This is a genomic window from Bartonella sp. TT121SHDZB (assembly GCF_042193415.1).
In the GTDB taxonomy this organism is placed as follows: domain Bacteria; phylum Pseudomonadota; class Alphaproteobacteria; order Rhizobiales; family Rhizobiaceae; genus Bartonella.
This window is the reverse complement of sequence record NZ_JBHILR010000006.1, coordinates 1-57671: the sequence shown is the minus strand read 5'-3', so window position 1 is coordinate 57671 and position 57671 is coordinate 1. Positions and strand designations below refer to the sequence as shown.

General features: G+C 37.5%; 48 protein-coding genes, 1 other RNA gene and 1 pseudogene (1 of these 50 running past the window's edge). 21 read left to right on the top strand and 29 right to left on the bottom strand.

Going from position 1 to position 57671, the window contains the following annotated elements:
• Nucleotides 1-676, bottom strand: the 5' portion of a protein-coding gene (locus ACFIKI_RS05090) for an asparaginase (protein ID WP_375666073.1). The gene continues 314 nt to the left of window position 1, outside the view; 676 of the gene's 990 nt are visible here — the first part of the coding sequence; the start codon lies at nt 674-676; its stop codon lies beyond the left edge, outside the window.
• A 220-nt stretch (nt 677-896) separates the two neighbouring features.
• Between ACFIKI_RS05090 and hslV the strand changes: the two genes are divergently transcribed.
• Nucleotides 897-1478 carry an ATP-dependent protease subunit HslV gene (hslV, locus tag ACFIKI_RS05085; protein WP_375623019.1) on the top strand — a complete coding sequence of 194 codons (582 nt, stop codon included), beginning with the start codon at nt 897-899 and terminating at the stop codon, nt 1476-1478.
• On the top strand, nt 1479-2789 hold the full coding sequence (gene hslU / locus ACFIKI_RS05080) for an ATP-dependent protease ATPase subunit HslU (RefSeq protein WP_375623021.1): 1311 nt from the start codon (nt 1479-1481) through the stop codon (nt 2787-2789).
• Nucleotides 2790-2808: 19 nt separating this feature from the next.
• Here hslU and ACFIKI_RS05075 read toward each other — a convergent pair whose 3' ends face one another.
• From ACFIKI_RS05075 to rpsO, 3 genes are all read right to left on the bottom strand, one after another.
• Nucleotides 2809-3804: a class I SAM-dependent methyltransferase gene (locus tag ACFIKI_RS05075; RefSeq protein ID WP_375666070.1), complete on the bottom strand. Its 996-nt coding sequence runs from the start codon at nt 3802-3804 to the stop codon at nt 2809-2811.
• A gap of 72 nt (nt 3805-3876) precedes the next feature.
• Entirely contained in the window at nt 3877-6072 is a 2196-nt protein-coding gene (pnp, locus tag ACFIKI_RS05070) for a polyribonucleotide nucleotidyltransferase (protein ID WP_375666068.1), read from the bottom strand.
• Between the two features lie 250 nt (nt 6073-6322).
• Nucleotides 6323-6592 (bottom strand): 30S ribosomal protein S15, encoded by a 270-nt coding sequence (gene rpsO, locus ACFIKI_RS05065; RefSeq protein ID WP_005774142.1) that lies wholly within the window; start codon nt 6590-6592, stop codon nt 6323-6325.
• Nucleotides 6593-6905: 313 nt separating this feature from the next.
• Between rpsO and ACFIKI_RS05060 the strand changes: the two genes are divergently transcribed.
• Nucleotides 6906-8534, top strand: coding sequence for an MFS transporter (locus ACFIKI_RS05060; RefSeq protein ID WP_375666066.1), 1629 nt, complete (start codon nt 6906-6908; stop codon nt 8532-8534).
• 465 nt (nt 8535-8999) lie between these two features.
• Here ACFIKI_RS05060 and truB read toward each other — a convergent pair whose 3' ends face one another.
• From truB to ACFIKI_RS04940, 24 genes are all read right to left on the bottom strand, one after another.
• Nucleotides 9000-9962: a tRNA pseudouridine(55) synthase TruB gene (gene truB, locus ACFIKI_RS05055; RefSeq protein ID WP_375666064.1), complete on the bottom strand. Its 963-nt coding sequence runs from the start codon at nt 9960-9962 to the stop codon at nt 9000-9002.
• 4 nt (nt 9963-9966) lie between these two features.
• The gene (gene rbfA, locus ACFIKI_RS05050; RefSeq protein WP_375666062.1) at nt 9967-10374 is read right to left on the bottom strand and encodes a 30S ribosome-binding factor RbfA; all 408 of its coding nucleotides are present in this window, start codon (nt 10372-10374) and stop codon (nt 9967-9969) included.
• Nucleotides 10375-10497: 123 nt separating this feature from the next.
• Nucleotides 10498-13017 (bottom strand): translation initiation factor IF-2, encoded by a 2520-nt coding sequence (gene infB, locus ACFIKI_RS05045; RefSeq protein ID WP_375666060.1) that lies wholly within the window; start codon nt 13015-13017, stop codon nt 10498-10500.
• Nucleotides 13014-13649, bottom strand: a complete 636-nt coding sequence (locus tag ACFIKI_RS05040) for an RNA-binding protein (RefSeq protein ID WP_375666058.1) — start codon at nt 13647-13649, stop codon at nt 13014-13016. Before ACFIKI_RS05040 ends, infB begins: the two co-directional genes overlap by 4 nt.
• Complete coding sequence (gene nusA / locus ACFIKI_RS05035) at nt 13650-15263, bottom strand: transcription termination factor NusA (RefSeq protein WP_375666056.1); 1614 nt, start codon at nt 15261-15263, stop codon at nt 13650-13652.
• Nucleotides 15264-15316: 53 nt separating this feature from the next.
• Nucleotides 15317-15940 (bottom strand): ribosome maturation factor RimP, encoded by a 624-nt coding sequence (rimP, locus tag ACFIKI_RS05030; protein WP_375666054.1) that lies wholly within the window; start codon nt 15938-15940, stop codon nt 15317-15319.
• A 150-nt stretch (nt 15941-16090) separates the two neighbouring features.
• Nucleotides 16091-16792, bottom strand: coding sequence for a tRNA (guanine(46)-N(7))-methyltransferase TrmB (locus ACFIKI_RS05025; protein ID WP_375666163.1), 702 nt, complete (start codon nt 16790-16792; stop codon nt 16091-16093).
• A gap of 5 nt (nt 16793-16797) precedes the next feature.
• A complete protein-coding gene (gene metK, locus ACFIKI_RS05020; RefSeq protein ID WP_375666052.1) occupies nt 16798-18057 on the bottom strand; it encodes a methionine adenosyltransferase in 1260 nt (419 codons plus the stop codon).
• A gap of 130 nt (nt 18058-18187) precedes the next feature.
• On the bottom strand, nt 18188-18601 hold the full coding sequence (locus tag ACFIKI_RS05015) for a helix-turn-helix domain-containing protein (RefSeq protein WP_012754634.1): 414 nt from the start codon (nt 18599-18601) through the stop codon (nt 18188-18190).
• A gap of 148 nt (nt 18602-18749) precedes the next feature.
• Entirely contained in the window at nt 18750-20384 is a 1635-nt protein-coding gene (gene lnt / locus ACFIKI_RS05010; protein WP_375666049.1) for an apolipoprotein N-acyltransferase, read from the bottom strand.
• Entirely contained in the window at nt 20347-21372 is a 1026-nt protein-coding gene (locus ACFIKI_RS05005; RefSeq protein ID WP_375666047.1) for a hemolysin family protein, read from the bottom strand. Before ACFIKI_RS05005 ends, lnt begins: the two co-directional genes overlap by 38 nt.
• Nucleotides 21373-21457: 85 nt before the next feature.
• Entirely contained in the window at nt 21458-21949 is a 492-nt protein-coding gene (gene ybeY, locus ACFIKI_RS05000) for an rRNA maturation RNase YbeY (RefSeq protein WP_375666045.1), read from the bottom strand.
• A gap of 19 nt (nt 21950-21968) precedes the next feature.
• Entirely contained in the window at nt 21969-23069 is a 1101-nt protein-coding gene (locus ACFIKI_RS04995; RefSeq protein ID WP_375666162.1) for a PhoH family protein, read from the bottom strand.
• Between the two features lie 159 nt (nt 23070-23228).
• The gene (miaB, locus tag ACFIKI_RS04990; RefSeq protein WP_375666043.1) at nt 23229-24605 is read right to left on the bottom strand and encodes a tRNA (N6-isopentenyl adenosine(37)-C2)-methylthiotransferase MiaB; all 1377 of its coding nucleotides are present in this window, start codon (nt 24603-24605) and stop codon (nt 23229-23231) included.
• Nucleotides 24606-24636: 31 nt separating this feature from the next.
• Nucleotides 24637-25128 carry a ribosomal protein S18-alanine N-acetyltransferase gene (gene rimI / locus ACFIKI_RS04985; protein WP_375666040.1) on the bottom strand — a complete coding sequence of 164 codons (492 nt, stop codon included), beginning with the start codon at nt 25126-25128 and terminating at the stop codon, nt 24637-24639.
• Nucleotides 25128-25814 carry a tRNA (adenosine(37)-N6)-threonylcarbamoyltransferase complex dimerization subunit type 1 TsaB gene (gene tsaB / locus ACFIKI_RS04980; RefSeq protein ID WP_375666037.1) on the bottom strand — a complete coding sequence of 229 codons (687 nt, stop codon included), beginning with the start codon at nt 25812-25814 and terminating at the stop codon, nt 25128-25130. Before tsaB ends, rimI begins: the two co-directional genes overlap by 1 nt.
• A 919-nt stretch (nt 25815-26733) precedes the next feature.
• Complete coding sequence (locus ACFIKI_RS04975) at nt 26734-27762, bottom strand: YeiH family protein (protein WP_375666034.1); 1029 nt, start codon at nt 27760-27762, stop codon at nt 26734-26736.
• Between the two features lie 66 nt (nt 27763-27828).
• Nucleotides 27829-28434 (bottom strand): recombination mediator RecR, encoded by a 606-nt coding sequence (gene recR, locus ACFIKI_RS04970; RefSeq protein WP_273790577.1) that lies wholly within the window; start codon nt 28432-28434, stop codon nt 27829-27831.
• A gap of 30 nt (nt 28435-28464) precedes the next feature.
• The gene (locus ACFIKI_RS04965) at nt 28465-28788 is read right to left on the bottom strand and encodes a YbaB/EbfC family nucleoid-associated protein (RefSeq protein WP_375666032.1); all 324 of its coding nucleotides are present in this window, start codon (nt 28786-28788) and stop codon (nt 28465-28467) included.
• A gap of 14 nt (nt 28789-28802) precedes the next feature.
• Nucleotides 28803-30743: a DNA polymerase III subunit gamma/tau gene (locus tag ACFIKI_RS04960; protein ID WP_375645980.1), complete on the bottom strand. Its 1941-nt coding sequence runs from the start codon at nt 30741-30743 to the stop codon at nt 28803-28805.
• Nucleotides 30744-30964: 221 nt separating this feature from the next.
• Nucleotides 30965-31063: signal recognition particle sRNA small type (gene ffs, locus ACFIKI_RS04955), an RNA gene on the bottom strand.
• A gap of 863 nt (nt 31064-31926) precedes the next feature.
• Nucleotides 31927-32334, bottom strand: a complete 408-nt coding sequence (locus ACFIKI_RS04950; protein ID WP_375666029.1) for a hypothetical protein — start codon at nt 32332-32334, stop codon at nt 31927-31929.
• Between the two features lie 434 nt (nt 32335-32768).
• Entirely contained in the window at nt 32769-33632 is an 864-nt protein-coding gene (locus ACFIKI_RS04945) for a prephenate dehydratase (RefSeq protein WP_375623064.1), read from the bottom strand.
• Nucleotides 33629-34360: a 3-deoxy-manno-octulosonate cytidylyltransferase gene (locus ACFIKI_RS04940; protein WP_375623066.1), complete on the bottom strand. Its 732-nt coding sequence runs from the start codon at nt 34358-34360 to the stop codon at nt 33629-33631. The genes ACFIKI_RS04945 and ACFIKI_RS04940 overlap by 4 nt, the downstream gene beginning before the upstream one ends.
• Nucleotides 34361-34464: 104 nt before the next feature.
• Between ACFIKI_RS04940 and ACFIKI_RS04935 the strand changes: the two genes are divergently transcribed.
• Both ACFIKI_RS04935 and ACFIKI_RS04930 read left to right on the top strand, forming a co-directional pair.
• Complete coding sequence (locus ACFIKI_RS04935) at nt 34465-35040, top strand: c-type cytochrome (RefSeq protein ID WP_375666027.1); 576 nt, start codon at nt 34465-34467, stop codon at nt 35038-35040.
• A 725-nt stretch (nt 35041-35765) separates the two neighbouring features.
• Nucleotides 35766-35984, top strand: a pseudogene (locus ACFIKI_RS04930) (Arm DNA-binding domain-containing protein); the annotation flags it as partial.
• A gap of 337 nt (nt 35985-36321) precedes the next feature.
• Here the strand turns inward: ACFIKI_RS04930 and ACFIKI_RS04925 are convergent.
• Nucleotides 36322-37116, bottom strand: a complete 795-nt coding sequence (locus ACFIKI_RS04925) for a molybdopterin-synthase adenylyltransferase MoeB (protein ID WP_375623070.1) — start codon at nt 37114-37116, stop codon at nt 36322-36324.
• Nucleotides 37117-37203: 87 nt separating this feature from the next.
• On the opposite strand from ACFIKI_RS04925, the gene gshB reads away from it, so the two are divergent.
• From gshB to ACFIKI_RS04845, 16 genes are all read left to right on the top strand, one after another.
• A complete protein-coding gene (gene gshB, locus ACFIKI_RS04920; RefSeq protein ID WP_375623072.1) occupies nt 37204-38151 on the top strand; it encodes a glutathione synthase in 948 nt (315 codons plus the stop codon).
• A gap of 133 nt (nt 38152-38284) precedes the next feature.
• Entirely contained in the window at nt 38285-39331 is a 1047-nt protein-coding gene (locus ACFIKI_RS04915) for a PstS family phosphate ABC transporter substrate-binding protein (protein ID WP_375666025.1), read from the top strand.
• A 75-nt stretch (nt 39332-39406) separates the two neighbouring features.
• The gene (gene pstC / locus ACFIKI_RS04910) at nt 39407-40867 is read left to right on the top strand and encodes a phosphate ABC transporter permease subunit PstC (protein ID WP_375666023.1); all 1461 of its coding nucleotides are present in this window, start codon (nt 39407-39409) and stop codon (nt 40865-40867) included.
• Nucleotides 40864-42156: a phosphate ABC transporter permease PstA gene (gene pstA, locus ACFIKI_RS04905; RefSeq protein WP_375666020.1), complete on the top strand. Its 1293-nt coding sequence runs from the start codon at nt 40864-40866 to the stop codon at nt 42154-42156. The genes pstC and pstA overlap by 4 nt, the downstream gene beginning before the upstream one ends.
• Nucleotides 42157-42207: 51 nt before the next feature.
• The gene (gene pstB, locus ACFIKI_RS04900) at nt 42208-42966 is read left to right on the top strand and encodes a phosphate ABC transporter ATP-binding protein PstB (protein ID WP_375666018.1); all 759 of its coding nucleotides are present in this window, start codon (nt 42208-42210) and stop codon (nt 42964-42966) included.
• Between the two features lie 21 nt (nt 42967-42987).
• A complete protein-coding gene (gene phoU, locus ACFIKI_RS04895; protein WP_375666016.1) occupies nt 42988-43710 on the top strand; it encodes a phosphate signaling complex protein PhoU in 723 nt (240 codons plus the stop codon).
• 550 nt (nt 43711-44260) lie between these two features.
• Nucleotides 44261-45097: a cell wall hydrolase gene (locus ACFIKI_RS04890; RefSeq protein ID WP_375666014.1), complete on the top strand. Its 837-nt coding sequence runs from the start codon at nt 44261-44263 to the stop codon at nt 45095-45097.
• Nucleotides 45098-45274: 177 nt separating this feature from the next.
• Nucleotides 45275-46522 (top strand): aminopeptidase, encoded by a 1248-nt coding sequence (locus ACFIKI_RS04885; protein ID WP_375666012.1) that lies wholly within the window; start codon nt 45275-45277, stop codon nt 46520-46522.
• 272 nt (nt 46523-46794) lie between these two features.
• Nucleotides 46795-47670 (top strand): bifunctional DNA-formamidopyrimidine glycosylase/DNA-(apurinic or apyrimidinic site) lyase, encoded by an 876-nt coding sequence (gene mutM / locus ACFIKI_RS04880; RefSeq protein ID WP_375666010.1) that lies wholly within the window; start codon nt 46795-46797, stop codon nt 47668-47670.
• Between the two features lie 92 nt (nt 47671-47762).
• Nucleotides 47763-49157 (top strand): dipeptidase, encoded by a 1395-nt coding sequence (locus ACFIKI_RS04875; RefSeq protein WP_375666008.1) that lies wholly within the window; start codon nt 47763-47765, stop codon nt 49155-49157.
• Nucleotides 49150-49770 (top strand): ribonuclease D, encoded by a 621-nt coding sequence (locus ACFIKI_RS04870; protein ID WP_375666005.1) that lies wholly within the window; start codon nt 49150-49152, stop codon nt 49768-49770. The genes ACFIKI_RS04875 and ACFIKI_RS04870 overlap by 8 nt, the downstream gene beginning before the upstream one ends.
• A gap of 2511 nt (nt 49771-52281) precedes the next feature.
• On the top strand, nt 52282-53115 hold the full coding sequence (locus ACFIKI_RS04865; RefSeq protein WP_375666003.1) for an outer membrane protein: 834 nt from the start codon (nt 52282-52284) through the stop codon (nt 53113-53115).
• 337 nt (nt 53116-53452) lie between these two features.
• Nucleotides 53453-54289, top strand: coding sequence for a porin (locus ACFIKI_RS04860; RefSeq protein WP_375666001.1), 837 nt, complete (start codon nt 53453-53455; stop codon nt 54287-54289).
• 818 nt (nt 54290-55107) lie between these two features.
• Nucleotides 55108-55308, top strand: coding sequence for a hypothetical protein (locus ACFIKI_RS04855; protein ID WP_375660865.1), 201 nt, complete (start codon nt 55108-55110; stop codon nt 55306-55308).
• On the top strand, nt 55260-55484 hold the full coding sequence (locus ACFIKI_RS04850; RefSeq protein WP_375660864.1) for an outer membrane protein: 225 nt from the start codon (nt 55260-55262) through the stop codon (nt 55482-55484). Before ACFIKI_RS04855 ends, ACFIKI_RS04850 begins: the two co-directional genes overlap by 49 nt.
• A gap of 182 nt (nt 55485-55666) precedes the next feature.
• Entirely contained in the window at nt 55667-56548 is an 882-nt protein-coding gene (locus ACFIKI_RS04845) for an outer membrane protein (protein ID WP_375665998.1), read from the top strand.
• Nucleotides 56549-57671 lie beyond the last annotated feature (1123 nt).

Sequence of the window (57671 nt, the reverse complement as noted above, 5' to 3'; positions counted from 1 at the left end):
GGCATAGTTTCATTAATTGTGCACCAGATGATAAAGAGGAATAGAGGAGTGCAATTTGATGATCATGGTTTTGGGGAAGATCAAACGTTTTTGGGAAAAATTTTCGATCATTGAAATAAATAAGTTTTCCTTCTAAAATAGTTCCTAAAACACCTGCAAGACCTGATTGAAATGTTTCAATTTTGACGGTATGGCTTTTATACAGCCAATAAGGTGAATGAATTGTGTCATTGATGACAACGAGAACGCCCCTGTTACGACTTTGTGGGGCTGCCGCGACACGAGTTGCTGCTAAAATATTAGCTGGTCCATCAGCGCCTGCTTCATGAGGCATACGCATAGCACCAGTTATAATGAGTGGTTCAGCTTCCTTCCAGTAAAGAGAAAGAAAAAAAGCTGTTTCTTCCAGAGTATCAGTACCTTGCGTTAAAACAATACCTTCTGCACCAGCGTTTATTTGTTGTTTTGCCCAAGCGATTATTTCAAAAAGAATTTTAAAAGATAAAGATCCACTTGGCATTTGTATTAATGTTTGTGCATGAATATCAGCAACGTCATTTAAATTAGGAACATTTTTTATGAGGTTATCTGAGGTTAAAGTCGGTTGCATGTGGCCAGAACTATCAGCAGTCATTGCAATTGTTCCACCTAAGGTTCCTATGGCTATTTTTTTCATAATTTTCCTCTAAAGGGTACAAACTGTTTAAATAAAGCTATTTAGCAGTAATTTACATTGACAACAATGATATCATTTTTTCAATTTTAAAAAATTGAGTGATGCTGAATCATTGTGTTTTTCTGTATATGTTCTTAAATAGGACAATAGTAATTGAGTTTTACATTGTATGAAAAGAAATCAATATTAAAAAGTAAAGTTAATATTAAGGAGTCTCCTTATGACAGAACATAAGCCAGATATAATGTATGGTACAACGATTATTACGGTACGAAAAGGTGGCAAAGTTGTGATGGCTGGCGACGGTCAGGTCTCTCTTGGACAAACGATTATGAAAGGCAATGCACGTAAAGTCCGTCGTCTTGGAAAAAGCGGAGTGGTTGTTGCTGGTTTTGCAGGTGCTACGGCAGATGCTTTTACATTACTGGAGAGATTGGAAACAAAGCTTGAGCAATATCCTGATCAGCTTATGCGTGCATGTGTAGAACTTGCAAAAGATTGGCGAACAGATCGCTATTTGCGTCGTCTTGAAGCGATGATGCTCGTGGCTGATAAGAAAGTAACTTTGGCTCTAACAGGGCTTGGTGATGTCTTAGAACCAGAAGATGGGGTTATGGCAATTGGCTCTGGAGGAAATTTTGCTCTTTCGGCTGCGCGGGCACTCATGGACTTGGATTTGGATGCAGAAACTATTGCTCGTAAAGCTATGGCTATTGCCGCTAAAATTTGTGTTTACACCAATGATCATTTTACGATTGAAACATTGGATGCAGAATTATCTTCTTTAGAGAAAGCTATTTAAATGTGTGTTGTATTTTCCCCTCGTGAGACTGTTTCAGAACTTGATCGTTTTATTATTGGCCAAAATGATGCCAAACGCTCTGTAGCTATTGCACTGCGCAATCGGTGGCGTAGGCAACAGCTTGATGAGCCGATGCGTGAAGAAGTTATGCCAAAAAATATTTTAATGATAGGGCCAACAGGTGTTGGTAAAACAGGAATCGCACGTCGATTAGCAAAACTTTCTGGAGCACCTTTTGTGAAAGTAGAAGCGACGAAATTTACTGAAGTTGGTTATGTGGGACGTGATGTTGAGCAAATTATTCGAGATCTTGTTGAAATTGCCATTTCTCTTGTACGTGAAAAGAAACGGGATGAAATAAAAGAAAAGGCTCACGTGAATGCTGAAGAGCGCGTTCTAGACGCCCTTGTTGGTAAAACAGCAAGTCCTGCTACCCGTGATAGTTTTCGTAAAAAATTGCGTGAAGGTGAATTGGATGAGAAAGAGATTGAAATTGAAGTAGCCGATAATAATAGCAATAGTGCTTCAACCTTTGATATTCCTGGTATGCCTGGGGCACAAATGGGTATTATGAATTTATCAGATATTTTGGGCAAAATGGGCAGTCGTACAAAAGTCCGTAAAACGACAGTAAAGGATTCTTTTAAACCGCTCATTGATGATGAATCTGAAAAACTCCTTGATCAGGAGCAAATTATTCAAGAGGCGCTTCGTGTTGCTGAAAATGATGGTATTGTTTTTATTGATGAAATTGATAAAATTGCAACCCGAGACGGTGGAGCAAGTGTTGCGATTTCGCGTGAGGGCGTTCAACGTGATCTTTTGCCTTTGGTGGAAGGAACAACAATTGCTACAAAATATGGGCAAATCAAAACAGATCATATTCTTTTTATTGCCTCAGGTGCATTTCATGTTTCCAAGCCATCTGATTTATTACCGGAACTTCAAGGACGTTTGCCCATCCGTGTGGAGCTCAATCCTTTAACAAGGGAAGATTTACGACGCATTCTAACAGAACCAGAAGCCAGTTTGATTAAACAATATATTGCTCTTATGGCAACGGAAGAGGTTCATTTAGAAATTACAGATGATGCAATTGATGCTTTAGCAGATATTGCTGTAGATTTAAATGCAAGGATTGAAAATATAGGAGCACGTCGTTTGCAAACAGTGATGGAGCGCGTTTTGGATGAGATTTCTTTTACGGCGCCAGATAAAGCTGGAACATCGTTTAAAATTGATGCTGCTTACGTAAGAAAATCTATTGGCGAGCTTGCTGCTGATATCGATCTTTCCCGTTTTATTCTTTGAAAGTTATTGCTTGTTTTGTTTATCTGCGTGCTTCGATAATTTTGAAACCATGGGCTTGTTCATGTATCAACACTGTGCGGAAAATATTTTTTAATAATGTTTCATAAGGCAGGTGGCGGTTTGCAACAAAAAGCAGACTGCCGCTTGGTTTTAAGCACTTTGCAGCATTTATAATAAAATTTTTTCCTAATGAAATATCTGTTGTTTGTTGTGTGTGAAACGGTGGATTTGAAATAATTGTATCATACAGATTTGTGACAGGCTCATGCACCAGGTCATGCCAATAAAAATGAATTGGAAAAGGAGCTGTTATGGATTTAAGGTGCCATTTTGCTGCTCTCAAAGCGTTGTAGTCTGCTTCATAAAGGTCTAGAGCGGTGAGTTTCTCACTTCTTTCAAGTGCAACGTGAGAAAGAAAGCCCCAGCCAGCACCAAAATCAGCTGTTTTTCCAGAAATAACTTTGGGTATATAAGAAGCAAGGGCAGCAGATCCTGGATCAATGCGACCGTGTGAGAACATACCAGAAGCGGTTTGAAATTTACCAAAAGTGAGCGGTGGTGAGCGCAATTGCGGAATGTTATGTTTCTCAATTTGTGGAGGAACTTGTAACCAAAATACAAGACCATGATTTTTAGATAATTTATTGGTGATGGGAACAATTGTTTTGACCCATTTCATCATTGAAGCAGCGCCAGCAGTTTTATTCCCACTGATTACAATCCATCCATTGGGTTTAACGCATTCTAATAAATCAAGAAAACAATTTTGGTTCAAACCACGATATTTGCTCAAATGTAAAAATGCACCATCATAGCTGAAGGTTTTATCTATTTGAGGAGAGCAGTGAAATTGAGTATCGACAAATTTTAAAAAATCTGGTCGCCAAGGCGTAATAACTTTTAAATTTTGTGCCCATTCTGGAGCTGGGATTTCTGTTAAACCAAAACTTAGCCAACACTGGTTTGGGTCAGGATACGGGAGTTCATGATTTTCAAAAGGCAAAAATAATAACACATAGGGCTCTTTCAAAGAAAAATGCCACTCCAATGTTGGGATGGCATTTCATGATACGATAAGAGGAAAAACTTACTCTTCTTGTTTCTTACGGCGGCGCTTATTTTCAGGTTGTTTTTTTTTATCCACGCACTTTTCTTCATTCATCGCTTTATCACCGGTGATTTCCTTTCCGGTTGTTTGATCAACGACCTTCATTGATAACCGAACTTTTCCACGCTCATCAAAGCCCATTAATTTAACCCAAACCTTATCACCTTCCTTAATAATATCGGTTGTTTTGGCGACGCGTTCTGATGCAAGTTGAGAGATATGAACAAGCCCATCACGAGAACCAAAGAAGTTTATAAATGCACCAAATTCTGCAGTTTTTACAACTGTTCCTTGGTAGATAGCACCAACTTCAGGTTCATCAACAATAGAATGGATCCAACGTTTTGCTGCTTCAATGGTTTTAGCATCAGCAGAAGCAATTTTAATGGTACCATCATCATCAATATTAATTTTTGCTCCCGTTTGTTCCACGATTTCCCGAATAACTTTACCACCAGAGCCGATAACATCACGGATTTTATCGACAGAAATATTCATAACTTCGATTCGCGGAGAAAATTCACTCAGCTCAGCACGTGCACTGGTTAAAGCTTTCGCCATTTCATTAAGGATATGGATTCGGCCACCTTTGGCTTGTTCAAGCGCGATTTTCATAATCTCTTCGGTAATACCATCAATTTTGATATCCATTTGCAAGGCAGTAATACCATTTTCTGTTCCTGCGACTTTAAAATCCATATCTCCAAGATGATCTTCATCCCCTAAAATATCAGAAAGAACAGCAAAGCGTTCTCCTTCTTTAATCAAACCCATAGCAATACCAGCAACAGGACGTGCGAGAGGAACACCAGCATCCATGAGAGCAAGTGAGGTTCCACAAACCGTTGCCATAGAAGAAGATCCATTGGATTCAGTGATTTCTGAGACAGCACGAATGGTATAAGGAAAAGATTCTTTATTTGGCAACATGGGGTGAATTGCCCTCCATGCCAATTTGCCATGTCCAATTTCACGACGACCAGGAGAACCAAGGCGTCCTGTTTCACCCACTGAAAATGGTGGAAAATTGTAATGGAGAAGGAACGTTTCCTTATACATACCCGTTAAGGCATCAACATATTGTTCATCTTCACCAGTTCCCAGTGTTGCAACGACAATAGCTTGCGTTTCTCCGCGAGTAAAGAGTGCTGATCCATGTGTACGGGGTAAAATACTTACTTCTGATTGGATTGGGCGCACGGTAGAAAGATCGCGTCCATCAATACGCTTTTGTGTATCAAGAATGTTCCCGCGAACAATTTTTGCTTGCAATTGTTTAAATACCGTTGCAATCTGATCTGTACTGAATTGACAGTCTTCTTCTGTTTCTGGCATAAATTTATTGATGATTTCTGTTTTTAGTGCATCAATTGCAGCATAACGTTCTTGCTTATCAGTAATTGTGTAAGCCTTTCGTATATCTTTTTCTGCCATTTTCTGCATCGCTTTTTCAAGTTCAGAAAGATCTTCAGGAACAAAATCACGAGGATCTTTTGCAGCAACTTCAGCAAGCTTTATAATGGCATCAAGGACAGGTTGAAGGCCTTTGTGACCAAACATCACGGCCCCCAACATGATATCTTCTGGTAATTCTTGTGCTTCTGATTCAACCATCAAAACAGCACTTTCTGTTCCAGCAACAACAAGATCAAGTTTTGATTCAGGCATTTCATCGATATGAGGATTGAGAACATATTGTCCATTACAATAGCCAACGCGGGCACCAGCTATAGGCCCCATGAAAGGAACCCCTGACAGGGTCAATGCGGCAGAAGATGCAATCATTGCAAGGATATCAGGATTATTTTCGAGATCATGCTGTATAACGGAAACAATAACTTGTGTATCATTTTTATATCCCTCAACGAAAAGGGGACGAATTGGGCGATCAATTAAACGTGAAACCAAAGTTTCATTTTCACTTGGCCTGCTTTCACGTTTTAAATAGCCCCCAGGTATTCGACCAACAGCATAGGATTTTTCTTGATAATTAACAGTGAGTGGAAAAAAGTCCTGGTCTGGTTTTGGGCTTTTGGCCGATACAACGGTTGCTAAGACAATAGTTTCTCCATAGGTAGCAATCACTGCACCATCAGCTTGACGCGCTATTTTCCCTGTCTCAAGGGTGAGAGGACGCCCGGCCCATTCAATTTCTATCTTGTGCGTTTTGAACATTTTTTATCCTTAATGACCAGTGTTTAAATCTTTGATTGCTTACATTCTGGTTGTGCATAGCATATTTGCAAATTCTGGGGTGGACAACAAATTACTTCCTTTGTTACGACGAAGAGAGCAGTAAATCGTATTAAATGTAAAACGATGAGCAGTCCTATCCCATAATAACTTATCAGTTTTTAAAATTTTTAATTAAAAGCAACACATTGAAAAAATAGGTGGTTTTTTTAATACCACCTCCATTTTTCTTTTAGCGACGTAAACCTAACTTCTTTATAAGTGTCTGATAACGATTTTGATCAACTCCTTTAAGATAATCAAGAAGGCGCCGGCGTTGAGACACCATCTTCAAAAGACCACGACGAGAATGATTATCTTTTTTGTGAGATTTAAAATGGTTTGTTAAATTAGAAATACGTTCAGAAAGTACAGCAATCTGTACTTCTGGTGATCCTGTATCACCAACTTTGTTTGCGTATTCTGCGACAAGAGCTTGTTTACGTTCAGCTGTAATCGACATCGTATTATCCTTTCCAAAAACGAAGAAACATAAAGTCACCCATAGCCGAGATGTCGTTCAGCAAGGGTCTATGAGAAAACAGGAAAAGTCGAAGACTCTTACCTATTTTCGTTCTTATATAGGAAAGAAGGTTAAAATACTAGTCCTTGACAGCATTTTGAAGTCTTTCTTTAAATAAAAGCTTTTGTTTTGAAATATTGATTTAAATAGAGTTTTATGAGAAGTTTTTAAAGAATTATGCATCCTTTTGATACAAAGATTATGAGCATGTATGTGGTAACAAAAGTGATAAATACCGATTTGGAGGGAAAAGATGCAGAGCATTTCAACGTTAAAACTTTTTCGTAATTCGGTATTTCGAAATTTATGGTCATCGACTCTTATTTCTAATTTAGGGGGGCTGATACAGGCTGTTGGAGCAGGGTGGTTAATGGCGTTGATTAGTTCCTCGCATTCCATGGTTGGGCTAGTTCAAAGTGCCACAACATTACCACTTGTTATGTTTTCTTTGATGGCAGGGGCATTAGCTGATAATTTTAATCGGCGTCAAATTATGTTGTGTGTACAGATTATGATGATGGTCATATCGATGAGTTTATCTGTTTTAGCCTATATGGGATTTCTAACACCTTGGCTTTTGTTATGTTTTACGTTTTTGATTGGATGTGGCACAGCTTTTTATAATCCTTCTTGGCAAGCAACGATAGGAGATATTGTGAGCAGGGAAAATATTCCTGCTGCTGTTAGTTTGAATAGTGTTGGCTTTAATTTGATGCGGAGTGTTGGTCCTGCTATTGGTGGTGCCATCATTGCAACTTTAGGGGCATCGGCTGCTTTTTTGTTTAGTGCTATAAGCTATATTCCTCTTATTGGTGCGTTATTTTTCTGGAAGTCGAATTATGAAAACAACTCATTACCACGAGAAAGGCTGTTAGGAGCTGTCTCAGATGGTTTGCGTTATGTTGCGATGTCACCTAATCTCTTAAGTATTATGGTTCGAGCGTTCCTTTTTGGTATAGGAGCAATTTCGATTTTAGCACTTTTGCCAATTGTTGCGCATAAAGTTCTTGGAGGAAGTGCCCTTCTTTATGGTACATTGCTCGGTTGTTTTGGGTTAGGAGCCATGACAGCAGGTATTATTAATGCAGTTGTACGGCATCATTTTCGTTCAGAAACAATTATTGCAAGTGCATTTATTGGTTTCGCCTTTTCTTGCTTTTTATTGGGAATCAGTCGTTCACTGATTATAAGCCATATTGCTTTATTTCCTGCAGGTTTATGTTGGGTTTTGGCCTTATCATTGTTTAATACATCTGTACAACTCTCTACACCACGCTGGGTTGTTGCACGTTCTTTAGCTCTTTATCAAACGGCATCTGCCGGGGGGATGGCTATTGGAAGTGCAATCTGGGGAGGTTTAGCTGATGGTTATTCTCCAACAATTGCTTTGAGCGTTTGTTCTCTATTCTTGATTTTTGGCGCTCTTGCGGGGGTAAAATTTAGCATTCAAGAAATTCCTCAGATAGATTTAAATCCTCTTGATCATTTTAGAGAGCCGGAATTATTACTTGACCTCAAAGCAAGAAGTGGCCCGATCATGATAATGATTGATTACCAAATTCATGAAAATGATCTTGAAGAGTTTCTCAAAGTGATGATGCGTCGACGCCATATTCGATTACGTGATGGTGCGCGTCAGTGGGTCCTGTTACGAGATCTTGAAAGACCTGAATATTGGACAGAGGCTTATCATATGCCAACATGGGTAGACTATTTACGCCATAATCATCGTCGTACAAAAGCAGATGCAGAAGTCAATAAGCGTCTGCGTCATTTAAATTGTGCTCCTAACGGTATAAGAGTGCACCGCATGATTGAACGCCAAACAATACCGCAAGCCAATGAGATGCTTTTAAAAGTTTCCTCTGATCATCTCCCTTAAAGTTAAAACAGTTTTTGTAAATATTAATTATGTTAATGTTATTTCGATTAATTTGTTAGCATAAGTACAATAACAAAAAATTGCTGTTTTAATAGTTAATTAATTGATTTATAATGATTATTTGCCATTTTCATGTTGAATGATAGTCTTAAAAATCTTAAGCTTTTCTCATTTCAAATCTGTTTAGAGTAAATCAGTCTACATCTTCGCTTGCACATTACAAACGAGGATTAAAATGTGAGTAAAAAACGATTGAAAAAGAAATAAAAAGCCACTTATGAATCTCTTGAAATGCAAGGATTGTTGCAACATTAAGAGGAAAAAGTGTGTGGTGGTGTTAGCTTATAGCACTGACTTAAATTTTGATATGAATACGGTAAGTATAGACAATGAAAAGCACCATATTTTTCTTAATTGATAGAGAAAAATATCTTTCCGCAAAAGGTGGTTGTGGAAAAGAATCGATTAAATTGAGAAAATCCGCTTTGGTTTAAATAGACTTTTGTCGAGAATGCCAATAGCAAGAAGTTGTTCCTTATAGAGGACACAAACTTCCTCTTCATCAAGAGGTATTTTATGATGATTCAAGAGGATAGAATGACCATTTATAATTCTCTGTGCTTGAGTTTCATTAAGAATATAGTGAGGGAGGCAATCCAATGCGGCGCTTGTGTCAATTAAGAGCTCATCGAGTGTTGAGAAGTTTTTTTCAAAAGAACGATTATTCTCATCTGTAGTGTTTTTATTTGGCGGAATAGCGGCTTTTAGTTCGTCCCATGTAATGAGGTCTTCTTCATCAAAAGGTGCAACGGCAATACGTCTTAAATCAGCAATATGTCCATAGCAACCGAGATCATGTCCCATATCGCGTGCTAAAGAGCGCACATAAGTTCCTTTTCCGCAGGTTATTTCAAAGACAGAATGCTCTTTGGTAGGCATTTCTAATAACTTGAAAGTTTCTATTTCCACTTCACGGGGCGGAATTTCAACAACTTCTCCTTCACGCGCTAAATCATAGGCACGATTTCCGGCAATTTTGATTGCTGAAAATTGTGGAGGTGTTTGTAAAATAACACCTGTATATTGAGGAAGAAGAGCAAGTATTTCTTCTTGTGTTGGACGATTGAGAGAAGTTTTCGTTATTTCTCCTTCTAGATCATCTGTTGAGCGCTCTTGCCCCCAAGCAATATGAAAACGGTAAGTTTTTTTGCCTTGCATCACATAAGGGACGGTTTTGGTTGCTTCGCCCAATGCAATGGGAAGGAGACCAGAAGCAAGAGGATCAAGTGTACCTGCATGTCCTGCTTTTTGTGCATGAAAAAGCCATTTGATTTGTGAGACAGCTTCTGTTGATTTCATTCCTTTTGGTTTATCAAATATGACCCAGCCAGAAACAGGGCGTCCCTTTTTTTTGCGTTGCCGTGCCATATCTCTAATCCTCATCTTTATCACTATGGTGAAGATCGCGCGCAACCTCAGGCGAGCGAAGGAGGGCATCAATTTTTGAAAAATTATCAAAGCTATTATCAAGTCGGAAACGCAGTTCTGGCATATATTTCATTTGTCGCAACGCATGACTGATTTCTCCACGGAGAAAACGATTATGTTTATTAAGTGTATCAATAACATCTGTATGGGAAGTCTTTTTAAGAGTGCTGAGAGGAGATACAAAGCAAGTAGCAATTTTTAAATCTGGTGACATGCGTACTTCAGAGATAGAAATGACAATATCTTTCAAGACATCATCAAGTAAAATACCACGCTGTAGTATATGCGCTACTGCGTGACGTACTTGCTCTGCTACTCTAAGTTGTCGTTGTGATGGCCCTGCATTTTTCATCAAAGTTTTATCCCTGCTACAAGACCTCTTTTTTAATCATCAAGATAAGGAAAAAAGAGACATTGTTTATAAAATCCAATCACTTTAACTCTGTCGTGAAATGAGGAAAGTTATTGGATTATTTTATAATGTGCGGTTAATATGTTCGATACGGAAGGTCTCAATGATGTCTCCTGCGCGCATGTCTTCGTAATTTTCAAAGGCTATTCCACATTCTTGACCACTTTGCACTTCATTGACTTCATCCTTAAAGCGTTTGAGTGTTTTCAGCTTTCCTTCGTGAATAACGATATTATCGCGGATAAGGCGAACACCGGCTCCTCGTTCTATTTTACCTTCTGTAACACGACATCCTGCGACTTTTCCGATTTTTGTAATGTTAAAGACTTCTAGAATTTCAGCATTACCAAGGAAAGTTTCACGCTGTTCTGGTGAGAGTAATCCAGACATAGCAGCTTTGATATCATCAACAAGATCATAAATGATGTTATAATAACGAATTTCAATTCCTTGAGTTTTAGCAAAATCACGCGCCTGTTTATTGGCTCGAACATTAAAACCAATTACAGCAGAGTTAGAAGCTTCCGCAAGAGAAATATCACTTTCGGTAATTCCACCAGCACCAGAATGTACAACACGCGCACGAACCTCATCATTTCCTAGCTTCTCTAATGCTGAAGCGATTGCTTCAATTGATCCTTGCACATCCCCTTTTATAATAAGAGAAAACTCCTTAACACCAGTCGTTTGCAATTTTGTCATCATCTGTTCAAGAGAACCACGCGAACCAGTTTGTCGAGCGACAGCTTTATCACGTGCTAATCGTTGACGGTATTCAGAAATTTCGCGTGCTTTTGCTTCATGTGTGACAACAGCAAAACGATCTCCAGCTTGTGGCGTTCTTTGCATGCCTAAAATTTCAATTGGTGTAGAGGGAACGGCTTCTTTGATATGGCGACCATGGTCGTCAATCAAAGCACGTACACGCCCCCATTCATTTCCGGCAACTATAATATCAGAAGGGTGTAATGTACCTTTTTGAACAAGAACTGTTGCAACAGATCCACGTCCGCGATCCAATTTGGCTTCAATGACAACGCCCTCTGCAGTTCGCTGAGGATCTGCTTTCAGATCAAGCATTTCAGCTTGAAGCAGGATGGCTTCGAGAAGTTTATCAAGATTTTGACCGGTTTTAGCAGAAACTTCAACGTCCAAAGTTTCTCCGCCCATAGTTTCAACAAATACTTCATGTTGTAGAAGTTCTGTACGTACTTTTTGTGCATTCGCAGCTGGTTTATCAATTTTGTTGATAGCAACAATGATAGGTACACCAGCAGCTTTGGCATGATTGATTGATTCAACCGTTTGGGGCATGACACTATCATCAGCGGCTACAACGAGAACGGCAATATCGGTAACACGAGCTCCACGGGCACGCATAGCCGTAAATGCAGCATGTCCCGGCGTATCAATAAAGGTAATTTTTTGACCGTTTTGTTCTACTTGATAGGCACCAATATGCTGCGTAATACCACCTGCTTCGCCAGAAACAACATTTGCTTTGCGAATAGCATCCAGAAGAGAAGTTTTTCCGTGGTCAACATGGCCCATAATGGTTACAACAGGGGGACGTTGCTGCATATTTTGAGGATTATCTGTTATATTAAAGATGCCTTCTTCTACGTCAGATTCTAAAACACGTTTAACAGTATGACCGAATTCAACAGCAATGAGTTCGGCAACATCTGCATCAATAACATCGCCAGGTTTCATCATTTGTCCCTGTTTCATCAAAAATTTAATTACATCAACAGAACGCTCAGTCATACGTTGTGCGAGCTCTTGAATGGTAATCGTTTCAGGCAGAACAACTTCGCGAGAAATTTTTTCTCTTGGTTCTTGGTTTTGTGCACGCTTAAATTTTTCCTGTCTGCGCCGCATTGCAGCCATTGAGCGCCCACGTGCGCTCCCTTCTTCATCCAGTGCACTATTAAGAGTCAGTTTTGCACGACGTCGCTCATCAGCCCCTTTGATAATTTTGGGTGCACGTATTTCTGATTTAACAGGATTAGTACGTCGGCTATACCGTTCTTCCTCTTTATTTTCATCTATTTTGCGTTTTTCAATTACAGTTGTATTTTTAGGTGCAATAGGAATATCTGTTTGTTCGATGAGTGGGGGAACAGGTGGAGTCTGTACCGGCAGTTTTTCTTCTTCTTTTTGGTGATGTATTTCTTTTTCTTTAATTTCTCGTTGTAAAATTTCTTCACGTTCTTTAGCGCGTCTTGCTTCTTCTTCGGCTTGTTCTCGCGTTATTCTTTCTTGGATATGTGCTTCTTCTAATGCGCGAAGTCTTGCTTCCATTTCAGCCGATGAAAGATTGCTTTTAGCCACAGATTCTCGAGGCTTTTTTTCCTCAAAACGTGGTTTAGAGCGCTGGGGAGCCACATGCGGCTTTGTAATAGGCTGTAGGTTTTCCGTTTTTTCATCGGGTCGCGTAATTTTACGCCGTTTGGTTTCGACAACGACAGCCTTCGTACGGCCATGGCTAAAATTTTGTTTGACCGTGCTCGTTTCCAAGACAGACCGCTTGAGAGTTAGTGTCCTCTTGACTGTTGTTTTGTCGTTGTTATTTTCACTCATTGTACTTCCTTCACGGCTTGTGCCGTCATCTCACCAAGCTTACTATGCTTGTTATCACGATAGCTGATCAATTTATGTGTCATTTTAAGAAATCCTTCAGCAGCCTTTGTGTCCAATAAAGCGGCGTGCATTACAGGATTAGTGCCAAAAGCCACGCGCATTTCATCTCTTGTAAATAAAGATATGGTTTTTATAGTGCGATTTGTTTGTTGTTGTATTGTATGGATGGCTTGTGCAATTTTTCGTTTTCCATCTTCTGTTGTTTCTTTGGCATGAAGTACAAGAATAACTTGACCAGAGCGGATAGCGGCGTCAACCTTTGTTGCTCCCATGACAACTGCTCCCGCTTTTCGTGCCATGGAAAGGCTTGAAAGGGCGGCTTTTAGTAAAAGCGTATCAATAATATGCACAAGATTTGGTGCAACCTCAACATCTGTTTTAAAATTTTTATGAAAAGCTTTTTGTTTGATTGCCTTCTCAATAACATCATGATGAGCAGAAATCCAAACGCCACGTCCTGGTAAATTAGCTTTAAGATCAGGAACGATTTGATTATTGGGACCAATAACAAAACGGATCAGCGTTTGTACTGAAGCATTTTTTCTGGTTATAATGCAAGTCCGTTCATTCATTTAAAGTGTATCCACATTCAAATCATCTGTTTTTTCATTTTCTACAGGATTTTCTGTAACAAGATCAGCTTGGTCTATCCAGCCTGCTTGTACACGTGCGGCTAAAACCATAGCTTCTGCATCAGCGCGTGTAATGTCAAAAGGGGTTAGAATACCAGAAAAATTCTGTGTTTGACCTTCTTTACGTTCTCTCCAACCAGCTAAATCATCAACGGCATAGCCAGCAAAGTCTTCTATTGTTTTTACACCATCCTCACCAACAGCAACCAACATAGCACTTGTCATTCCGGGAAGTGTTCGCAATTCGTCAGAAACTCCGAGCTTTTTGCGTTTTTCATCGAGTTCTTTTTCTTGATGATCAAGATATTCGCGAGCACGATTTTGGATTTCAGCAGCGGTTTCATGGTCAAAACCATCAATAGAAGCAATTTCTTCAAGATCAATATAGGCGATTTCCTCAATAGAAGAAAAACCCTCTGATGCCATAACCTGTCCGATCATTTCGTCAACCTCTAAGGATTCCATAAACAATTTACTGCGTTCAGTAAATTCTTTTTGACGATTTTCAGATTCTTCTTTTTCCGTTAAAATATCAATGTTCCACCCCGTTAGTTGCGAAGCTAAACGAACATTTTGCCCACGTCGTCCAATAGCAAGGCTAAGTTGATCATCTGGCACAATAACTTCAATACGTTCAGCATCTTCATCAAGGATGATTTTAGAAACTTCAGCAGGTTGCAGTGCATTAACGACAAATGTTGCTGCATCAGGCGACCAGGGAATAATATCAATTTTTTCGCCTTGTAATTCTGCAACAACAGCTTGTACACGGCTTCCTCGCATTCCAACACATGCTCCAATAGGATCAATGGAACCATCGCGTGAAACAACGGCGATTTTAGCCCGTGAACCTGGATCACGAGCAACAGATTTGATTTCTATAATACCATCATAGATTTCTGGCACTTCCATAGTGAAAAGTTTTACCATAAATTGGGGATGTGTGCGTGAAAGGAAAACTTGCGGTCCACGCGTTTCACGGTGCACATCATTGACAAAAGCACGAATACGGTCTCCATAGCGAAAGGATTCACGAGGAATTAATTCATCACGACGCACAATAGCTTCACCACGTCCTAGATCAACGATAACGTTACCATATTCCACACGTTTTACTGTACCAGAGATAATTTCACCCACTTTATTTTTGAATTCTTCATATTGCTGATCACGCTCTGCATCACGTACTTTTTGTACAATAACCTGTTTAGCAGATTGCGCTGCGATACGTCCAAAATCCATAGGAGGTAAAAGATCAGCAAAAAAATCACCAATTTTTGCTTCTGCTTGACGTTTGAGTGCATCGGACAAAGTAATTTCCGTTGTATAGTCTTCAACGACATCAACGATTTTAAGCAAGCGTTGTAATTTAATTTCACCTGTTTTGGAATTGATTTCAGCACGGATATTGGTTTCTTGACCATAACGAGAACGTGCTGCTTTCTGAATAGCGTCCGCCATCGCAGAAATGACAATTTCACGGTCGATCGACTTTTCACGTGCAACAGCATCTGCAATTTGCAGAATCTCAAGCCTGTTAGCGCTTGTAGCCATCAATTTTCTCCTTCTTTGTGTCACACGATGGGTAATTCCCAGTGATATTATTATTATTTGAAATTGAACGTTTGTATTGAGTCGTTAGGATTATCTTCGGAGATGAGTTGTTGATTTAAGTCTTTATTTTTTCTCAATGCATCGCGGATAAGTTCATCGGTAAGCACTAAATGCGCATTTATGATATCACAAAAGGAAATAGGGGTATACATGACTTCTCCATAAGCAGCTTTATCAGTGTTTAAAATAAATCCATCTTGCGTGACATTTGTAAGCGTTCCGCGAAATTTTCGGCGCCCGTCAATTGTTATGTTAGTTTCAATTTTTGCAAGATGCCCTTGCCAATGAACAAAATCAGATTTTCTTACCAATGGACGATCAATTCCAGGAGATGAGATTTCTAAATGATATTTGCGTTCAATAACATTTCGCACATCAAGCAGGGGGGAAACAGTCCGACTAACAGTTTCACAATCTTCTACGGTCATAGAACCATCAGCCCGTTCAACCATAATTTGAAGCGTTAAACCATTTTGTCCAAGAAGTTTCACACGAACCAAACGAAAACTTAAAGGTTTAAGCAGTGGTATGACAAGAGCAGCAACCTGTGCTTCGATACCATCTTCTGCAAACAGGCGTGGTTCATCAAGATTGCTTATTTTTTCAGCTTTGTTCATACATTTTATCCAAATTATTTCACCAGTTTTATGATATTAAAAAAGAGCGGGTCTCACGACCCACCCTTCATCATAAGACCAAGAATTTAACTATTGATACTCTTAAATTCAAATTTTTTCAAGTTGTTTATGAAAAAAGCGCTTGATCATTTATTTCTTGATAAAGGTAAGATAGGCAGGCGTTCGTCCTTCGCGTAAAGCTTTTGCTTCATAGCGGGTTCCGCTCCATTGTGGATAAGGTTTTTTCCAGTCTTGAGGGCTTTCTGCTTCCCATTCAAAGTGATCATGTTGTGCACAATGGTATAAGGTCCAGTTTACATAACTGTCTATATCACTCGCAAAGCGAAGTTTTTTTCCCATTTTAAGAACGCGAGCAAAACGGTTGAGATTTTTTATATTGATGAAACGTCGTTTCCAGTGTTTCTTTTTCGGCCAAGGATCAGGATAGAAGAGGTCTATTCCATCAAGCGAGTTATCAGGGAGCCAATCAAGGAGGCGTGTAGCATCATCATTATAGAGGCGAAGACGATTTTGATGGTTTTGATGCTGTTCAAGAGACAACAATATTTTTGCCATGCCATTGATAAAGGGCTCGATGCCGATAAAACCGGTTTGTGGAAAATAGTCTATTTCATGGAGTAAATGTTCACCTCCACCAAAGCCGATTTCAAGTCGAATTTCTCTTACTTTGCTTGAAAATAAGGATGTAAGGTTTGGGGGAGGAGGGACATTTAAATCAATATTAAAATTTGGGAGAAGCATTTTTATACGCGCAAGCTGACTGTTTCGTAGCTGCTTTCCTTGTCTGCGTCCAAAAAAGGCTTCACTCTTGCGTGTATTATGTTTAATCATGCGACTTAAATCATTGCTTGAAGTATTTTCACGAGATCGGTTTTTTCCCATGAAAACGAACCATCATGTTTTGGTTTCCGACCAAAATGGCCGTAAGCCGCTGTTTTTGTGTAGATAGGTTTATTAAGGTCAAGATGTTTTCGAATTCCAGTTGGTGAAAGGTCCATTATTTTGCGGATGGCTTCTTCAATAACTTTTTCATCGACTTTTCCTGTTCCATGAAGATTAAGATAAATAGATAAAGGTTGTGCAATACCAATTGCATAGGAGAGTTGAATGGTGCATCTCTCTGCTAAATGAGCAGCAACAATATTCTTAGCCAGATAGCGTGCCGCATAGGCAGCAGAACGATCAACTTTTGTTGTATCTTTTCCTGAAAAAGCACCGCCTCCATGGGGTGCTGCACCTCCGTAAGTATCCACAATAATTTTGCGTCCCGTTAATCCGGCATCGCTTTGAGGGCCTCCAATGACAAATTTTCCTGTTGGGTTAATATACCAACTACATTGAGCCGCAATGGGAATATCATGTAAAGCTTGGCGAATGTAAGGTTCAACCACTGTACGTACTTTGTTGGAATCCCAACTTTCATCGAGGTGCTGCGTTGAAAGAACGATGGATGTTACTTCTATAGGTTTTCCATTTTTATAGCGTATGGTTATTTGACTTTTAGCATCTGGTCCTAATTTTCCAGTTTCTCCTTCTCCTTTATGACGTGCTGCGGCAAGAAGTTTGAGAATCTTATGCGCATAATAAATTGGTGCAGGCATGAGATCAGGCGTTTCACGGCAAGCATATCCAAACATGATGCCTTGATCACCTGCTCCTTCTTCACCGTGCCGATCTGTAGCATTATCAACGCCTCTTGCAATGTCAGCTGATTGGGGGCGCAAAAGAACATCAATTTTAACAGTTTTCCAATGGAATCCTGCTTGTTCATAGCCAATAGCACGAATAGCACGGCGCGCTGCTGTACGAAAACGCGTAGGATTAATAAGTGGAAAGCCAGCTTCATCATAGATAAATTCTTTATTTTTATCTTTTTTTAATAGCGTATCGGGAACACGTACCTCACCAGCGATAACAACACGGTTTACACTAACGAGAGTTTCACAGGCAACGCGTACTAACCATGGATCAGTACCAGTCTTTTCAGCTTCTTTATAGATCATATCAACGATTTCATCGGAAATACGATCACAAATTTTATCAGGATGTCCTTCCGATACCGATTCGCTCGTAAAAAGATAATCTTGATGCGGCATAGGAACTCCTTCAAAAAAGAAAACCAAAGATTTAATCAATTGCTTACTAAAGTCGTCACCATTTGCTAATTCTACAGCAAATAGTCAATGCAAATTTATATGAATAAAAGAGAAAAGATATAATTTTAATTTATAACTTATTTGTCAAATCTTCCTCAGAAAGTGCTTTTGCCAAGTCAATAATTTTTCGACGCACTTTAGCATCAGATATATTTGTAAAAGCGCGCATGAGCTGAATCCCTTCGCTGCTAGAACAAAAGTCTATAAAATTGTGATCACTTTCGGCAAAACCCTCTACTTGTTGGGAGGTAATACCTTTATCAAAAAAGTAAGAAACAGGAACATCCATAATTTCCGCTATCGCTTGAAGACGACTGGCACCAATACGGTTTGTTCCTTTTTCATATTTTTGGATTTGCTGAAAAGTAATTCCTAATTTTTCACCTAGTTTCTCTTGAGTGAGTCCTAAAATATTACGACGTAAACGGATACGAGTTCCAACATAGATATCTATAGGGTCAGGTTTTTTTCTAGTTTCGGTCATAATGCAACTCTTTATTTCCAGCACTTTTTTTCTAAATCAACATCATATTTATGCGCAGCTGATTTATCATATAATTAAAACAATATGTAATATTTTTTCCCAATATTACTGGTACACGCAACATAATACCGTACAAAGGGCACTTGAATCATTTAAGCTGTTTTGTAAAACCAAAACCAATACGACACAATAGCATAAGGATGAATAAGATAAAAGTAGAGAAAGTTCTGTATTCATTGCTTCCTATAGGGGTAATGGATGATGGAACTTGTGAATCAATAATGCCCACAGCATTTTGTCGAAGAGCTACAACGATTCGTCCATAAGAATCAATAACAGCTGATATGCCATTATTGGCTGCCCGTATGAGGGGGATTCCCAGTTCAACGGCACGAAGCTGTGCTTGTTGAAGATGTTGATAGGGTCCAGGCGTTACACCAAACCATGCATCATTTGTAATATTAATAATTGCTTGAGGTGGGGAACCTTTAAAAGTCATTTCATGGGGAAATATTGCTTCATAACAAATCAAGGGTAGATAAGAAAATCCGTTTGGCATTGTAACAATTTTGCGCACACTTGCAGCACTATATCCACCAATAGTATCGGCAAGGGTACGCAATCCAATTTTTTTCAATAAATTCTGATAAGGAAGATACTCACCAAAAGGAACCAAATGAAGTTTATCAGAAGTATTTAAAATATTACCTTGAGCATTAATGACTGCAATTGTATTAAAATATTGTGTTTGGGAATGAGGTAGATCATTGCTGGCGCGTATTGCTCCGATAATAGCCCATTGTTTAGGTTTTAAAAGAGAGGCAATGTGCATTGTGATAGATGAGTTATCATAGAGAAGATAAGGAACGGAAGCTTCAGGCCATATGATAAAATCAGGTTCTGAATTTTGATCGGTTGTTGGTGTTGCACTTAGCTTTATATGCGCTTCCAACATAGCTTCTCGTGTATTATCACGCAATTTTATATTTTGTTGGATGGACGGTTGAACAATGCGCACCCAATAAGCACTTTTTTGATCTTCAGCTGTGCCTTCTATAGTATGAAGACGATAAAACCCAAAACCACAGTGAATGAAGATAAGTGATAAGCAAAGAGAAAGTGCCACTTTCTTTTTTTCATCCGTTAATAAAACAGTTGGCAAACTGTAGGCTAAGACAGCAAGAATATTCATTCCGTAAAGTCCCACGATTGCATCAGATTGCATGAACATTGGGGTTGGCATGGCTGTATAGCCAAGAGAATTCCATGGAAATCCTGTGAATAAAAACGCACGCAACCACTCGGACAATCCTAATGCAAAGGCTAAAACAAAAAAGCGTGCTATTCCTTTTGTCCATAATAAACCGACAATGAAACCAGAAAAAAACCAATAAAGAGAAAGGTAGAGTGGAGGGACTAAAATGGCTAATGGGACGGCCCAACCAAAAGAATCTGGATCTGTTAACAAAGCATTGCATAGCCACCAAAGTCCGCAAATAAAATAACTAAAACCAAAGGTTCCACAGCTTAAAGCGTAAGTAAAAAAATGTTTTTTATTATTTTTGGTGGTCTGTATTGAGTCAAGTAAAACAATAAAGAGAGGGAAAGTTAAAAAGCAAAGAGGTGTTAAATAAAAGGGTGGAAGTGCAAAAGAAGTAAGAGCGCCACACAGAAATATCCATGCTTGGCGTTTCCAGCCTGTAACAGAGAACAAAAAAACGATGAAATTGTGTAAAAACGCTGGACTATTCTTTAGGGATGGCATTGTTTTCAAGATTCTCATTTTTTGGAATGCGAAAAATGCGCAACCGTTTAATCCGGCGTTTATCAGCTTCTAAAATACGAAATCTATAGCCAGGTACAGCTTCAACAATTTCACCTTTGGCAGGAATGCGATCAAGAATGGAGACGATCAAACCACCAATAGTATCAACTTCATCACCATATTCCCCTACGATAAAATCAGGACCAAGAGCTTTCTCCACATCTTCTAGTTCAGTTCTTGCATCAACGAGCCATTTATTATTTGGTTCACGTACGATAGCATTGTCGACATTATCATGTTCATCTTCGATATCCCCAACGACTAACTCAACAATATCTTCCATTGAAACGAGACCATCTGTTCCTCCATGTTCATCAATAACTAAAGCCATTTGAGTTCGTGTCGTTTGCATCCGTGTTAATAATTTGCTTGCAAGCATAGAACTGGGAACAAAGAGAACTGTTCGGATCAAGTCCAATTCACCGATTGGAGTATGTAAGTCTGTATGGTTTAATTGAAGCAAATCGGATTTTTGTTCGGTTTTTGTTGGATTGATAATAAAGCGAATCATATAGTTAAGAATATCGCGGATATGGATCATGCCGCGCGGATCATCTAAAGTTTCAGCATAAACGGGTATGCGAGAATGACCAATTTTTGCAAAACATTTAAGTGCTTCTCCAAGTGAAGAGTTTATTTCTAATGCTTCGATTTCAGAACGAGGTATCATAACATCATCCACGCGTGCTTCACGTAAGCGTAAAATGTTATGCAGCATAGTACGTTCTTCAGGCGAGAAGGGGGCGGTATCTTTTTCATTGTTAGTCGTGAGGGCAACGGTAAGATCATCGCGCAGTGACGTAGGTGCACAATTACGACCACGTAAGAATGAAAATAAATGATTCATTAGAGAATATTTTTCTGTATGATTCGTCTGTTGAGAAGGTTTTTTTTCATTGTTAGAAGATGTTTGACTATTATTTTGTGTATTTATTTTGTTGTCCATGGTTTTGAAATCTTCTAAACTTTCTTTCTTATAATAGATAAATAAGAGGCTTTAAATGGTATGCTTGTAATATTAATTTTAAAAGTTAAATTTTATCATTGATAGACAATTCAGCGTAAGGATCTTTTATGGAAAGCTTTTGAAGAATTTCTCTTTCGAGCTTTTCCATTTTATATGCTTCATCATCAGTTTCATGGTCATAACCAAGCAGATGCAAGATACCATGAACAATCATATGTGTTAAATGGTCTTGAAATGTTTTTCCTTCTTTCTCTGCTTCGAAAACAACAGTTTCTCGGGCAATAATAATATCACCGAGCATGGGACCAGGTCGATTTCCAGCTTTAAGTGGAAAAGCAGGAAAGGATAATACATTAGTAGATTTGTTTTTGTTGCGCCATTGTGCATTGATTTGTGCCATATGTTCATCATCCGTAAAAAGCAAGCTAATCTCGCTTACAACATTTGCCAATGAAACATGATGCATAGTTGTCATTAATGCTTTTTCAGTGATATTATAAAGCATTTTCTCATCATTCCACCCTGCGCTTTTAATCATTATATCAATAATAATCATGATGAATCAAATTCATTTTTTAATGCATCGCATGCGAATGATTTTTTTTATTTTGTGTTTCTGAATCACGATCATAAGCACGAACGATAGCAGCAACAAGTGGATGGCGTACAACATCTTTTTCATCAAAATGCACGATTGCAATATTTTCTACATTTGAAAGAATGCGAATTGCTTCAATGAGACCTGATTTTTGCCCTGTAGGCAAATCAATTTGGCTTACGTCACCGGTAACAATCATACGCGTTCCTTCTCCAAGACGTGTGAGAAACATCTTCATTTGCATGGGCGTAGTATTTTGTGCCTCATCAAGAATAACAGCAGCATGGGCAAGTGTTCGTCCGCGCATAAAGGCAAGAGGAGCAATTTCTATGACACCAGAAGCTAAAATACGTTCTATTTTTTCAGCGGGCATCATATCATAAAGGGCATCATAAAGTGGTCGTAAATATGGGTCGATTTTTTCTTTGAGATCACCGGGAAGAAAACCAAGATGTTCTCCAGCTTCAACAGCTGGACGTGAGAGAATAATTCGCTCAATGATACCACGTTCTAGAAGCATTGCAGCATGAGCAACAGCAAGATACGTTTTTCCTGTTCCTGCTGGTCCTACACCAAATACAAGTTCAGTATGCTCCATAGCGCTTATGTAAGCATCTTGTGTTGGAGTTCTTGGATGAATTATTTTTTTATGGGTACTCAACCGTGCTGGTATAGTTTTCGTTGCAGGTTTGTGTGTTATGGTATCTTCTTTCTGCTTCTTTGGTATATCTGCCATAGCAATCGCTCCTTTTATATCTGATAAAGTGAGCTCTTGATGTGTTTTGGCACGTTCATAAAGTTGCTGCAATACATATTGCGCACGTTTTATAACAGAAATATTTCCACGGATTAAGACTTCATTACCACGCGGATGAATACGAAGTTCGAGTTTTTTTTCGATATAAGCGAGATTTTCGTCAAATTTACCAAAAACTGCTTTTGCATATTTATTATTTTCGAAAATCAAAACAACTTGGCTCACATCTGAAACGCTTGTTTGTTTCAAGGTATCAGTCTTTTCAAGGGACGTATTTACTTTTTCTTTAATACGCTTTATTTTTTCGGTTGAAGCTTTCAGCCTATTCTCCATTCTATATAAATATTGCACATTTTGTTAAGTAAATTTTATAAAAGACAATTTTTTACAAAAAGTGCACGCTTTAGATGTAATCATTTTCTTTTAAAATAAAAGAGTTTTCCAAAATATTTATTTTTGAACAAGGTTTTAGAGGCATATTTATCTATCTATCATTTCACCAACAAAACTGTTTGAGCTTGCATTTTTAATATGAATTTCTATCACACTACCTGTAGAGGCTTTTGTATCGACAACAACAGGTAAAAGCCAAGGGGAACGTCCTACCATTTGCCCTGAGTGACGTCCAGGTTTTTCGATAAGAACGTTCGTTTTTTGACCAATTTTAGAACGCAAAAATGCATCTTGTTGCTCAAGGAGAAGGAGCTGTAAATGTTGAAGTCGGGCATCTTTTACAGATTCATCAACATGATTTTTCATTGTGGCTCCCACTGTTCCAGGACGGGGGGAATATTTAAAAGAATAAGCTGAACTGTACTGCACTTGTTGAATAAGTTTAATAGTTTCTTCAAAATCTTCATCTGTTTCTCCTGGAAACCCTACAATAAAATCGCCTGAAAAGGCAATATCTGGCCGTGCGCTTCGAATTTTTTCGATAAGATGAAGATAATGAGAGCTTTTGTGTTGTCGGTTCATGGCTTTTAAGATGCGATCTGAACCTGATTGAACAGGCAGATGGAGGTAAGGCATTAACATATCAAGGTCTCGATGCGCGGCAATAAGGCTATCATCCATATCACGTGGGTGGCTGGTTGTGTAACGCAAACGCTTTAAACCATCAAGTTTTGCAAGATGGTAAAGAAGATCGCCAAGACGCCAAGTTTTTCCATCAACACTTTGTCCATGCCAACCATTAACATTTTGTCCAAGCAACGTAATTTCTTTAACACCTGCTTCTATGAGTTGGCGGGCTTCCTCGGTAATTTGCTCGACGGACCGTGATATTTCGGCACCCCGCGTATAGGGAACAACACAAAAAGTGCAAAATTTATCGCACCCTTCCTGTACTGTTAGAAATGCGCTAACACCCCGTTTTCTTACTGCATGTTTATTGTGAGGCGGCAAATGAGCAAATTTATCTTCAACAGCATAGTCTGTTTCGATAATTTTTTTTCCTTGTTTGACTTTTTCTAACAATTCTGGCAAGCGGTGATACATTTGCGGACCAATAACAAGATCCACTGTTGGAGCACGGCGCAAAATTTCACTTCCCTCAGCTTGTGCAACACAACCTGTTACACCAACTGTCAAGGGTTTATCAGGTGTGCGTTCTTGACGCATAATGCGCAAACGACCAAGATCAGAATAAAGTTTTTCTGCTGCTTTTTCACGAATATGACAGGTATTAACAAGAATAAGATCGGCATCATTGGGAGTTTGTGTTGTCACATAGCCTTGTGAACTGAGACTATCAGTCATCCGTTGGCTATCATAAACATTCATTTGACATCCATAGGTTTTGATGAAAACCTTTTTAGGAGCAACAGGAGGCGTATTTTTAGGATTTACTTTATTCATAGCGCATGTCTAAATGTTTTTTACACAAATCTCAATCTATTTGCTTAAAAGTTTTTTGCATGATAATTGCATCACCGCGACCATTTTTTGACGGGTAGTAGGCAAGACGTTCAGAAATTTTTTGAAATTTGAAGCGTTGATAAAGGTTCAAAGCGGAAAGGTTTGTAGCTTCTACTTCCAAGAATAATTTTATAGCGCGCTTGTTGTGAAGATGGCAAATTGTGCGATCGACAAGAAGGGTAGCAATTCCTTGTTGACGATAATGAGGGTGGACAGCAATTGTGATGATTTCTGCTTCATCAAGGATGAGACGGCAGAGGCAAAAGCCTAAAATTTGATCAGGGTGATCAAGGAGAAAAGCTTTGTACCCGAAGATAGAGTGATCTGTTAAGAAATTATCAAAAGCTTGTTTTGTCCAAGCAGGGGTAAAACAATGTTGATGAATTTGATGAAGAGCAGCACTATCATTAATTTGTAGCGGAGCAATCTCAAAATTTTTTTTTGTCAATGAAAATTTGGACATTATTTTTTTCGTGGTAAAGAAAAATCGGTTTGTTGTTTTGCATCAGCACTGCGAAGATAGAGTGGGCGAGGTGAGTTTTGTGGTTGTTTGTTGGCAGCAAGATAAGCATAGCTTACAATATCAGCCGCTTCGCAGGGGATTTTTTCTAGAACAATTTTTTCGTTTATTTTATGGTTTTTAATATGCTGTACAACGACATCAGCGGCTGAGCCAGTCAGTCGGGTTTTTTTTGGCAAATCTTCGAGGATATTTTCAATTGTTTTTAATCCCGGCGCTCCCAAAGGTGTGAGATCTTTATGGAAATTTTGATGGTAAAACATATCTCTTCCTGCTTCAATAACAACAGTAATTGCCGATGTAGAATTTTCATTGGTTGTTACTTGTGCGGCTAATGCTTCAAGAGCACTCACTCCAACAGCTGGTATCTCAAGTGCTAATGCCAAAGCGCGCGCTGTTGCAACACCGACACGTACACCAGTAAACGATCCAGGTCCAATATTGACAGCAATACGTTCAACTTGATCAAGCGTCATATTGGCTTGTGTCATTATTTGTGTAATCTGCCCAATAAGTTTTTCAGCATGTCCTTTGTTCATGCGCTCATTGATGCGCGCAATAACAGACTTATGGCAAATGAGTGCAACAGCACAATAAATTGAAGCAGTATCTATAGCAAGGATAAGCATAAAAATAGTTTAGTTGAATAAAACGATAAACGAAAGGCCTGTTATATTTTTAATCTTTTTACTGTCGTATATTCCATTTATAAGAAAGTTACTAGTGCCAATAAGCAACAATATCTTTTATAGAATAGAATGAGCTATTGATTTGATTCTTATTTGTTTTTATTGTTAATACATTGATTTATAATGATATTTATTATTTCCATGTTAAATAAGATCCTTGGACATTGTAAGATTTTCTTATTTTAAATCTGCTTATCTTGAATCAATTGAAATCACTTGCTTGCACACCACAAACGAGGCTGGTGTGTAGGTAAAAAACTATTAAGAAAGGACTAAAAATGGCTCTTATGAATCATCTTGATGCAAGCGCTATCGGCAACATTGGGAGCTAGAAATAGAGCTGATAGTATAACGTTCCGGCTTGTACTTCACAAGCGAAAAGATGGGGAGTATAATGTATTTTATACACGTCATGGGGATTTTACAGTATGTTATTCATAGGCACTGCCGTGAAAGGGAGCTCAAGTGCGTTGAGAGGTGTTTTTTTACAAGAACGTGAATGCACAACATAAATATATTCTGTTTTGGGCGTTTTGTTCTTCGTGAGAGACGTAACCCCATTAAAGTGTATATTTATCAATCTTTTATACAAACTTTAATTTAATAAGATTAGAGATGAAAGAAATAGCATTATTTTGTATGATTTACGTATTTAATACTATATCGCTGCAAATTATTATGGGTTAAAAAGTAATTTTGGCAGTTTGCGCTTCATATTATAGCTCTTTCAATTTTTGTATAGAATAATAGGCAAATTTTTAGAATTTTTGCTGGTTTTATGAAAGAGCTGATTTTAGTAGTAGTAAGACTTTGGATTGATTGTATACTCCGTTGAAAAAAGAAACAATCAATGCATATTTCAAAATGTTATATGATTTAAATCATTCAATTGTATCATGATAAGGCTACAAATACCGAGAATAATTATGGAGCAGGTTGAAGTCAAAATGACGCGCCATCCTGCTTTTTTTAATGATCGTATATCAACACCTAAACCTAATGCTGCCATTGAAATGATAGTGAATACCTGAGCAATAAGTTTGATCGGATTTATAGCCGTTTCAGGAATAAGTCCGCTTGAGCGGATAAGCATCATGATAATAAAACCGATTATAAACCATGGCACAAGAGTATGTAGACGAAAACGTGTTTGTGCTGAGCGATGATAGATAATTGATAGAATAAAAATAACAGGACCTAACATGAGAACGCGTACCAATTTAACAATTGTTGCAATTTGGACGCTTACAAAAGAGATAGATGCTGTTGCTGCCAAAACTTGCGGTACAGCATAAACAACCATGCCAGCAAGCACGCCATATTGGCTAAATGACAAATTCAAAGATGGATGTAAAAAGGGTAGAAATAAAATAATAAGAACTCCTAAAAGAGCAGTAAAAGCAATTGATGCGGCTACTTCGTCATGCTTTGCTTTAATGACAGGTGCAACAGCGACAATAGCTGAATTGCCACAAATAGCATTCCCGCAAGTGACCAGCATTGCCAAATGTGTAGAAAGCCCGAAAAGTCGGCCGATGGCAAAGCTCAGGATAATCGTTACGAATATCACGAATATGATACTAGCAAGCAAATTCCAACCAGCTGAAAGGACTGCGTTAATGCTAATGCTTGCTCCTAGAAGAACGATAGCAATTTCAAGAAGTGTTTTTGCAGAAAAGGTGATACCTTTTTGAAAATATGTTGGCAAAGGAAAACAACTACGGATAATCGATCCTAAAAGAATTGCCAAAACAAGGCTTTCAAGCCATGCTTGTCCAAAAAGCTGTTTTTCTACAACTTCTAAGCCATAAGCTAAGGCTGATATGAGTAAACATACGAAAATACCAGGACCAAAGTCGTTTAAAAGTGAAAGTTTTTTCTTTATCATTTTAATATTTCCCCCATAACAAAGAAATGATAGCAAACAAAAAGAGATAACAGATAAGAAAAAGTTTTAAAGATTTGTTCGTGCTTGTACAGCTGCTGCTAAAGTTCCATCATCAAGATAATCAAGCTCGCCTCCTACAGGCACACCATGAGCAAGTCGCGTAATTTTAACTGGAAAATTAGAAAGCTGATCAGTGATATAGTGAGCAGTTGTTTGACCTTCGACAGTCGCATTGACAGCAAGAATAATCTCCGTAATAGGATTTTGTACAACACGTTGTATTAAGGTGGCAATGTTGAGTTCGTCAGGACCTATTCCATCTAAGGGGGAGAGTCGTCCACCCAACACATGGTAACGTGCGGCTAAAGTTTTTGCGCGTTCAAGAGCCCACAGATCAGCAATATCCTCAACAACGATGATTGTTGTATCATCGCGGCGCAAATCTGTACAAATTGAACAAGGATCAATGGTATCGACATTTCCACAAACAGAACAAATGCCGACTTTTTCGATAGCTGCTTGTATAGCTGCTCCTAAAGGCTCGAGCAAAGTCTCCTTTTTTTTGATAAGATGCAGCGCAGCACGACGCGCTGAACGTGGACCAAGACCTGGTAACCGTGATAAAATCTGAATGAGACGTTCAATCTCAGGTCCTGCAATGTATTTAGACATATTTTTGTCCCACGGAAAAAATCCGTTTCATTAAAATGGAAGCTTGAAACCTGATGGGAGTGGTAGCCCTGCCGTTATACTTTTGGTTCTTTCTTCTATTGCGATTTCGATTTTTGTTCTTGCTTCATTATAAGCTGCCATAGTGAGATCTTCAAGAATTTCAGCTTCTTCAGGTTTGAGTAATGAAGGATCAATTTGAATTGCTGTTATAATATTTTTGCCATTTAAAGTGATATTGACGAGACCACCCCCTGCAGTACCCACAGCTTGTAGATTAGCTATTTCCTCCTGAATCTTCTGCATTTTTTCTTGCATTTCTTTGGCTTTTTTCATCATGCTCATCATTTCACGCATAGGAATAGGTATCCTTATTCATCATTGATATCATTTTTATTTTTAAAAATATCAGCATTTTTAAAGGTATTGGAGAGTAAATCAAGATCATTTTCTTCTTTATTGAGTCGAATATCGACAATTTTTGCTTCTGGGAAATGATTGAGGATTTTCGCGATATCAGGATCTGTTTCTGCATTGGAAAAAAGAGTCTTTTGAATCGCTATACTTTCCTCCTGTAAGGTTGGGCCACCTCCTTCATTAACAAAAGTTATTGTCCAGCGTTTTTCAGTCCATTGAGATATCTTTTTTTCTATATCATGAGCAAGAAATTGTGGGGTATTTTCAGAAAGTCTCAAGGTAATATGCCCAGCTTCAAAAGAAACAGGATGAACAAATTCTTTAACAAGGAGTTTGAAAGGAACATCATCATGCTGTTCGGCTAATTTAATAATATCGTGCAAAGAATTAATCACGAGAGTTTTAGGTTCAGTAATCTCTTCTGTTGTTTGCGTGACAGAATGCGATAAATTTGCAATCTTTCCAGAAAGATCAGTAGATTGAGAAGTTTCTAGAACCTCTGTTACTTCTTGAGCGTTGGTTTTTTCAGAAGTTTGATTTTTAACTAAATTTTCCGGTTGTAAGGAATGATCTAATTGGTTTTTCAAAGATGTTTTTAAATCTGATTGATCGGGTAATGTATTTGAAATGCTCGAGGAAACATGGGTATCGACCATTGTTTCTTTTGGTATATTATTTGCATTTGTAGATTCTTGATGAGAAGAGTTTTTAACCAGTGTGAGAGGTGTTTTTTCTTGCGTAAGCTTTTTTAAAGCTTCATCAAGAGTTGGAAGGTCAGCTGTGTGAGCAAGACGAATTAAAAGCATTTCAGCAGCTTGAAGTGGACGTGCAGTTTGATTAACTTCCTGTAAACCTTTGAGTAACATTTGCCAGTTTCGAGATAAAATAGGAACGGAAAGTTTTTTTGAAAAGTCTACACTTTTTAAACGTTGTTCTTCAGTTAGCGAAAAATCTTCCACTATTTCTGGTGTAAAACGTAAACGTGTGACCAAATGATTAAAATCGGCCAGTTCTGTCAATATAGTAAGAGGATCAGCCCCTGCTTCATATTGACTGCGTAATTCATGTAATGCATTGACAACATCGCCCTTCATAATAAATTCAAAAAGATCAATAATACGTGCTTGATCTGCGAGTCCTAACATTGTACGCACCGCAATAGCATTAACATTGCCATTGCTATGGGCAATCGCTTGATCAAAAATGGATAATGCATCACGTGCAGAGCCTTCTGCAGCGCGAACAATCATAGAGAGTGCTTGATCTTCTACTTCTACCTTTTCATATTTCGCAATTTGGCGCAAATGTGCACACAAAGCTTTTGATTCAATACGTCGCAAATCAAAACGTTGGCAACGTGAAAGGATTGTAATAGGAACTTTGCGAATTTCTGTTGTGGCAAAAATAAATTTTACATGGGATGGTGGTTCTTCAAGAGTTTTCAACAAACCATTAAAAGCTTGTGTTGAGAGCATATGGACTTCATCGATAATATAAACCTTATAGCGTGCAGAAACAGGACGATAGCGTATTTGTTCAATAATTTCACGAATATCGTCAATGCCTGTATGAGAAGCGGCATCCATTTCTATAACATCAATATGGCGTCCTTCGATAATTTGTGTGCAATGTTCACCAAGAGAGTCCAATACGGTTGTTGGTTGGTCAATATCTTTTGTTTTATAATTAAGCGCACGTGCCAAAATACGTGCTGTTGTAGTTTTTCCTATGCCACGAATCCCTGTTAACATCCATGCTTGTGCAATGCGACCTTTTTCAAAGGCGTTGGTGAGAGTACGCACCATAGCTTCCTGACCAATGAGGTCAGAGAAGTTTTGTGGTCGATATTTACGAGCAAGAACACGATAGGCTGTTTCTACCGGTACATTTTCCATGAATGTTTCCAACTTCAAAGTTCTTTATGCATACATTTTGATAATACAAAAGCATAGGTCAATACTGTACTCTCATATAAAAGGATTTTTTCTTAATCAAATTATTTATGGGACAATTTGTTTAAAGACAACCAAATCCCTTTACCGCTGCATACAAACGCTGCTCTGAAGATTTAAAATACTTCGCTAAAAGATAGCATAAAAATAATTTCTTCAGCAAAACAGGAGGCTGGCACGATGACCCGTACCAGAACTCGTTAGGGCTGCTTCTTTCCAGACCTGACCCAGTTGGCGAGTAGTTTCGTCCACCACCAACCTCCCAAAATCCATATTGTCGATTTAGAATGAAAAATCAAGCTCAGAAACAAAAAATATTATAAGAACGATGAAGAATTTTCCTTTGCGTTTAATTTATTAACATATAAACAACAAAGAAGTTGAGGATTTATCAGTTTTCATAACAATAGCTCTTCATATTTTTTCTTTTAACATCTATGAATGTAAATCTTGAGTAGATGTTATCGCTCTTTTTTCTTGAGTGCTGATTTTCTTCATTAAAGACGTTGGGTTCATCACTAGATGGATCAATATATGCGTTCCCATTATTGGAGAAAAGATTTCACATATCTTTTAAGGACTGTACTCTTACAAGAGACGATGCAATTTAAAAGCTATAAAATAATAATGATGGCACAGATTTATGATTTCATAACTGTAAAAATGGTATTTTATATACACGACATTTTATAGCTTTAAATAATTAGATTTTTTGACGATAAGAGAAAAGCAAGATGAATTTTTATAAGAATCTTGAATGAATATGATTAAAATGCAATGAGGAATGCCTCTATAAAACAATTTTTACTTCTCTTCTTAATCTATAAATAATTTGGGTACGATGTACTTTATAGTAATTAAAATGAAGCATTTGCGAAGGTAAAAGTTATATTCTTATTTAAAAATTAGCTCTGATGGTAGAGAGTAAAGAACAATTTAAGTTTAGTCATTTAGTTGTCGCAAAAGTTCTTTAATATCTAATCTTATGAGCAGCTTAAGGTTTTCCATATCAGTACAAAACACCTCTTCAGAGATAAGTTTTAATAGCTCATTATAACCTATTTTGAAAAAAACACCTGAACAAAAGAATAATTTTACTCACATTTAGATGCTATTAGAAATATTATTAATCATAATCTCCTGTGTCACAATTTGTTCCAATAACTTTTTTCTTCGTAATATTTTTAAAAATATAATGTCCTGACGAAGGAAAACTTATATGAAGAGATTTTATATTTTTTAGGGTAAAGATCTTCTTTTCTTTATCATGGGTTATTTTCTTTTCATCATCAACAAAAATTCTCAATTTGTTTAAATCAGAAGGGGCAGAGTACGATAAAGTAAAGGATACTTTCTTCGGCTTAAAGATACTACAAGAGTATTCAGCTCCTTGATGGATTGTATCGGATGGTATGATCACAACACTTTCATCCAGCGCAAAATTCCATTTTTTCTCACCAAAGCCAGCGAATGCAACACTAGAGTAGGCGAGAATATTGGCAGCTAATAATCCTTGCGTGAAGATTTTTTTCATTATCCTCTCCTTTTTTCTAAAGTGGGGTGAAATATAAATCAGTTTTTATAAAGATAAAATTTCAAACTTAACGCTAAAATCAGGGCTAAGTTGCATTTTCTAGTTTTAAACCATGTTTAAAATGATATTAATCTAAGAGATTTGAATGCTCTATTATGTATAATAATTTGAATTATTTTGAGAGCAATTTAGAAGTTTGTTATCTTTATTAGAATAAATTGTCATAGGAAATGACTTTTCTCAAGAACCTCTCTTTAATGTGGAAAGGGAAATAGATGGTACAAGCGTTTTTATTTTTGGTTACTGTTTTTTCTTCTTCAGTGTTTATGAAGGGTGTTGAGTAGAAAAAACGAGCTCTTTCAAGATGCGTTGCATTATGAAATTTTTACGATGCTTTTTGATATCAACAAAAAATGATGGCAGCTTAATTGCTTTTATATATACGATGTTCGATCGTTTTGTGCCGGATAAGTGCCGATAATACGCAATTCTGCAGAAAAGAAAGACAACTCTTCTAAGGCAAGTTTCATCATAGGGTCTTCAGGATGTCCTTCAATATCAACAAAGAATTGTGTTGCATTGAAATTTCCACCAATTTGATAGCTTTCTAATTTTGTCATATTGATACCATTCGTTGCAAATCCTCCCATAGCTTTATAGAGAGCAGCGGGGACATTGCGCACGCGAAAAAGAAGACTGGTGATGATTTTTTCGCCATTTTGAGGTTTAGGGACATGTCGTTTGGAGCGTGAAAGGATGACAAAACGGGTAATATTATGAGGGTTATCTTCAACATCTCTTTCAAGAATATCAAGTCCATAGAGTTCTGCTGCGATTAAAGGTGCTAGAGCAGCCTGTGAACGTTTAGCATTTTTTTTAATAAATTTTGCAGCTCCAGCGGTGTCGGCAGAAACAACAGGTTTCCAACCGTTGTTTCGTATAATTTTTCGGCATTGTGCAAGAGCATGCGTATGGCTGTGGACGGTTTTAATTTCGTCATGTGTAACGCCGGGCAAAACCATGAGTTGAAAATGGATAGGTAAAAAATATTCATCAATAATATAAAGAGATGATTGAGGTAAAAGATGATGAATGTCTGCAACGCGTCCCGCAAGAGTATTTTCAATAGGGATCATAGCAAGATCAGCTTTCCCGCTTTCCACTAAATTAAGGGCGTCTTCAAAGGTAGCAGAGGGAATAGTATCCATATGGGGGAACATATTGGAGCAAGCAATATGGGAATTAGCGCCGTATTCTCCTTGGAAAGAAATTTTATTGGTTTTTTTAAATATTTTCATGCTAAAATCTCACAAACTCTATCGAGATCATGTTGTGTGTCCACACCTAAGGGAATTGTATCGATTATTTCCACATCGATACGCAGATTGTGTTCTAATGCGCGTAATTGTTCAAGTTTTTCACGTTGCTCAAGTGGTGAGGGTTTGAATGATACAAATTTCTCAAGTGCTTCGCGCCTATAGGCATATATTCCAATATGGTGATAAAGAGGACCATCTCCATAGGGTGCTGTGGCGCGTGTAAAATAAAGAGCACGAAGGCGATTTTGAGAAAGCGGTGTACCAATGATTTTGACAACATTGGGATCTCTAGTTTCATTTTCTTCAATGATTTGAGCACCCAAGGTTGCAATATCAGTAAGGCTATTTTCTAAAGGGCATAGCGCACGAATGATTTCCTGAGGCATTATTGTTGGGAGGTCACCTTGTATATTTAAAATGGCGTTGTAGCGTTGTGCAGGATCAATGCGCATTAAAGCTTCATAAATACGATCAGATCCAGACTTATGATCACCTCGTGTTATGATATATTCATGCCCATAATCTGCAACAGCTTTAGCAATATCATGATGATCTGTTGCAACGATTGTACGTCCTATTGCGGCTTTTTTGGCTTGTTCTGCGACATGAACAATCATCGGCTTTCCACCAATTTCAGCGAGAGCTTTTTGAGGAAGACGGGTTGAGCCTATACGGGCAGGAATAAGAATAATTGGTTCAAGAGCCATTGTAAGATTCCCAATGTCATCTGTGATGCATTTATGATGTTGTGTGTTATAAAGAAAAAGCTTAAACTAAAAATGGTAATGAAACCGTGAACATTTGAGTTTTTATGAATCGCCCGAGATTTATTTATTTTATTTGTGCTTGTTTATGTGTGCTGGTCATTATTGTGGGGATTTCCACACTTAGCAATATAATTTACGATCATCCTACATCAGTCCAATATCATCATACAGTTGCCAAGAATGATATATTTCAAGAAAAACAAAAAACACCTGATGTTTCTCTATCACTAAATAGCCGCCTTCAACAAGGTGATTTTGAAAATGGCCGTAAAATTTTTCGCCAATGTGCCATATGCCATACTTCTGGACGCAATGAAGCAGGGCGTGTTGGTCCAGTTCTTTGGGGGATTGTTGATCGCCCTTTAGCATCAGCAGCAGGTTTTGCATATTCACGGGCATTGCGCGCGCATTCTGACCAAAAATGGGATTTTATCACTTTGGATCGTTATCTACATTCTCCACGTGAAGCTTTTCCTGGGACCATTATGTCTTTTCGTGGAATTAAAAATGACCAAGATCGTGCCGATCTTTTGCTTTATTTACGCAGTTTGTCCGATCATCCTGTTCCTTTACCAACGGATAATAATAAAGCGAACGAGCCAAACTCACTTATACCATAGATGTTAATTTTAGAAAGAAGTCTGATTTTTTTGTAATTTTAGTTTCACGGTTTTATAAAAAGAGCTCTTATTGATGTTTTGTTAGGGGGGGAACGCCCCTCACGTAAAACAGAACACATTTAACGTTGCATGTTTACTCGCTTATTTTAAAGAGATCTTTTATAAAAATGCACTCTTTACGCTGTCATCTGCGGATTGGTTTTCAAGATTTGTGGGCTTCACTTTTTCTACATATACTTGTCTGTAAAATTATAGCTGAAGGATTATCAATTCATGAGCCGCATCTTCTGCTTCTGAATGTAATAATTATGTAATTAAAGCTCTCCATGAAGTTTATCTTAATCCTTCTATACACATCAATCCCCATGTATTTTTTTATGAACAGAGACAATTGATTGTTCTTATACGTGCAATGATCCTAAGCTGCATTTTATGATGCTTGATGAATAGACGTTTTCTCTTAAGGTTAGAGGTGTAGGTACAGATCATTGACCTTTTATAGTATCGGTCGCTAAAATATGACTTAGATTATTTATAGGTTGTTGTCTGTATAAGACATTGATTTATAATTATAATTTAGCGTTATTTACATTGAATTAGAACCCCGAATAACGTAGAATTCTCTCATTTCAAATCTGTGTATCTTGAATCAATCAAAATCACTTGCTTGCACGTCACAAGCGGGGCTAGCGTGTGGGTAAAAACTATAAAAGAAAGGAGTAAAAATGATTCTGATGAATCGGCTTAATGCAAGATCTGTCGCAACATTGGGGGCTGGCAAATATAATGATGGTGCCGGTTTGCTTCTTCATAAGCGTAAAGATGGAGGTGCTCAATGGCTGTATCGTTATACCATTCACGGTCGGCGCCGCGAAATGAGCTTGGGTGCCTTAAGACATGTCTCTTTAAAACAAACCTGTGAATTGGAAAACCCATGGCAGTCTGAAGTAAGCACTGCCATGTGAAACAATTTTTATGTGTGAATAGTAAAATAGCTGAATAGAATTCCGCTGATTGTATTTTTATCTACGCCGAAAATTTTTTACACAAGAACACTGATGGCCGCTACATTTGCATGAGTCTCTGTCCATTTATAGACGATGACATGAAATTATGTCGATAATCCATTATAGAGAATTATTTTTTCACAAAAGGTTTTCCATATTTGTGATAAATCTAATAGTTTCCATGGGTTACAGTGTTTCGATGATTTGCGATAAAATACTAGTATTTCAATATATGTTGCGAGAGTGCTAAAAATTAGTGGAAGAGGGGACATCATCATGATTCTCCAAGCTTCTTAATAACTATGGCATTTTCTTTATAATTTGAGCGTTTATAGGTAATAACATTAAATTGCGCTAATAATCCATTATAGAGAAGAATCTTTCCTACTAATGGCTCTCCGATGTTTGTGATCATTTTAATAACTTCCATTGCTTGTAGGGTCCCAATAACGCCAGGTAAAACACCGATGATTCCAGTTTCAGCGCATGTTGGGATAGTCCCGTGAGCTGGAGGGGTGGGAAATAAATCGCGATAGTGAGGATTATTGTCTTTATACGGCATAAGGACGGTTAATGAGCCATTAAAACGTTCTACAGCACCACTTATTAAAGGTTTTTTGCATTGGGCAGCGTGATCAGCAAGAAGATAGCGTGTCGTAAAATTATCACTTCCATCAACAATGATGTGGTAAGCATTGAGCAGTTTATCCACATTACTTTTATCTAAGCGTAGGGTGTGTTTTTCAACTACAACATGGGGATTTATTGCTTTTATAGTGGTTTCAGCACTGTCTGTTTTGCTTTTGTTTATTGCATTTGTTTTATGAATAACTTGGCGTTGTAAATTGGAAAGTGAAACGATGTCGTTATCGACAATTCCAAGGGTTCCAACACCTGCAGCAGCCAAATAGGTTAAGACAGAAGCACCAAGACCACCGGCGCCCACAACAAGAACGCGTGCTTTTTTTAGCTTTTGTTGTCCTGCGCCACCAATTTCAGGCAAAATGATATGGCGTGCATAGCGTTCGATTTCTTTGTTGTTTAATTTTATATCTGTTTCTTGTGTCATAAATTTTCTCTTGTCATAGTTTTTTTATTGTTTACTAAGTTTATGGTGCATAGACCAGTCTGCTTTTAGGATAGGGAGGATTTATTGATGAAAATTGCCATTCAGATGGATCATATTTCAACAGTTCGGATTCAAGGAGATACGACATTTGCACTCGCTTTAGCAGCACAAGAACGTGGACACTCTCTCTTCCATTATACACCAGATCGTTTATCTCTGTGTAATGGTTGTGTGATTGCACGACTAGAGCCATTGATTGTACATGATAAAGAGGGAAGCCACTATCAATTAGAAAAGCCTGTTCGCACTGAATTAACAGATATGGATGTGGTTCTTTTACGCCAAGATCCACCTTTTGATCTCAATTATATCACAACAACTCATTTGTTAGAACGTATTCATCCTAAAACACTCGTTGTGAATGATCCGGCATGGGTACGCAACAGTCCAGAAAAAATTTTTGTTACTGAATTTTCCGATCTGATGCCAGAAACATTAATTACCAAAGATATTGAAGAAATAACAGCTTTTAGAGAGACATTTGGCGATATTATTGTTAAACCACTTTATGGAAATGGGGGCGCTGGTATTTTTTATTTAAAACAAGATGATCGCAATTTAGCATCATTGTTGGAAATGTTTGCAGAAATTTATCACGAACCGTTTATTGTTCAGCGCTATTTAGAGGCAGTACGAAAAGGAGATAAAAGGATTATTTTGCTTGATGGTACACCTGTTGGAGCTATTAATCGAATTCCGACAGAAACAGATGTTCGTTCTAATATGCATGTTGGAGGTCGCGCGGAAAATGTTGAGTTAACAAAACGTGATTATGAGATTTGTGAACGCATTGGTCCAGCTTTAAAGGAACGCGGTCTTCTTTTTGTGGGGATTGATGTGATTGGAGATTATATAACAGAAATTAATGTGACGTCTCCTACAGGAATTCGTGAAATTAAACGCTTCTGCGGTACAGATGTTGCTCATTTGTTTTGGGATGTTATTGAGTTCAAGCGTTCAAATGAATTTATTTGACAGAGGACAAAAACATGGTTTTAAAAAATGATCCATATTGTTTTTTTATATTTGTTATGTTGCAAATGTGAACTAGAATGACCGTATGATATAAATTAAGAGGCTTTATCCTCAATTTTTAGGGAGCTTATAGATGAATAGAGTGTTATCAATTGGAGTGGGATTGTTTTTTGCGCTACTGCTGTCAGCAAATGGAGGCAATGCGCGCGATCAAATACAGATTACTGGTTCATCTACAGTTTTACCTTATCAAAAGATTGTTGCTGAAACATTTGGAGAAATTTATCCTCATTTTAAGGTTCCTGTTATCGAATCTGGTGGAACAGGAGCTGGTATTAAGGAATTCTGCCGTGGTATTGGGGAGAACACTGTTGATATTGTTAATGCTTCGCGAGCAATGAAACCGAGTGAATTACAGTCTTGTTTTGATGCTGGTGTAAAAGATGTTGAGGAAATACGTATTGGGTATGATGGCATTGTTTTTGCAACTGATATTAAGGGACCTGATTGGAAATTACAGCCAGTAGATGTTTATAAGGCCCTTGCGGCTCGAATTATTATAGACGGAAAGTTGCAGCCCAATAATGTTTCGAGATGGAATGCAGTTAATGGTGCTCTTCCTGACTGGACGATAGCAGCGTATATTCCTGGAGAGAAGCATGGAACGCGTGAAGTTTTTGAAGAAAAATTACTTGCTGTAGGCTGTAAAGAGAGTGGAGCGGTTGAGACGATGAAGTCTTTAGGGATGGATGATAAGGAAATATACGCTGCTTGTATTGCAGTACGTAAGGATGGAAAAGCGGTTGATATTGATGGTGATTATTCTGAAACATTTGCGCGTCTAACTTCTAATAAAACAGGGGTTGGTATTTTTGGTTTGTCTTTTTATCAAAATAATGCCGATAGGCTAAAGGTTGCCGATATTAACGGTTTTGCGCCAACAGTTGAGACGATTTCTAGTGGACAATATCCAGTTTCTCGTCCGCTTTTTTTCTATATTAAGAAAGCACATTTAGGTATTATTTCAGGTTTGCGAGAGTATGTTGATTTTTTTCTTTCTGATCAAATGATTGGTCCAGAGGGTCCTTTGGCTGAATATGGTTTGATTGTTTCTCCTGAAAAGGAACGTCAAGCACAGCGTTCTAATTTTTCTGCTGGTCGAGTAATGACATTGAAATAATTGGCTGGGAATAATTTGTTTGATTTTCAAAGTAAGAGTTTTTGGTGCTATTTTTTATAAGAACTGAAAGATAAAATGCGCATTTCCTTCATTGTTTTACTGTTATTGACTCTTGGATTTTGTGGCTTTTGTATTTCTTATATGCGAGCACGCTTTCTTGAAGATAGACAACATAAAATGCATTCTCGTGCGTATTATTATGGCTGGTGGACATTTTTGATTACTGTTATTCCAGCTTTTATTTTTTTAATTGTTTGGGATGCGGGGAGTACAATTTATTTAGAATATAATGCCTCTCGAGAGCTTGAGGCGTATAGTGCGCATGTAACAGAGCCTGTAAATCACGATCTACTTTGGGAGACACTTCGAAGTCTCGTCAAAAAGATTCATCGCTTTGAGGGGAATCTTTCTAGCGCTTCCTATAAGGAAGTGCAGGCACAATTACTCGCGAAGGGATTGATTTTACCTGATGAAGCATCGGATGATGTGTTCAAAATAGCACAGTCGTGGGTATTTTCTTCTGAAAAGCTTCAGTTTATTGGTCATGGTTTTCTTTTTGCTATTGTGTTCTTTGGTTTTATCTGTGGAATGATGCAAATTGCTCCTCATCAGCGTGCGCGTAATAAGGTTGAATCTTTGATTATTATTGGCTTGGCTTGTGCTTCTATCGTTGCTATCTTGACGACAATAGCCATTGCACTTTCTATGTTTTTTCAGACAATAAGCTTTTTTCAGTCTGTATCCTTTTCGAATTTCTTTTTAGGAACGGTTTGGGATCCACGTTTTTCTGCGAGCGATTCAAGCAATGAAGTGGGACAATTTGGTTTAATACCGCTTCTTGCTGGTACGCTTTATATTGCATTTGTTGCCATGCTTTTTGCTGTACCTATAGGATTATTTTCAGCTCTTTATATGGCCGAGTATGCTTCTTCGCGATTGCGAGCAATTGTGAAGCCATTGTTAGAAGTTCTTGCTGGTATTCCAACGATTGTTTATGGTTTTTTTGCTTTGAAGGTTGTAGGACCATTTTTACGTGATCTCTCTGCTTCTCTCTCAGACGGGGTTAGTTTTATTATGGCGCAAAGTGTTTTGACTGCTGGAGTTGTGATGGGAATTATGTTAATTCCTTTTGTTTCCTCTTTGTCAGATGATGTTATAACAGCTGTTCCACGCATTTTACGTGAAGGTTCTTATGGTTTAGGAGCAACACAGTCTGAAACGATTAAGAAAGTCGTTATACCTGCAGCGCTTCCAGGGATTATGGGAGCAATTTTGTTGACGGCATCGCGTGCAATTGGAGAAACAATGATTGTGGTTTTAGCGGCAGGTGTTGCTGCAAACTTAACGCTCAATCCTTTTGAAGCAATGACCACGATGACTGTTAAGATTGTTAATCAATTAACCGGTGATTTTGAGTTTAACTCTCCACAAACTCTGGTGGCTTTTGCCTTGGGAATGACACTCTTTGTTATGACACTTTTGATGAATATTCTAGCTCTTTATATTGTGCGTAAATATCGGGAACAATATGAATGAATGAAAAAATTCTTTTTCCTCATCGCAATATTAGCCTCAAGCGTAGGCATTGGGCTGAACGTCGTTTTCGTGCCTATGGTTTAATTGCCATTTTTATTGGTTTGTTTTTTTTATTTGCACTTTTATGCTCTATTATTAGCCAAGGTTATACAGCTTTTTTTCAAAGTCAAATGACATTATCAATTTATTTGGATGAAAAGATCATTGATCCAGGTGGTCAACGTAAAACAAATCCACAGGTTCTCATAACGGCGAATTATCCGATTCTTGTACGCAATGCTTTAGCAAAGAAACTTGATATCGATCAAAATGATCGAGCTTCTCTGCGGGATGTTAATCGTATGTTTTCAAATGGCGTCCGTGTTCAACTTCGTGAAATGGTGACAAAGAATCCAAAACTGGTTGGCACAATACAAAAAATCAAAGTTTTGGCAGCTGCGGATATCGATTCTGCTTATAAGGGGCAGATTGATCTTCATGTAGCAGAAAAAAATCGTAAAGTTTCTAACCGACAAGTAGAATGGATAAAGCGTTTAGCGCATGATGGTACGCTTTATAAAACATTTAATGTTGGTTTTTTTACATTTGGCGCTTCAAGTCGTCCTGAAACTGCGGGCTTAGGTGTTGCGATCATTGGTTCTCTTTATATGATAGGCATCGTTTTATTGGTTTCACTCCCGATAGGTATAGCGACGGCTCTTTATTTGGAAGAATATGCACGCAAAAATAAATTTACAGATTTTATTGAAGTTAATATCAATAACCTTGCTGCTATTCCTTCGATTGTATTTGGTCTTTTAGGACTCGCGGTTTTTGTTAATTTTTGGGGGTTACCACGTTCAGCTTCTTTGGTTGGTGGGCTTGTTTTAGCGCTCATGACACTCCCCACGATCATTATTGCGACACGTTCTGCTTTGCGTGCTGTTCCTCTCTCTATTCGTGCCGCAGCGTTAGGGTTGGGGGCATCAAAAACACAAATGATTTTTCATCATGTTGTTCCTTTAGCAGCACCTGGTATTTTGACAGGCACAATTATTGGAGTAGCTCAGGCTTTGGGTGAAACTGCGCCTTTGCTTTTGATTGGAATGGTTGCTTTTGTTGTTAATATTCCTACGACCCCCATGGATCCAGCAACAGCTTTGCCTGTTCAAATTTTTATGTGGGCGGGTGAAGCAGAGCGCGCTTTTGTTGAAAAGACGTCGGGGGCTATTATTGTATTAATGATTTTTTTGGCGATCATGAATATTTCTGCGGTTTTTTTACGTCGACGATTTGAACGCCGCCAGTAATTTTAATAAAATAACAACTTCGATAAGATTTTTGTAAGGTGAATTTTTATAATGAAAATTAAAATGCGTGGTCAGGATGTGAAGGTTTCTTATGGAGACAAAGAAGCACTCCATGGTATTACACTTGATATTCCTGAACATCAAGTGACGGCTTTGATAGGTCCATCAGGATGCGGGAAGTCGACTTTTTTGCGTTGTTTTAACCGTATGAATGATACGATTGAAGGCGCTAAAATAACGGGTCTTATTACTTTAGATGGGGAGAATATTTATGACACACGGATTGATGTTGTAGAATTGCGTGCACGTGTAGGAATGGTTTTTCAAAAACCTAGTCCTTTTCCAAAATCTATATTTGAGAATGTTGCTTATGGACCACGCATTCATGGTTTAGTTAAAACGCGTTCTGAATTGCATGATGTGGTTGAAAAGAGTTTGAAGCAGGCAGGTTTGTTTGAAGAAGTAAAAGACCGACTTCATGATCTTGGAACAAGTTTATCAGGAGGGCAACAACAGCGTTTGTGTATTGCACGCGCCATTGCGGTTAGTCCTGAAGTTATTTTGATGGATGAGCCCTGTTCGGCTCTTGATCCCATTGCGACAGCACGGATTGAAGAGCTTATTGATGCATTGAGGCAGAATTATACAATTGTTATCGTAACGCATTCCATGCAACAGGCCGCACGTGTTTCTCAATATACAGCTATGTTTCATTTAGGGCATTTGGTAGAAGTTGGTGCGACTGAAATGATCTTCACCTCACCAAAAGAACAACGGACGCAAGATTATATTACGGGACGTTTTGGATAGGTGAATTGAGGAGTATAAGATATGTCTATGAATCATACTGTCCGTTCTTATGATGCAGAACTAAAATATTTAAAAGCAAGGATTACAGAAATGGGGAGCCATGCAGAAAGGATGATTGAACGTTCTGTTGCATCGGTTGTGTGTAGTGATCTTCAACTTGCAACGACAGTGATTGCCGATGATGTATTTTTAGATGAAGCAGAACGTGACATTGATGAAAAAGCGGTTGCTATTATTTGCAAACGTCAACCGATGGCTGTAGATTTGCGTGAAATTATTGGAGCCATTCGTATTTCTTCTGATCTTGAGCGGATTGGGGATATGGCCAAAAACATTGCTAAGAGGACTGTTGCACTTTCAGAAATACGACAATCTACTTCCTTTTATCATGGGCTTGAAACAATTACAGCTTTAGCTCTCAATCAATTAAAAGAAGTCTTAAATGCTTATACGAGTCGCTTATTAGAGCGTGTTGACGCGGTGCGTGAGCGTGATGAGAAGATTGATGCTTTGTATACTTCTCTTTTTCGTGAACTTTTGACGTATATGATGGAAGATATGCACAATATTACGGTTTGTACGCACTTACTGTTTTGTTTAAAGAATATTGAACGAATTGGTGATCATGTTACTAATATTGCTGAAATGTTGCATTATATCATAACGGGTTACCATATGTCCTCTGATCGTCCTCGCGATGACCTTACTTATAAAGTTGGGGTAGGTGAGAAGAAAATAAATTAAAATTTTTCTTATATGTATAAATAAGTTTGTAGATATATGAGTATTTTCGTATAGTGCAGCTATAGAAATAATAAGATAACCATCTTATGGAAAAGCACAAAGAAGCAACAAAGAGTTTTTTCAGAGAAGCATGGTAGATTTCTAACTCTTGATTTGACATATTTGTATATTGAATGATACCATCACTCGTATTGTGGCAGGAGGGGAGTTTTCTAGGGGAATTTCCTTTCAGATCATTTTGTTAAAATTTTATATTCAAAGGGGATATCTGTATTATTTTTTTCGTATGTAGAAGAAGAGGATAGTGTTATTTTATTGTAATTAAAACGTCTGGGTTATTATGGCCTATATTGAACCGTGAAGAATAACAATATCGATCTGTAAATTAAGAGTTTTTTATTTTTTATTTTGCATAGATACTTTTTGATTACCTCTTGTATTAAAGTTTTACTGAGTGGTAACAATTAGCTATGTACTTTATTGAGAGATACATTTAAAGCTCATTTCAAAATTTGAATAGCTTAGAGATTATAGGAATGTGTTGCATAAGATGAAAAAAAATCGTTGGAATGTTTTTGTTACCTGTTGTGTAGCGCCATTAGTTGTTGTGGGATGTGCTTCAAATCATTTAGATATTGGAAAAATTAATAATAATAAGACAAAAACGGTTACGTATCCATTGACAGAGCGTCAATGTCTTATGCGAGCGATGTATTTTGAATCAAATCGCACAAGCCGTGAAGGGATGATTGCCGTTGGGACGGTTGTTATGAATCGTGTTAATTCAACCGCCTATCCTAAGACGATTTGTGGTGTTGTTGGTCAATATAGGCAATTTGCTCCTGGTGTTTTAACGCGTCCTATGACGGAAAAAGCATCTGTTGCTCGTGTAAGAGAGGCGGCTGATGCTGTTTTACGGGGTGAACGAGATAAAAAAGTTAAAAACGCTAAGTTTTTTCATACCGCTGGTTTGTCTTTTCCGTATAAAAACATGCATTATGTTCAGGTTGCAGGGGGAAATGCTTTTTATGAAAAACGATCACGTGATGGGTCGCTTCAAATTCCTACGAATAATCGCCCTTATGATGTTGCTTATGCCTTTGCCCAAGAACGTTCTGGTAATACGCCAAGCTTTGTAGATGAAAGTTTAGAAAGTAGAGAAATAAGAACAGAAAAGAGTATATCTTCTTCTACACAGGTAGCACAGTCCAAGACGGACCATCCTACGTCTTTTGCGATGGTACAGCTTGATAAAGTTCCCATTCCCGCCTATGCGCCTCAACATCCAGCTAGGAAAGAGGAAAATAAATCGGTTATGGCGTTGCCTTCATCAGATCAGTTAAATGCAATTGTTGCAATGTTAGAAAAGCGGTACACAATCCGATAATTTTTGCACGACCAAAGAAGGGTTTTATCATCCCTTGCGGTTTATGAATTAAGTAAATCCTTTGGCGATGATAACACTTACAAATATAGGTGAGGAAAGTAAATTCAAAGGATCTGAAAAACAATTTATAATATGACGACATAAAGAACGCATTCTATTTAAAGAAGGGTATTGGTAATGTACTTTGATATTCATGAGACAATTTCGCCTGAAATGCTTAATCGTCTTGCAGAAATTACAGTGAAAGTGGGGTTGAATTTACAAGAGGGGCAGGATCTTGTTTTAACTGCTCCAGTTTCAGCGTTACCTTTTGTTCGGCGTATTGCATATCATGCTTATAAGGTTGGTGCTGGTGTCATTACACCAATTTTTAGTGATGATATGTTATCACTTACACGGTTTGAAAATGCCCATACAGCTAGTTTTGATTGTGCCCCTTCTTGGCTCTATGAGGGAATGGCAAAGGCTTTTGAAAATGGGGCAGCGCGTTTAGCGATTGTTGGTGATAATCCTTTGCTCCTTTCCAATCAGGATTTTGATAAGGTTTCACGTTTAAATAAAGCCACTTCAATAGCTTACCAGCCGGCACTCAAGCAAATATCAAATTTTGCTATGAATTGGTCGATTGTTGCTTATCCAACAGCAGGATGGGCTGAGGCAATGTTTCCTTCTTTACCACTTAATGAGGCGATTAAAAAATTAGCTGATGCAATTTTTTCTGCTTCACGTGTTACAGGAGAAGATCCGGTGCAGGCGTGGATTGTCCATAATGCACATTTGAAGAAACGGTCATCTTGGCTTAATGAGCAGCGTTTTTCTGCCTTACACTTTACAGGGCCAGGGACTGATTTAACTGTTGGTTTGGCAGATGATCACGAATGGCATGGTGGTGCATCCATTGCTCAAAATGGTGTTATTTGCAATCCGAATATTCCGACAGAAGAAGTTTTCACGACTCCTCATGCTCATAAGGTTGAAGGCTTTGTTTGCTCAACAAAGCCACTGTCTTATCAAGGAACACTGATTGATAATATTGAAGTACGTTTTGACGCAGGGCGTATTGTTGAGGCTCGTGCATCAACAGGTCAGGAAGTTTTGCAACAGGTTTTGCAAAGTGATGAGGGGGCTAGTCGCTTAGGTGAAGTTGCTCTTGTGCCCCATTCTTCACCAATTTCTAAGAGTGACCTCCTTTTTTATAATACCTTATTTGATGAAAATGCTGCATGTCATATTGCTTTAGGGCAGTGTTATTCCAAATGCTTTTTAGATGGAGCGTCATTGACAGCAGAAGAGATTGCAGCGCGTGGTGGGAATAAAAGTATCATTCATATTGACTGGATGATTGGTTCTGGTGAAATTGACATAGATGGCATTACCCAAGATGGTGTAAGAGTTCCTGTATTTCGTAAGGGTGAATGGGCTTAATTTTGTTACCATAAAACACCGTCATTTGAGGTGGGGTGGGATGTAAGTCTCATTGATACGTTAAGTATTTTAGAGTGTGTGGTATATATTCAAGGCAGGGCTTGACCATAAAGCCTTTAGTTGAATGACTCACATGAGTAGGAATCCAAGTAAAATCCACTCATCAAGAATTTGTTTAGTAGATGTAGAGGAAGTCTTCGTTTTTTGAGGGGGGAAGAAGTCAATTTATCAGTGATACCGATTGGAAAGTGTATAATTATTAAAGAAGAGTAATGCCTGAGCTTCCTGAAGTAGAGACAGTTCGTCGTGGACTTGAGTCCGTTGTAACTGATGCAAAAATAGTATCTGTCAAACTTAATCGTAGAGATTTGCGCTTTCCTTTTCCTGAGGCTTTTTCTGAGCGCCTTATTGGCAGAACAATTATAGAACTTGGTCGGCGTGCGAAATATTTATTATTTCATCTTTCTCAGGATGAAACGATTTTAAGCCATTTAGGAATGTCTGGTTCATGGCGTATAGAGAATGATTTTTTAAGAAAAACTTGCTCAGCGTCAAGTAAATTAGTTAAACATGATCATTTTGTCATGGATATTCAGACAAAGAATGGTGACGTTTATCGTCTTATTTATAATGATGTGCGTCGCTTTGGGTTTATGCTTTTAGTCGATACGGATAAGCTTTATGAACATCCACTTTTAAATAAGCTAGGTCTTGAACCTATGAGTAATTCGTTTTCTGGTCGTTATTTACAAAAGGCTTTTGTTAATAAAAGAATGTCTCTCAAGGGTGTTTTACTTGATCAGTCTATTGTTGCAGGTCTTGGGAATATTTATGTTTGTGAAGCACTTTGGCGGAGTCGTTTGTCTCCACAACGTGGTGCATTTACATTGGCATCAAAAACGGCACGTGCACGTGAATTTGCAGATTCTTTAGCACAAAATATACGCAATGTGATTTCTGAAGCCATTTTGTCTGGTGGCTCTTCTTTACGTGATTATATGCATATAGATGGTTCACTTGGTTATTTTCAACATGCTTTTTCAGTTTATGGACGAGAAGGAAAGGAATGTTTGGAATGTGGAACGCCTATTATACGTATTTTACAGGCTGGGCGCTCAAGTTTTTACTGCTCACAGTGTCAAAAATGAATAAGGTGTCTTGCAAAATCCTACAAGAGGCTTAAAGTCAGATTCTTACAATTATACGAATATACGCTATACGAGGCTTGAGAGGTTTTTTTATGCTGAATAAAGTATTAACACATCTTGATGAGAATATGGAAAAGAGCCTTGAACGCCTTTTTTCTCTTTTACGTTTCCAATCGATTTCTACCGACTTAGCTTATAAGGATGAATGTCGTAAAGCAGCTGATTGGTTGGTAGAAGATTTAAAAACAATAGGTTTTGAGGCTTCACGGCGCGATACACCAGGTCATCCAATGGTTGTTGGACATCATCCAGGGCCTTCAGATGATTGTCTGCATGTGTTATTTTATGGACATTATGATGTTCAACCTGTTGATCCATTGAATTTATGGGAAGATGATCCGTTTAATCCTTCATTAAAAGAAAAAGATGGAGAAAAAGTTATTTGTGCTCGTGGTGCTTCTGATGACAAAGGTCAGCTCATGACCTTTGTTGAAGCATGTCGTGCATTTAAGAAAGAAACGGGGCAGCTACCCATTAAGGTTACTGTTTTATTTGAGGGAGAAGAAGAAAGTGGTTCTCCTTCTCTTGTTCCTTTTTTAAAAGAAAATAGGGATGAGCTTAAGGCTGATTGTGCATTGGTTTGTGATACAGCAATGTGGAACGCAGATACACCATCTGTTTGTATTGCTCTTCGGGGTATTTTAGGAGAAGAGGTTACGATTACGGCAGCCGATCGTGATTTGCACTCTGGTGCTTATGGGGGGGCAGCTGCCAATCCTATTCATATTTTAACGAAAATCTTAGCAGGACTTCATGATGACAATGGTCGGGTAACGCTTCCAGGTTTTTATGATGGGGTTGAAGAAACACCTTCAGAGATTTTGCAGTCATGGAATGCATTGAATTGTACTGCTGAAAATTTTCTTGGTCCCATAGGACTTTCCATTCCTGTTGGTGAAAAAGGACGGAGCATTTTAGAACTTGTATGGGCACGTCCTACAGCAGAAGTTAATGGGATTAGTGGTGGTTATGAAGGAGAAGGAATGAAAACGGTTATTGCTTCTCAAGCGAATGCGAAAGTATCTTTTCGTTTAGTACATAAGCAAGATCCAGAGAAGATACGCCAAGCTTTCCGTCGTTATGTGCGCAGTCTTATTCCTGCTGATTGTACTGTTGAATTTAAGGGGCATGGTGGTTCTTCTGCAATTCAAATTCCTTATGATTCACCTTTTATCAAAGCCGCAAAAGAAGCTTTGTCGCAAGAATGGAGCAATCTTGCTATACTCGATGCTATGGGGGGATCAATTCCGGTTGTAGGAGATTTTCAGTCAATTCTTGATATGGAATCTATTCTAGTTGGATTTGCATTATATAATGATCGTATTCATTCTCCCAATGAAAAGTATAATTTAAAATCGTTTCATAAAGGGCAGCGGTCTTGGGCGCGTATTCTTGCAGCTTTAGCAAATAGGAGGATAAATGGCTGAGATTCGTGTTCATCAAGGTGATTTACCAAACTTAGACAATTATAAAACTGATGCTATTGCGATTGATACCGAAACTTTAGGGTTACAACCGCATCGTGATCGTTTATGTGTTGTGCAGCTTTCTTCTGGAGATGGTACTGCTGATATTATACAAATTGTTAAAGGACAAAAGAGCGCACCTAATTTGGTCAAGCTTCTTGAAGATAACGCGGTCACCAAAATATTTCATTTTGGGCGTTTTGATCTTGCTATTTTGGCGCATACATTTGGTGTTATGCCAGAAGCTGTTTTTTGTACAAAAATTGCTTCTAGACTCACGCGTACTTATACGGATCGTCATGGCTTAAAAGAAATTTGTAATGAATTGCTGAATGTGAATATTTCTAAACAGCAACAATCTTCGGATTGGGCGGCAAAAACGTTATCACAGGCACAAATTGAATATGCTGCGTCGGATGTGTTATATTTGCATCGTTTAAAGGTTATATTTGAAGAACGTTTAAGACGTGAAGAGCGAGAAAATGTTGCCAAGGCATGCTTTCAATTTTTACCTATGAGAGCTAGACTTGATCTTTTAGGATGGGCGGAAGTTGATATTTTTGCGCATAGCTAACTTTAAAATTGGCTTTTAAATGGAGTTAATTATTGATGTGAGGGGACAAAATGCTTGTACATTATGGGCATTTATCCTCTCATCTTTTCTGATAAGATTTATAATAAATTCTTAAGTACTATTTCATTTGAAGTTTAGGCAATAAAAATACATTAACGAATTCATATTTTTTTGTATTTGTAACAGCTTTTATTTGAAACAAAGCAATTTTGAGGAGGGGCTGGAAACATACGGTAGGTTGGAAGACTCAAATCTCTGAAATCGGTATACAGCCTAATTGGGGAAGAATATGAATGTGTAAATGTAAAAAACAAATCTCATCTTTACCATCATTTTTAATTCTGCTTTATGACTTTCAAAAGTATTTAAAGCAATATCTGTTAAATAATAGAGATTACGCATTGCCTCATGCTTTTGTTTCTTATGTTTTTTAATGGATTTACGTTCTTCATGTAAAACAGAACGCCCTAAACGGAATATATTTGTATTGCTAATTCATATGCTTTTTGTAAAGAAACCGGCACCCAAGTCCATTTTACGGCGGCGCTCATAAAAGATATAACGATAAAGCCTCCAATACCGATATAAAATCTATTGAACACTACCATCTTTATGCTTATGGAGTAACAAGCCGCTACCATCCACACAACTGTGCCAATTCCCAATGTTGTGTAAGTCCTTAGCACTTGAGACGGTTCATAAGAGGCATTTTTAGTCTTTTTATCCACACAGCTTTCCCCACTTATAACGTGCAAACAAATGGTTTTGATTGATTCAACATGAAAAAGATTTGGAATGAGAGAATCTTATGGTATTTAGGGTTCTTATTCAATATGAATAATGATAAACTATCATTATAAATCAATATATTATATGATTAATGTATAAAGATAACCACGATTATACTGAACAATGCAAAGAACGATTCCTAGAAAAGTTTGCTAGAAACAAGTCAGCAAGAGCGCTTTTTACTCAATCAAAATGTTGCAATAGCTTTTGTATTTAAGCATTCTCGTAAGAATCTCTCCTTTTTTCAAAATTTTTATTCATATACAAACCTTATTTATGATGTGTAAGCGAATAAATTTGCTTAATGTATAATGAACAAGTTTAAAATGAGATAATATTCTGATATTTGAGCGGTTTATTCAATATGGGAAATATAGATTATATATATAAATCAATATGTTGGTGTGAAATTCGTATAGTTTATTATTTTTAGACGATACTTCGTGCCTTTATTTATTACTCAATAAGTAATTTCTATGTTGGCAGAGCAAGGCAATTTTCTTTTATTTTAAAAGCAAAATTCTCCAAAGCTTTATTTTAAAGGATTTTCACTTTTTATCTATAAACATATTATTTTTCTCTGGAAATTTGCAATGAAGGCACTAGATAAAATCCATTATGGATATTTAATGAGGTTAAATTTATGAATATAAAATATTTTATTACAACTTTTGCTTCAATCTCTATCACTCAGAGTGCGAGTTTTTTAGCGTCTCAAAACCTTGTACAGAGAGCATCTTCGACAGTTCCTCCAATAGGTTTTTTTTCTGCTGAACAGCTTCACAAGTTATTATCTGAAGTTTTTCAGATAGAACTTTTTTGCACAAATAATAGCAAATGCATAACAGCAGCTAAGTTAGTACCTGTGTTACATTCTGGTAAAAAAGAGATCATTATCCTAAAAGAAGACCAGGGAAAAGAGGACGGCCAAACCCATTTGCACGAGGTCCAATGAGTTTTTAAAAAGTGAAAAAACAACATCAAGAAGTATAATATATGCTTTGAATATGTCAAAAAGGAATAAATGCCTAAATTAAAAACAAAGAGCAAGCGTGATGAAATTGCATATAATCTTGTTGCAGTTCATGGGGTAGTGAGATCTTGTTCTGTGGGGTACAAGCATTCTTTGCAATGATGAAAAAATAATCAAAGAGCTATTCATATTTGGTTATACGAAGGATGAAGCTAAAAACGTTGTTTGTATGAATTTAAATGGAACAGTTACATTTAGCTGCTCTCAATATTATAACAGTCTTCATTATTATAATATTGAGAATATTAATAGGAGCCATTCTAGCTTTTAAATAGTTTTATTTATTCACACACTTGCACGTTTGTGAGGTGCAGGGGGGATGGTTTCTTTAATATAAAAAGGCTTAAGATAAGAGCATCTTCAATATTACAGATGAATTAATATAAAAGATATTTTTTCATTATAAATCAATATATTATATTTTCATGTCAATAGCACACGCTTTACACGGAGGATACTGTGACACAGATTTTTTGCAAAATTATAAAGGAGAGCAAATGTGAGGAAAAAGGGATCATTTGTGCATGGGCATAGTTTAATTCTCATTTATTACAGATCAAGCAATTAAGGGTGCTTTGATTGGCTTTTTGTTTTTTTTATAAGTGTATCATTTTTGCTACAGATATCTGAAGATGGGGCTCTATATGAAATGATGTGTTCAAATAAATATTCAGCTATGGAGAGAAAATATGAATATGAAATGGTTAATAACAGCTTCTGCTTTCGCTTTTGTTTCAGCTTCAGCAGCTCAAGCAGCAGATGTTATTGTTCCCCCCAGTCCAACACCTGTTGCTCCCGTTATTGTTGCTCCAACTTTTTCTTGGACAGGTTTTTATGTTGGGGGGCAGATTGGTGGTTTTTCGGGTAAGACGAAAATGGATATTCTCAGTAACGGAAAAAAGATTCCAGCGCCTGATGACCTTTTGCCTAAACTATCTGGTTTCATGGGTGGTCTTTACGCAGGTTCCAACGTTGATCTCGGCAATGGCCTTATTTTAGGTGTTGATACAGATATCATGTGGTCTAATAAAGATGATACGAAGACAGGAAAAACATATGTTATTGCTCAAGATCATATAAATTATATTAAGAAGATATTAAAAGAATCTGGAATTAATATTGGTAAAGATGCACTTGAAGCTGGTGCTAAACGAACCCACAGTTTCACTTTTAAAGAAAAGTGGGCTGGTGCGACACGTGTACGTATTGGTTTTGCAGCTGAACGCATTATGCCTTATGTTGCTGGTGGTATCGCCTATACACAGCTTCAAGATAGTGCATTGATTTCAATAACAGGGAAAGATTCAGATAAAGTAATAGCTTCTGGTACTCTGTCTGATGAAACAAAGACCCTTGTTGGTTACACGCTTGGTGCTGGTGTTGATTTAGCAATGACCAATAACGTTATTGTCCGTGCGGAATATCGTTACTCTGATTTTGGTAAAAAGAAATTCTCAAATGACAAATATGAGACATCTTACAAAACCAATGATTTCCGAGTTGGTGTTGCTTACAAATTTTAATAGATGGTAAGTTAAATAACGAAGAGGCTCTGTCTTTGACCGAGCCTCTGTTATTCTTTGTTGCTATATTATCACATAATACATAATTTATTGTGGATGTGAAAAGATATTATTCAGATTTTCTTAAAAAAATTCATAGACAACAAACAAAAATTACATTTAAAAATCAATAAGTTATTTATATATACAGTTTGTAATTTCTCGTACACAATCAAGCTATGAAGCGATTTTGTCTGGGATGTGTCCTCCATTTTCTGTGACTGTATCATTTTTACTACAGCTTTTCTTCGTTTAATCTTGTAGCACTGTGCTCATAAATAAATTAGGAGCAAAGTTTATGAATATAAAATCTTTAGTAACAACTTCTGTTATCGCTATAGCGGCAGCTTCTGCAGCACAAGCTGCTGATGTTGTCATCCCTCATGAAACAGCCCCAGCAGTCATCGCAGCAGCCCCTTCATTTTCTTGGACAGGCTTTTATATCGGTGGTCAAGTTGGTAACTTTTCAGGTAAAGTTGATGCATATGATTCAGAAACAAAAAAGAAAATTACAGATAAAGACTGGACACCTAAGCCTTCTGGTTTCATGGGGGGTATTTATGTAGGTTCTAACGTGGATCTTGGAAATGGCCTCATTCTAGGTGTTGAAACTGATGCCGTCTGGGCTGACCGCGAAGATTCAAAAGCGCATTCAGCAGTCATTGGAGCAATTGGCCTTGATGCTTTCAAAGATGAGCTTATAGCAGCGAAAGCTACACCTGCTACAGGAAAAACTATTGCTGGTATCGCGGCGACTGACAAACGTGTAGATAGCACCTCTTTAAAAGAAAAATGGTCTGGTGCAACACGCGTTCGTGTTGGTTTTGCAGCCGTTGATCGCATTATGCCTTATGTTGCTGGTGGTATTGCTTATACGCAGCTGCAGATAGTCGATTCTCTTAAGGCGGAAGGAGCTGATGGTGCCGAAATCGCTTCTGCTAAAGTGTTTGATGAAACGAAAACGATGGTTGGTTTCACTGTAGGTGGTGGTATTGACTTTGCAATGACAGACAATGTTCTGTTGCGTGCAGAATACCGTTACTCAGACTTTGGTAAAAAAGCATTTGTAAAGGACGGGGATAAAATAGCTTACAAAACCAATGATTTCCGTGTAGGTGTTGCTTACAAATTCTAATTTCGTAAAAATGAAATGATGAAGACAAAATGAAACATCATGAGGCTCTGTCAAAGACGGAGCCTCTGTTATTTTTCTATTGTTATATTATCACACATCCCATATTTATTGGCGGTGTAAAATATATTCTTCAGATTGCCTTAAAAAGATTTTTATAAACGACAGGCAATAATTACGCGGTAAAATCAATGAATTATACGTATTCATAACTTACAATTTCTTGTGAAACGTGAAGTTATGAAATGACTTTATCTTGCGTCAGCTTTCGTTTCCTATGATTGTATCATTTTACTACAGCGTTTTTTTTTGTAGTCGTATAATACTGTGCTCGTAAATAAATGAGGAGCAAAGTTTACGAATATAAAATCTTCAGTAACAACGTTTGTTATCGCTATGACTACAGCTTCTGCGGCACAAGCTGCTGATATTGTCATTCCTCGTAAAAAAGCTCCAACAGTTATCATAGCTCTTTCGTTTTTTTAGACATGTTTTTATCTTGGTGGTCAAGTTGGCAACTTTTCAAGTCAAAGTTTATGTATTTGATTTAGAGACAAAAGAAAAAAACTTCAGATAAAGATGCACTACCTAAGCCTTCAGGTTTCATAGGTGGTATTTATTTTAGGTTCCAACGTATATCTTTGAAATGTCCTCATTCTAAGTGTTGAAACCGATGCAGTCTGGGCAGACTGAGGAGAGACGAAGACGGTCTCAAAGATTCTTGCGATTGATGAATTTGATGATTTTAATGATGAATTTAAAGATGCTGGTGTCACATTGGATGAAAATGAAAAGTTTCAAAAGGTTGACACAGCAGTGTATTGCATTGGTTTCAAAGAAAATGGTCTGGTGCAACACGGGTTCGTGTTGGTTTTTCCGTCGCTGACAGTATTATGCCTTATGTGGCTGATGGTATTGCTTATGCGCAAATACAGGGTGTTGGTAAAGTTTCAGGAACAAACAAAATTGGCAAATGGGTAAGCCAAGTAAAGAAGTTTCTGCTACAGTATTTGATAAAATAAAAACGATGGAGGGTTTCACCCTTGGTGGTGGTATAGATTTCGCGATGACAGATCATGTTCTGCTTCGTGCGGAGTACCGTTACTCAGACTTTGGTAAGAAGGAATATAAAAAGTATTACCTTAAACTAGGCTACACAACCAATGACTTTCACGTAGGTATCGCTTACAAGTTCTAATTTCATTAAAAGTGCAATTATGAATAAAAAGTATTAATAAAAAATTAAATTTCCAAAAGATATTGACTTTTACAAAAGCGCTGTTTTCTGGGCTTTTATTTGTACGACTGTGACATTTTTACTACAGCTTTTCTATCTATAATCTTGTAAGGTCATTTTATAGTTAATTTAGGAGCAAAATTATGAATACAAAATCTTTAATAGCAACTTCTATTGCCGCTTTAATTTCAGCTTCTGCAGCACAAGCTGCTGACGTGGTGATCCCTCGTGAAACAGCCCCAGCAGTTATCGCAGCAGCCTCTTCGTTTTCTTGGACAGGCTTTTATCTTGGTGGTCAAGTTGGTAACTTTTCGAGTAAAACTAAAGTAACTATTCCAGGAGCAGACAAAGAGCTTTTCAAAAAAGATAACACACCTAGTCCTTCTGGTTTCATGGGTGGTATTTATGCAGGGTCTAATGTAGACCTTGGAAATGGTCTCATTCTAGGTGTTGAAACCGATGCAGTTTGGGCGGGCCGTGAAGAATCAAAAACAGTTCGTGAATTGACTCTTACTGAAAAAAATGCAGCAGATTTTAATGCTTCCCTTGAAAAAGCTAAGGTTGAATTAAAAGATCAGCAACGGTTTGAAATAGGTGACAAGGTAGCGGAAAAGCACACTTACAAAGAAAAATGGTCTGGCGCTACACGCGTTCGTATCGGTTTTGCTGCTGTTGATCGTATTATGCTTTATGTTGCTGGTGGTATTGCCTATGCGCAGGTACAGGGCATTCAATCAGTTACAGGAAAAGGAGAGAGAGTTAAAGTTGAGCAGAAAGCTGATGTGGTTGAAAACCTACCAGTTAAGCAAAATGTAGATTTGACTGGTGGTACTTGGGTTGATGATACGAAGACAATGGTTGGTTTCACTATTGGTGGTGGAGTTGACTTTGCAATGACAGACAACGTTCTTTTACGTGCAGAATACCGTTACTCCGATTTTGGTAAAAAGAAATTCGCAAACGATACACGTGAATTCAACTACAAAACCAATGACTTTCGTGTAGGTGTCGCTTACAAATTCTAATTTCGTAAAAATGAAATTATAAGCACAAGAAATTATAAGCACAAAAAGATATTAAGGCCTCGTTTAACGGGGCCTTTATTTTATTTCTCTTAATCTCGTCTATTTTTTATTGGTATCATTTTGTATTATAAGGCTTTAAAAAAGTTTTATATTCTAAAAGGCTAATTAATAGTATGTATCGATTTTATAACTACTTATTACATAAAATCTTATATCACGGCTATCATTTTACGTTTAAGTGATAAAGTATTCAATTAATCTCAGAAATAGGACAAGATCATAACCAGTGACGAACTTTAGTTTATTTTTATATGCTAGATTAGAGCGAGCATACTACATACATCTGTTAGAGTAAGTTCTGAAACGGGAATACAACCTAAATGAAGCGACATACTATCATAAAAAACACAATAAAGTCAATAGGTTGATTGTAATTATTTTATATGAATCCACATTTTTATACGTGATTCATTTGACCATTTTTTATATAAGATTGCCATGTATGAATAGACCATAAAAAGCAAATCATGATGTAAATATTATAACGCATGGGTGCATTCAAATGAAATGAAAAGCAGCTATCATTCATAACAGTTCATAAATTTTATGATACGTTTTTATCACTCAAAATCGCATTGTTTAAAAATTTAGTCGTTTGGAATTATCGATAACATACGTTTAAAGAACACATCTTGTTTTAATAATTGGTTTGTTAATCACATGATAAAAACATAAAATTACAGTTTTCAAAATTGAGAAGCGTAAAATCTAAAAATGCTATAGCAATATCTTATTACCTATAAGAGGGTAATCGTTTGAAACTGTTATAAGATAAATTGTACCAAAAGATACGCATTTATAGAAAACAGAGATCATATAATTTTTCCCAAAATTGGGAAAAACCTCTAAAATAGCATTAAAGAAATTAACTGTTTGAACCTGTCATAAGCTTATAGGTTTAATTCATAAAGATTGCACAAAGGATTTAAAGACAAGATTGATTTTATAACCACGGTATTTTTTTACCGAGGTAGGAAATAAAGGTCATGAAATTCAAAACGCTATATCTTATGAAATGAAAAGCCTTTTAATGAATAGATTGCAGGCTAGTCTTTAAGAACGG

Coding starts and splice junctions, on each gene's coding strand:
- pnp (WP_375666068.1), bottom strand. CDS start 6,072: ATGTTCAAAACGCACAAGATAGAAATTGAATGGGCCGGGCGTCCTCTC.
- rimI (WP_375666040.1), bottom strand. CDS start 25,128: ATGTCCAAATTTTCATTGACAAAAAAAAATTTTGAGATTGCTCCGCTA.
- hslV (WP_375623019.1), top strand. CDS start 897: ATGACAGAACATAAGCCAGATATAATGTATGGTACAACGATTATTACG.
- ACFIKI_RS04935 (WP_375666027.1), top strand. CDS start 34,465: ATGAATCGCCCGAGATTTATTTATTTTATTTGTGCTTGTTTATGTGTG.
- ACFIKI_RS04845 (WP_375665998.1), top strand. CDS start 55,667: ATGAATACAAAATCTTTAATAGCAACTTCTATTGCCGCTTTAATTTCA.
- ACFIKI_RS05025 (WP_375666163.1), bottom strand. CDS start 16,792: ATGATTAAACATAATACACGCAAGAGTGAAGCCTTTTTTGGACGCAGA.
- rimP (WP_375666054.1), bottom strand. CDS start 15,940: ATGAACAAAGCTGAAAAAATAAGCAATCTTGATGAACCACGCCTGTTT.
- ACFIKI_RS04940 (WP_375623066.1), bottom strand. CDS start 34,360: ATGGCTCTTGAACCAATTATTCTTATTCCTGCCCGTATAGGCTCAACC.
- lnt (WP_375666049.1), bottom strand. CDS start 20,384: ATGAGAATCTTGAAAACAATGCCATCCCTAAAGAATAGTCCAGCGTTT.
- nusA (WP_375666056.1), bottom strand. CDS start 15,263: ATGGCTACAAGCGCTAACAGGCTTGAGATTCTGCAAATTGCAGATGCT.
- rpsO (WP_005774142.1), bottom strand. CDS start 6,592: ATGTCGATTACAGCTGAACGTAAACAAGCTCTTGTCGCAGAATACGCA.
- hslU (WP_375623021.1), top strand. CDS start 1,479: ATGTGTGTTGTATTTTCCCCTCGTGAGACTGTTTCAGAACTTGATCGT.
- pstC (WP_375666023.1), top strand. CDS start 39,407: ATGCGCATTTCCTTCATTGTTTTACTGTTATTGACTCTTGGATTTTGT.
- metK (WP_375666052.1), bottom strand. CDS start 18,057: ATGCCGCATCAAGATTATCTTTTTACGAGCGAATCGGTATCGGAAGGA.
- pstB (WP_375666018.1), top strand. CDS start 42,208: ATGAAAATTAAAATGCGTGGTCAGGATGTGAAGGTTTCTTATGGAGAC.
- ACFIKI_RS05060 (WP_375666066.1), top strand. CDS start 6,906: ATGCAGAGCATTTCAACGTTAAAACTTTTTCGTAATTCGGTATTTCGA.
- ACFIKI_RS04890 (WP_375666014.1), top strand. CDS start 44,261: ATGAAAAAAAATCGTTGGAATGTTTTTGTTACCTGTTGTGTAGCGCCA.
- ACFIKI_RS04875 (WP_375666008.1), top strand. CDS start 47,763: ATGCTGAATAAAGTATTAACACATCTTGATGAGAATATGGAAAAGAGC.
- ACFIKI_RS04950 (WP_375666029.1), bottom strand. CDS start 32,334: ATGAAAAAAATCTTCACGCAAGGATTATTAGCTGCCAATATTCTCGCC.
- truB (WP_375666064.1), bottom strand. CDS start 9,962: ATGGCACGGCAACGCAAAAAAAAGGGACGCCCTGTTTCTGGCTGGGTC.
- ACFIKI_RS04870 (WP_375666005.1), top strand. CDS start 49,150: ATGGCTGAGATTCGTGTTCATCAAGGTGATTTACCAAACTTAGACAAT.
- ACFIKI_RS04975 (WP_375666034.1), bottom strand. CDS start 27,762: ATGATAAAGAAAAAACTTTCACTTTTAAACGACTTTGGTCCTGGTATT.
- ACFIKI_RS05015 (WP_012754634.1), bottom strand. CDS start 18,601: ATGACCGAAACTAGAAAAAAACCTGACCCTATAGATATCTATGTTGGA.
- ACFIKI_RS05040 (WP_375666058.1), bottom strand. CDS start 13,649: ATGAATGAACGGACTTGCATTATAACCAGAAAAAATGCTTCAGTACAA.
- ybeY (WP_375666045.1), bottom strand. CDS start 21,949: ATGATTATTATTGATATAATGATTAAAAGCGCAGGGTGGAATGATGAG.
- infB (WP_375666060.1), bottom strand. CDS start 13,017: ATGAGTGAAAATAACAACGACAAAACAACAGTCAAGAGGACACTAACT.
- tsaB (WP_375666037.1), bottom strand. CDS start 25,814: ATGCTTATCCTTGCTATAGATACTGCTTCAATTTATTGTGCTGTTGCA.
- miaB (WP_375666043.1), bottom strand. CDS start 24,605: ATGAATAAAGTAAATCCTAAAAATACGCCTCCTGTTGCTCCTAAAAAG.
- ACFIKI_RS04925 (WP_375623070.1), bottom strand. CDS start 37,116: ATGACACAAGAAACAGATATAAAATTAAACAACAAAGAAATCGAACGC.
- gshB (WP_375623072.1), top strand. CDS start 37,204: ATGAAAATTGCCATTCAGATGGATCATATTTCAACAGTTCGGATTCAA.
- ACFIKI_RS04850 (WP_375660864.1), top strand. CDS start 55,260: ATGGGTAAGCCAAGTAAAGAAGTTTCTGCTACAGTATTTGATAAAATA.
- recR (WP_273790577.1), bottom strand. CDS start 28,434: ATGTCTAAATACATTGCAGGACCTGAGATTGAACGTCTCATTCAGATT.
- ACFIKI_RS04960 (WP_375645980.1), bottom strand. CDS start 30,743: ATGGAAAATGTACCGGTAGAAACAGCCTATCGTGTTCTTGCTCGTAAA.
- ACFIKI_RS04915 (WP_375666025.1), top strand. CDS start 38,285: ATGAATAGAGTGTTATCAATTGGAGTGGGATTGTTTTTTGCGCTACTG.
- ACFIKI_RS04885 (WP_375666012.1), top strand. CDS start 45,275: ATGTACTTTGATATTCATGAGACAATTTCGCCTGAAATGCTTAATCGT.
- mutM (WP_375666010.1), top strand. CDS start 46,795: ATGCCTGAGCTTCCTGAAGTAGAGACAGTTCGTCGTGGACTTGAGTCC.
- rbfA (WP_375666062.1), bottom strand. CDS start 10,374: ATGAAAAATGCAGGGCCATCACAACGACAACTTAGAGTAGCAGAGCAA.
- phoU (WP_375666016.1), top strand. CDS start 42,988: ATGTCTATGAATCATACTGTCCGTTCTTATGATGCAGAACTAAAATAT.
- pstA (WP_375666020.1), top strand. CDS start 40,864: ATGAATGAAAAAATTCTTTTTCCTCATCGCAATATTAGCCTCAAGCGT.
- ACFIKI_RS04860 (WP_375666001.1), top strand. CDS start 53,453: ATGAATATAAAATCTTTAGTAACAACTTCTGTTATCGCTATAGCGGCA.
- ACFIKI_RS04945 (WP_375623064.1), bottom strand. CDS start 33,632: ATGAAAATATTTAAAAAAACCAATAAAATTTCTTTCCAAGGAGAATAC.
- ACFIKI_RS04865 (WP_375666003.1), top strand. CDS start 52,282: ATGAATATGAAATGGTTAATAACAGCTTCTGCTTTCGCTTTTGTTTCA.
- ACFIKI_RS04965 (WP_375666032.1), bottom strand. CDS start 28,788: ATGCGTGAAATGATGAGCATGATGAAAAAAGCCAAAGAAATGCAAGAA.
- ACFIKI_RS05005 (WP_375666047.1), bottom strand. CDS start 21,372: ATGGACAACAAAATAAATACACAAAATAATAGTCAAACATCTTCTAAC.